Genomic DNA, 54968 nt, shown 5'->3' with positions numbered 1-54968 from the left:
AGAGATTTCGTCGATCCTGCGCCGGATCACACTCGTCGGGGTGACATAGATGAAACCGACCAGTCGGCTTGTTGAACAAACCGTCTGGTCGGTAGGCTGGTGCGCATGGCACACCCCGAATCATCCGCACCGCCCGCCCGCGCCGGCCGACGTCAATGGGCTGCCCTCGGGGTGCTCGTACTGGTCGTCGTCCTCCTGACCGTCGACGGTACGGTGCTCTACCTCGCCGTTCCCTCCATGACCGTCGACCTCGAGCCGACAGCCTCGCAGCTGCTGTGGATCGGCGACATCTACTCCTTCGCGCTCGCCGGCCTGCTCATCACCATGGGCAATCTCGCCGACCGCATCGGCCGCAAGAAGCTCCTGCTGATCGGCTCGGCGGCGTTCGGTGTCGCCTCGGTACTCGCCGCGTTCGCCCCGAGCGCCGAGATGCTCATCGCCGCACGGGCGCTGCTCGGCATCGCAGGCGCGACGCTGATGCCTTCGACGCTCTCGCTCGTGCGGGCAATGTTCGTGGACGCGAAGCAGCGCACCAAAGCCATCGCTATTTGGTCGATGGGTGCCACCGCTGGCGCCGCCCTCGGGCCATTAGTCGGCGGCGTGCTGCTCGAACACTTCTGGTGGGGGTCCGTCTTCCTCATCAACGTGCCGATCATGGTGATCGTGCTGGTCGCCGGGCCGATCCTGATCCCTGAGTCGCGAGGGGACGCGAAGGCTCCCATCGACCTGCTGTCGTCCGCCCTGTCGATCCTGTCGATCATTCCGCTCGTGTTCGCCATCAAGCACTGGGTGAGTAGCGGCTTCGACCTCGTGGTGGTGGGCACTGCGCTGATCGGGCTTTTGGCCGGCTGGGTCTTCATCCGCCGACAGCTGCGGCTCGCACACCCCCTGCTCGACCTCACCCTGTTCCGCATGCCCGCGTTCGCCGGTTCGGTCGCGGCGAACGGTCTCGCCATTTTCGCGTTCATGGGTCTGCTCTTCTTCTTCTCGCAATACCTGCAGCTGGTGCGCGAGTTCGGGCCGCTGCTCGCCGGAATCGCCGAACTACCCTCGACGATCGCCTCGATGGTCGTCGTGCTGTTCATTGGGTTCCTGGTGGCGTGGCTCGGACGGGGTCGCTCGATCGGCCTCGGCCTGGCCCTGGGCGGTATCGGGCTCGCGGGCATCGGCCTGACCATCACGATGCCGAGCTACTGGGGTCTCGGCATCTTCCTCGCTGTCGTGGGCCTCGGGGTCGGTGTCGCGATGACGCTGTCGACCGACGCCGTGGTGTCCTCGGTGCCGGAGGCCCGCGCGGGGGCCGCGGCGTCGATCGCCGAAACGGCCTACGAGCTGGGCGCCGCGCTGGGCATCGCCGTGCTCGGTTCGGTGCAGCTGGCGATCTATCGTTCGAACCTCGCGCTGCCCGTTGACACCGATGCTGCCACGACAAAGGCGGTGGAGGAATCGTTGGCCGTGGCGATGGCGACGGTCGACAACACCACCGTCATCGAGCACGCGCAGCACGCGTTCACGGTCGCGGTGCAGACCACGTCGTATGTGGCCGCGGCGCTGCTCATCGTGGCCGCGGTGGTCGCCTGGCGCGTCATCCCGTCGCCGCGCGGGGCAGAATCGGCCGTGAATGTCGCGCACTGAACCCGTCGTCACTCGCGACAAAGAACGCACCCGACGCGCGATCCTCGAGGCCGCCGAACGCTTGTTCTCGGAGCGCGGGGCCGGGGTCAGCCTTGCCGAGATCGCGGAGGGAGCCGGGGTCGCCAAGGGCGGGCTCATGCACCACTTCCCGAGCCGAGACGCCTTGGTCTACGGGGTGATGGAGCACTGCGCCGTGCGGATGTGGGAGGAGGTGCGCGCACACATCGACCTCAGCGAGGTACGCGCCGGGCAATTCACTCGTGGCTATGTCCGGGCGCTCACCGGAGACAGCGACTATCTCAGCTCGGTCTACAGTCCGACCGGGCTGATCGCGGTGTTCGGGAACGCAGTCGAGGTGCAAGACATCTTCGAGCGGGACGCGGCGCTGTGGAATGCCGCGTTTGCGGCCGACGGGTTGTCCACCGAGCGCGTGTTGGTGATTCGGCACGCCGCCGAGGGCCTCGCGTTGGCTGCCGGGAGTCCCTATGTGACCCCCGCCGCGCTGACCCTCGGACGGGCGGCGCTGCTGGCGCTCGCCGAGCCCCTCGAGACGCCGGCGTAGGGAAGTTCACCCGAAAATTGGTCGACACTCGATACTTGCTCGGATAGCGTGTGAATCCACGGCGAGCGGCAAAGGGGCAGCGATGGCGCACGTAGTGGCGACCGGGGCGGGCAAGGCCATGATGCAGCGGGGGAATGACCCCACGCACGATTTCATACTCGGGTTGAACGGCAAGAGGCGGCCGCGGGTGCTTTTCGTGTGAACCGCGACCGGTGACGACGCGTCATACATCGTGAGCTTCTACGCGACGTATGACTCGGACCGCTGCGCTCCCCACCATCTTCCGCTCTTTCATCGCACGGTGGACGACCTCGCGTCGTACGTTCGGGGATTCGACGTCATTCACGTCGGCGGCGGGAACACCGCCAACATGCTCGATGTGTGGAAGGGTCAGGGTCTCGATACGATCCTGCGCGAGATGTGGCAGGATCCGGCCTCGAACGTGGTGTTCACTGGCGGCAGCGCCGGCGGGATCTGCTGGTTTGAGGGCGGGACGACGGACAGCTACGGGCCGACGCTTCAGGTGTTGCCCGAGGGGCTTGGCCTCGTGCCCGGAAGCTTCTGCCCGCACTACGACGCGGAGGATCAGCGCCAGCCGCTGTTTCACGCGGCGCTGCTCAGCGGTGAGCTCGGCACGGGCTACGCGGTCGGCAACCTGCAATCCGTGCACTTCGAGAATGGTGTGTTCCAAGCGGCGATCAGCCCGGTCGAGGGCGGCCTCGCGCTGCGAGTCGAGGCGATCGATGGACGCATTGTCGAAACGCCACTCCCGCTTACGGTGCTGGAGGCTTCCGCGCCCGTGCAGACAGGGCCCTCATCATGAATGACAACGTGTGGGTGATGCTCGCCCAGCTCGTCGTGGTTGTTGCGGCAATCTACATGGGCACGCGCACGAGCGGAATCGGGCTCGGTGTCTGGGGACTCGTCGGCGTCGCCGTGCTCGTGTTCGGCTTCGGATCGGCCCCGGGAAACGCCCCCGTGGACGCAGTGTTCATCGTCATTACTGTGATTACAGCGGCCTCCGTGATGCAGGCTGCGGGCGGCATCGAGTGGATGGTGGCGGTCGCCGCGAAGGTGATTCGGAAGCGGCCGCGCTCAGTGGTCTTTCTCGCACCCGCAATGTCGTTCCTCTTTACGGTCGGCGCCGGCACCGGCAACATCTTCTACCCGCTGCTGCCAGTGATCTACGACGTCTCGTACCAGCAGAAGATCCGGCCGGAACGGGCGCTCGCGGTCTCGGCGGTCGCGTCGCAGGTCGGGATCCTGTGCTCGCCCGTCTCTGCTGCCACCGCCTCGATGGTCGTGCTGCTGGCGCCGCAGGGCGTCGACCTCGGTCGGCTGCTCCTCATCATGTGGCCGGCCTCGATCGCCGGACTCTTCATGGCGGCGCTCGTCATGCTCAAGCACGGAAAGAACCTTGAGGACGATCCTGAGTTCCAACGTCGGCTGGCAGACGCGCAGATCAAGCCGCCCGCAACCAACGTTGGCGAGACCAGGCTGCCGCGCACCGCAGTCATGTCCGCCTCACTCTTCCTCATCGGCGTCGGCGTGATCGTCATGTTCGGCCTGTTTGAGGGCCTGCGCCCCGTCATCGGCACCAACGCCGACGGCGACCCCACGCGGCTGAGCGTCACGGTGATCATCGAGGTGACGATGGGCGTGATCGCGGCGCTCATCTTCGTATTCTGCAAGGTCAAGGCAGCGGACGTGCCCAAGCAGGCGACGTTCCCCGCCGGCATGGTCGGCGCGATCGCTCTGTTCGGCATCGCCTGGCTCGCAAACACCTTCGTTGCTGCGAACCAGAAGCTCATCGTCGACGGGCTGGGCTCGGTGGTCTCGGGCTCGTCAGCCTTCCTGGGCGCGCTGCTCTTTGCGCTCGCCCTCTTCGTCGTGGCGATGCTGACGACGAGCCAGTCGAGCGCGACCAACGCGATTGTCCCCATCGGCATCACGATTGGTCTGCCGCCCGCGCTGCTGGTGGGGCTGTGGCCGTCTGCGATGGGCATGTACACCCTGCCGGCGAACGGCAGCCAGGTCGCGACCGTCGCCTTTGACCAAACCGGCACGACCAAGATGGGCAAGTTCGTGTTCGACCACTCGTTCCAACTGCCGAACCTGGTCTACGTGGGGGTCGCGGTCACCGTCGGCGTGCTGCTGTCGTTCGTTTTCGTGTAGTTGCCGGAATCGCGGTTGAGGTACTTCAAGACCGCCAGCACGCGCCGGTGGGCGTCGGGGGCGACCGGGAGCGATAGCGCGTCGTAGATGCGCGAGATATGTTGTACGACCGCCTTCTCGCTGATGAACAGCCGGGCGGCGATCGCGCCGTTGCTGCGACCCTCCGCGACCAACGCGAAGACTTCCTGCTGCCGCGGCGTGAGCGAGCCGACAGCCGAATCGGCGATCCGGGCGCGCGCCACCATCACCGCGACGACCTCGGGATCGATCGCGGTGCCTCCCGCAGCGACCTCGCGCAGGTCTTCGATGAAGCCGTCGACGTCAGCGATGCGTTGCTTGAGGAGGTAGCCCACGCCGCCGGTAGGTTGCGTCCCCGGGTCGCCGGGCCCAGCCTGGCCGAGAAGTTCGAGCGCGTAGCGGCGCTGCACGTGCTGCGAGAGCACCATGACCGCGAGGCCCGGGAAGCGTGAGCGGATCCTGCGGGCCGCGACCAAGCCCTCGTCGGTGAACGTCGGTGGCATGCGGATGTCGGTGATGACCATGTCGGGGGAGAGGCTGGCGACGGCTTGCTCGAGGTCGGCAGCGTTGCCGACCGAACCCACTACCACCATGCCCGCCTGGCTCAGCACGAGCTCGAGGCCGCGACGCAGCAGCACCTCGTCCTCGCCGAGCACTATGCGCAGCAGTGGGTTGTTCGGCGTCTCAATCACTCGGTACCTCCGCCCGAATCGTGGTGCCTTCGCCCGGCACGCTGGTGATGCGCATGGCCCCTCCGAGCACGTCGATGCGCTCGGCCATTCCCGTGAGTCCGGCGCCGATGCCGGCGCGCGCGCCGCCCACGCCGTCATCGCGTATCTCGATGCACAGGGTGGACCCGGAGCGCTCGAGCGCCACGCGGATGGAGTTCGCCGCCGAGTGCTTGACTGCGTTGGTGAGGGCTTCCGCGACCACGAAATATGCGGTGCTCTCGATTGCCGCGGAGAGCTCGCCGTCAGCGACAGCAAGGTGCAGTTCGGTGGGAATGGGCATGCGATCCACGAGATCTTCGGCGGCGGCCGAGAGACCGCGCTGAATGAGGGGCGCGGGCATGACGGCGTGCACCAGGCTGCGGAGGCCTGCTGCCGAGCGATCGATGTCGCGCCGCAGCCGAACGGCGCGCTCGGCGAAGTCGGTGTCGTCCGCGGCCGCGTGCGCCATCTGCTGCGCCTCGATGCCGAGCAGCACGAGCTCGGATTGGAGACCGTCATGGAGGTCTTGCGCGATCCTCCGACGCTCGGTGTCCGCCACCTCAACAAGGCGTTCCCGAGACCGCTGGAGGTCGGTGCGGCTCGCGTGCAACAGCGCGGTGAGCCGCTCGCGGTCAAGCGCGAGCGCGACGACCCTGCTCGCGGTGCTCATGAGTTCCGGCTCGGAGGACAGCGCGCGGTCGAAGCTGATGGCGCCGATGCGACGACCATCAAGCTGGACGATCTCGAATCCTCGCTGATCGTCCCCGTGTGGGTCGGCAACCTGGTCGCCCTGTGTGTCGACGAACGCGTTGAGCTGCGGCGCCCAGAACCAGATGGTGAGCGAGGGGTCTCCTAAGGTCCGCGCGAGTGCGGAGGCGATTCCCGTCTGGTTCGTCGTCCCAGATTCGAGCCACTCGCCGAGCTCTTCGACCTCGCCGGTGCGGGCGACGCCGCCGCGCAGCACGGCGAGCGAGAATGCCACAGGCAGCGCCATGAAGACGACGAGCTGGAAGGTGCCCACCTGGTCGAGCTGCCAGCCGAGCAGCAGTGGGAACAGGTGAGCGGACGTGACGAGCAGAATGGTCGCGATGAGTCCGTACGAAAAGAGCGGGATGAGGACGCGGCGTTCGGCCCCGCTCGCCGCACGCAGGCGCACGATGAGCAGCAGGGCGGTGGCCGAGAATACGATGGCGCCCGCCGCGGCCTGCACTGACTCACCTAGCACCGGCGCCTGCAGCAAGGTGGCGGTGAGGTAGGCCATAGCGGTGGTGGCCCGCGCCGCGCGGGTGCGCAGTCGACCGGTGGGGAAGGCGAGTAGGAGGTGAATGAACGTGGCGAGGGGCACGGTCGCGGCTAGGGTGCCGGCGGTCGCGAGCACGGGCAGCGGGGAGTTCCCGAGGCCAACCAGGAGCACTGCGGCGCCGGACAGCAGAATGAGCGGACCCATCAAGCTGCCGGGGCGTCCGTGCCACGCGAGCAGGCCAGCGCCCAGGTACACCGCGACCGTGAGGGGAAAGAGCACGAAGGGGGCGAGCGGTAAGTCAGTCGGAGTCACGGCGACCAAGACAAGGACCAAGAGCATCCCCGCGCACGCGAGCGCAATGAGCGAGCGGTCGAGCGATCGACGCATTGGCGGTAGCCCGCGGTGGTGCGCGCCAGTCCTTCGCATTCGCTCGCCCCCCGGGTCACGGCGCACCCTGATCGCGGCGCCGCGATGTTGGCGCCGGGAAGTGCGAGACCAGCTAAGCACAGCGAACGCGTCCGGTGCACCGCCGCTCGGCCGCTCGCCCAAAGACAGGACGTAGGTCTAGGGGTGCCGCCATCCGGGCGTGCGCTGATCTCGCTGCTGCACCCGCTGGTGAGTTGGAGTAAGGAGCGCGCGGCTCAGGTTCGGTAGCCGAACACGGAGGTCACATTCGGCTTACGCGGCTACCGTGGAACCGAGTCAGATTGCGAGGTCGCGATGGATCAGTTCACGATGGGACCGGTCGGGCAAATCTCCCGGCGGGTGAGTGACATCGAGGCGGCGGTTCAGTGGTACTCCGACGTGCTCGGCTTCGCCATGCTCTACCGGTTTGGCGACCTGGCGTTCTTCGACCTCGGCGGTATGCGGCTGTTTCTCACCTCGGGCGAGGGTGAAACCGATGTGCGGGGCGAGTCGGTCATCTACTTCCGCGTGGACGACATTCATGCGACCCACGCCTTGCTCACCGAGCGCGGCGTGAGCTTCATCGGGGCGCCGCACCTCATCTACCAGCACGAGACGGGGGTCGAGGAGTGGATGGCGTTCTTCCACGACCCCGACGGGCAGACGCTCGCGATCATGTCGCAAGTGCGGGGCGACGGCAACGTACACGCTGCCATCGCCCCGGAACTGCCTCGTCGAACAGCTCGCTGAGCCAGCTTTCCCACCTCTGCGGACGGTGTTTCGCGCGAGCACTCGGTATGCGCCAGAATGGCGTCAATCGATCGCTCGGCGGCTGTCGCCGACGATTCAGGCTGGGAAGTTGGGGGACCGCGTGAACTACGCGAAGCGGATCGCGGTGACGGCGTCACTCGCCGCCGGGGCGCTGGTGATGCTTGCCGGATGTACGCATGCCCGTTCGGTGGTCGCGCCTGAGGCGGCCGAGGGCAGCGCGGACGCGGTGACTGGCGCAAGTTGCCCGCTGCTCCCCGAGGGCTTTGAGTACGTCAGCGACGTCGACCCGAGCATCGCGGTCGAGCTGCGCTACGCCACCCGCGCCAACTTCACCGGCGAGGTCGTCGACGGGTACGAATCGGAATCGGCCGCGGTGCTGCGCGATGACGCGGCCGAGGCGCTCGCGGCCGTGCAGTCGTCGCTCGCCGGGCAAGGGCTCGAGCTGCTCGTTCTCGACGCATATCGCCCAACACGCGCCGTGCAGTTCTTCATGGACTGGGCGCAGACAGACGATGACGCGACGCGGGCCGAGTATTACCCGACGTTCGAGAAGCCGCAGCTCTTCGAACTCGGTTACATCGCCGAGCGTTCGAAGCACTCGCTCGGCGGCACGGTCGACCTCACCCTCGTCGACTCGGCCTCGGGTGAACCGCTCGATATGGGCGGCGAGTTCGACCTCTTCGATCTGCGCTCTCACTACGAGGCGGAAGGGATCGACGCTGCCCAGTTCGAGAATCGCACCCGGTTACGCGAGGCGATGCTCGCCGCTGGCTTCGAGCCGTACCCGCAGGAATGGTGGCACTTTTCATTCCCGCTGCCGGAGTCAGCAGGGGCGCGAAACTTCGCGATCGGCCCCTGCTGACGACGGGTGGTTTAGTCGAACAGCTCGCTGAACCAGCTTTCCTTCTTCTTCGGCCGGTTGTACCCGCGGTTGTCGTACCCGCGGTTGTCGTACTGAGGCTGCTGCTGCGCGTAGCGGGGATCCGGGTAGCTCGGCGCGGCGTGCGCGGGGGGAGCTGCGGGAGCAGCCGGGGCCACAGGAGCCGCAGCAGCGGGGGTGCGCGCGGCAAATTCCGCCTCGGCGCGGTCGATGATCTTGTCGAGCTCGCCGCGATCGAGCCAGACGCCCCGGCACTCGGGGCAGTAATCGATCTCGACGCCGCTGCGCTCGCTCATGACGAGTGTCGCTGAATCAGTAGGGCACTTCATGGATCCTCCAGAGCTTCGTTGGTGGTCCCAGCGTATTGATGCAGGCGGGGAATTTGCCTGGGAGGGTGGTGGCCTGGTGCCCATCGCCGCGTAGGCTGTGACTACGAATTCGTGCAAAGGAGGACCATGTGGAATCACCGATCAGCTCCCCAGAGGACGTCGGACGTCTGGTGCGTTCCGTGCGCGAGCGCTACGGGGCGAGCCAGCAGGATCTCGCCGACCGGCTCGGCGTCAGCCAACGCTGGCTGTCGGAGCTCGAGCTCGGCAAAGGCAAGCAGGCGAACGCCCGATACTTCGAGGTGCTGCGGCTGCTCGGCATCCGCCTGGCCGGATCAACGTCCGAAGACAAACCGGCGATCTTCGACGCGCCCTGAGTGACGACCCGCATCCACTGACCGGTGGAGGGAAAGATCAGTGGGCTGACGGCTGCCGCTTTACCCGTTGCCGGGCGAGACTGGTGTCATGACTGCACACACTGCCCCGGTGGGCGCCGCGATTGAGGCAATCGGGCTCTCCAAACGCTATGGCGCGCGCACCGTGCTCGACGACGTTTCGTTGGAGATTCCGGGCGGAGAGACCTTCGCGCTGCTCGGCCCCAACGGGGCGGGGAAGTCCACCACGATCGGGATCCTGACCGGGGTGGTCCGTCCGAGCGAGGGAAGCGTGCGCGTGCTCGGGAGCGACCCGGTCGCGGCTGGGCGTGCCTGGAGGGCGCGTATCGGGATCGTGACGCAGACGAGCGGAGACACTGGGCCGTACACGGTCGTCGAGCTCGTGCGGCACTATGCCGCGTTGTACCCAAACCCCCGGGACCCGGAGGCCGTGATCGCCGCCGTCGGCCTCGCGGAGCGTCGGGACGTGCGGGTGACCAAGCTCTCGGGCGGGCAGCAGCGGCGCGTCGACGTCGCCCTCGGCATCGTCGGAAACCCGGAGGTGCTCTTCCTGGACGAGCCCACCACCGGGTTTGACCCAGAGGCGCGGCACCAGTTCTGGGGCCTCATCGAATCGCTCAAGGCGGACGGCACCACGATCCTGCTCACGACCCACTACCTCGAGGAGGCGGCCCGGCTCGCGGATCGCGCCGGCGTGATCTCGGGTGGGCGCCTGGTCGCCATCGATACCGTGGACCGAATCGGCGGGCCGCTCGCGCGCGTGCCTCGGGTGCGCTGGCGCGGGCCCGATGGGCAACTGCACGACGAACGCACCGAGCACCCAGGCGAGCTGGTCGCGCGCCTGGTCGCCGGGCACGGCGGCGAACCGCCAGAGCTCGAGGTGATCAGGCCAAGCCTCGAAGACATCTACCTCGGCCTCATCGGCGACGACCGCGCCGCGCAGCTCGAAGGGCGTGCAGCATGAGCGCCGCAGGGCTTTCGCACTCCGCCGCCCGGCGCCAGGCTGGGGCCCTTCCCGGGATCCTGCCCACTGGGATCCGGCTCGCCCTCTTCGAACTCCGCGGGTACTTCCGCGCGGGCGACACCGTGTTCTTCACCTTCCTCTTCCCAGTGATGATGCTCGTCATCTTCAGTGCCGCGTTCAGCTCGCAGGGCAACATCGGCACGAACCCTGACGGCAGCGGCGGCGTGAGCATCGCCACCTACTACCTCACGGGTATGCTCGCGGCGGGCATGCTGCTGAGCGGCACGCAGAACCTCGCCGTCGACATCGCGATGGAGAAGAGCGACGGACGACTCGCTCGCCTTGGCGGGACCCCGCTCTCTCCGGTGAGCTACTTCATCGGGAAATTCGGGCAGGTGTTTGTCACCGGGCTCGCGCAGGCGGTGTTGCTGTTGCTCGTCGCCCGCTTCGCCTTTGGCGTCGAACTCCCGACGGAGGCCGCGAACTGGTGGATTTTTGCCTGGGTGTTCGTGCTCGGCACCGCGGTGTGCGCGCTGCTCGGCGTCGCGCTCGCCGCAGTCCCGCGCACTGGCAAGAGCGCCGTCGCGGTCGTGCTGCCCCCCGTGCTGATCCTGCAGTTCATCTCGGGCGTCTACCTGCAGTTCTCGATGCTGCCTGAATGGCTGCAAAACATCGCATCAGTCTTCCCGCTCAAGTGGATGGCTCAGGGCATGCGCGCGGCCTTCCTTCCCGAGAGCTTTGCCGTGGCCGAGGTCTCTGGGGCCTGGGACCTGGGCATGGTCTCCGCGGTGCTGTCGGGCTGGCTTGCGATCGGTTTGGTGCTCAGCTTGCTCACCTTCCGGTGGGTTCGCCGCTCGTGAGTCGCCTTCGTGGGAGGCTGTCTCTGTGATGCGGATGAAGTGGTGGGACATCGTGGTCGCCGTGGCGCTCGCTGCGATGGCAGGGGCGCTCGTGCTCTCGAACCCGGCCCCCGCGAACGTGGTGGTTGCTGCGGTGTCGCTCGCCGGGATCCTGCTGGCGTATCTGCTGCTGGGGCGGGGCCTCATCGCTCGGGCAGATACGGAGCAGGCGAGGCCAGGGCTCGCGCTCGTGTTCCTTGCGATCGTCGGCGTGCTGGCGGCCGTCGGCGTTGCCGCGGAACCCAATCTCGCCAGTCTGCAGGCGCTGCTCTATCCGATGCTGTGGATGCTCTCGCCTTCGTATGGCCGAGCGGTCGTGGGCAGCGGAGTACTCGCGCTGCTGATCGGGGCCGGCCTGTGGGTCAGCCTCGGGCCGACCGGCATCGATCTGACCGCGTCGATCGCGATTGTCGCCGGGATCCAGGCGCTCAGCTTCGCGTTCTCGATCGCGCTCGGCACTTGGATCACCCGAATCTCAGAGGACGGTGCCGCCGCGAAGGAATTGGTCGCGCAGCTCACACAGGCGCAGGGCGAGGTGGCGCAGCTCAGCGCAGCGGCAGGCGCGGCGGCTGAGCGGGAGCGCCTCTCGCGCGATCTCCACGACACATTGACGCAGAGCCTGACTGGTCTCGTCATGCTGGCGGAGCGCGCAGGGGCCGAGCTAGACGAAGGCCCCGCGGCTGCGTCCTCAGTTGCGCCCGCGGCAACCCGCACGGTTGCGCTGATCGAGCGCACGGCGCGGGACGCGCTTGCCGAGGCACGCGCGCTGGTCGCGAGCACGCACCCACTCGGCGGCCGCGGGCTCGCCGAATCACTGAGCCGGATCGCGGTGCGCACTCAGGACGAGACGGGAATTTCGGTCACGGTGAGCGTCACCCCCAGCGAACTGCCGCGCGAGCTCGAGGTAGTCCTGCTGCGAGCTGCGCAGGAGGGCCTCGCGAATGTACGTAAGCACGCGCGTGCAGCGACCGCGCGCCTGAATCTTGCGGCGGGACCTGACGCGGTCCTGCTCACCGTGCTCGATGACGGCGTCGGACCGGCCCCTGGGAGCGAGAGTCGTAACGCTGACGACCAGACGGCAGGTTTCGGGCTCGCCGGCATGCGTGAGCGGGTGGCGCTTGCTGGGGGAGTCGTGTCGTTTGGAGCCGCCCCTGGGGGCGGTTCGCTGCTCAGGGTGAGCCTTCCGCTTCCCGTGCCGACGGTGCAAGCGAAAGGTGTCCTCCGATGATTCGGATCCTGGTCGTCGACGATCACCCCGTGGTCCGTGCGGGAATCGTGTCGCTGCTCGCCCACGAATCAGACCTCGAGGTCGTGGCAGAGGCAAGCGATGGAGCGGAAGCGGTGGCACGCGCTTCAGCGCATCGCCCCGACGTCGTGCTGATGGACCTCCGCATGCCCGGGGTGGACGGCGTCGAAGCGACGGCCCGCATCGCCGATGGGCAGGCGGACGCCCCGCAGGTGCTCGTGCTCACCACGTACGAGACTGACGACCAGATCCTGGCGGCCATCGAGGCGGGCGCCAGCGGCTACCTGCTCAAGGCTTCACCCGCGGCCGAGATCCTGGCGGGGGTGCGCTCGGTGGCAGCCGGGCGAAGTGTGCTCGCGCCCGAGATGGTTGCCCGATTGGTGGCGCGATCGCGCATCGATCCGGCGCCGAAACCGACGCTGACGCCGCGCGAGACCGAGGTACTGGCCCTCGTGGCCGCGGGTCTCAGCAACCCCGAGATCGCGGTGCGGCTGTGCATCGGGGAGGCCACCGTGAAGACGCACTTGCTGCATGTCTTCGAGAAGCTCGCGGTCGGAGATCGCACGCGTGCGGTCACTCGCGCGATGGAACTCGGGCTGCTCTAGGCACTGCGGTTCGGGTCTGCGTCCTGCTGAGGCAGGATCACCAGGTTGCCGACCTTCCGGCCCGAGTCGATGCGGCGGTAGGCCTCGGGCAGGGCCTCCAGGCCGCCGAGCACCTCGACGGACGGATCGAACCGTCCGCTCGCGACGAGCTCAAGCAGCAGCGCGAAGTCCGCCGCACGTTCCGGCGCGGTCCCGGTGACGACCTGGCCGCGCGAGCGAATCATGTCGGCAAGGCTCGCCACCGCGAGAACCAATGTCCCGTCGGGGGCGAGTAGGCGCAGGCCGTCCGCCCGAGAGAGGTTGCCGACTGCGTCGAACACGACGTCGTACTGCTCTTCCAGCGCCACCACGGGGGTGCGTGCATAGTCGACGTGGTGCTGCGCGCCGAGCCGGGTCACGAACTCGCGATTGCGGGCGCTGGAGACTGCGGTCACGACGGCCCCGAAGGAGGCGGCGAGCTGCACCGCGGCGGAACCCACAGCGCCGGAGGCGCCGTTCACGAGCACCCGCAGCCCGGGGCCCGTGCCCGCGCGGTCTCGCAGGAAGTACAGCGCAGTGCTGCCGCCAAACAGTGCGCCCGCGGCATCGGGATGGCTGACGGCCAGGGGTTTTGGCGCGAACGCCTTCGCCGGCACCGCGACGAACTCCGCGTGGCCGCCGAGGCGCATGCCGGTCATCCCGGCAACGTCGTCGCCCGCGGCGAACCCGGCGACGTCCGCTCCGACGCGCTCGATTCGGCCCGACACGGCCACGCCCAGGACGCTCGCCCGGGGGCCGCGCAGCCCGATCGCGAGGCGGGCGGGAAGCCCAAACCCGGGCGGGAACCGACCCGCGCGCATGCGAGCGTCGCCGGAGGTGACGGCAGCGGCCTCAACGCGCACGAGAATCTGGCCCGGGCCGGGTTCGGGCGTGGGCAGTTCGGTGATCCTGACCTGCTCGGGTGGTCCGTACCGGTCGACGACTGCTGCTCTCATGAGGCTCCCTTGTGGTGGAAGGTCGATGTCACGAACTGTAGCCCGACTCGCCGAGATCGGCGAGCGCCCACCGAGCGGTGGCACCCGCGCGGGCAGGATACTGCCGGACGCTAAGCTTGCCCCACGCCGAGGGAGAACCATGATCACGTCAGAATCAGCCAGTGTCGCGCAACGCGTATCCACTGGCGACCTGCCCGCCTGGGACAAGGTGGAGGCGCTCACCATCGACGCATACGAGCGCTACCGCGACCTCGACGATGGGGAGCTTGCGAACTACATTCCGGCGCTGGCCGCGGCCGACCCGTCGCTCTTTGGGATCTCCGTTAGCCGAGCCGACGGATCGGTGCACGACACGGGGGATGCCCTCCACGAGTTCTCGATCCAGTCGATCTCGAAGGCGTTTGTCTATGCGCTGGTCTGCGAGGAGCTTGGGCACGCCGCGGTCAAGGACCGCATCGGCGTGAACAACACGGGCCTCGGGTTCAACTCCGTGATGGCGATCGAGCTGAACAACGGGCACCCGATGAACCCGATGGTCAACGCGGGTGCCGTAGTCACCACCTCGCTGATTCCGGGCCGCACGACGGCCGAGAAGTGGGAGCTGGTGCGCACCGGCCTTTCCGCCTTCGCCGGGCGCCAGCTCAAGCTGGACGGCGAAGTGTACGCGTCCGAGTCGAGCACGAATCAGCGCAACCGCGCCATCGCTCACCTGCTCGAGTCGTACGGCAGGCTCGACGCCGACCCGCTCGAGATGGTCGACATCTACACGCGCCAGTGTGCGCTGCGCGTCACGGCGCACGACCTCGCGGTGATGGGCGCGACGCTCGCGGATGGCGGGGTGAACCCGGTGACGGGCGAACAGGTCGTCTCGGCCGCGGTCTGCCGCGACACTCTCGCGGTGCTCGCCGCGACCGGGATGTACGAGCGCTCGGGCGAGTGGCTCTTTGAGATCGGCGTCCCCGCCAAGTCCGGGGTCGGCGGTGGCATCGTGGCCGTCTCACCGGGCAAGGGCGCGATCGGCACCTTTTCCCCGCCGCTCGATTCCTCGGGGGCGAGCGTCCGAGGGCAACGGGCGATCGCATATCTCTCGCGGGGTCTTGGCCTCAACCTCTTCGCGTCCTCGGCGGATTCGTCTGCCGCCTGATCTGGGGTGCGCCGCACCCTTGCGCTGAACGCCGGACCCTGTCTACGATTTGCGCTGGGGCCGGTCAGGTCACGCATCGCCGTGGGGGATCTCGGCCAAGGGAGACGTCAATGAAGACAGCGCATTCCGTATCGGTGCCGACCTCGGTCGGCAGGACCTTCACGTTTCTCTCGCACACGCAGAACGAATTGCAGTGGCGGGGGTCGGTTGAGGCCTCTCGCTACCTGGGGGCGAACAGCCCGGGAGTCGGGGTGCACGGGAAGACGGTCGCAGGGCCGCACTCGGTCGCGGTGCACTGGGTGATTACGGACTTCGAGCCCGGCGCCTCGCTCAGCTGGAAGCTGGACGGCGACCCCTGGAGCGGCGGGGGCACGTACGTGGTGACGGCCGATGAGCGCGGATCCCGGGTGCGCGCATCGGTCGTGATCCGGCTGAAAGGAATCGCCCGCCTGGCGGAGCCGATCCTGTGGGTCAGGTCGCGCAGAGAACTGCGGGAAGACCTGCGGCGGCTGGCGGAGCTCCTCGAAGCGTCGAAGACTGATGTCGGGCTGCCCGCTGCAGCGTAGGTAAGAGCGTATTCGCGGGCGCGAAGTTGGACAATGTCGGTTATGCCATTGGACGGCTCGGAAGCGCAGCGACTGCGAGGCCTCGCCGTCCTGCGCCGCGTGCGCGATCGGATCGACCGGGACTACGCCGAATCTCTCGATATCGAGAGCCTTGCGCGTGGGGCCAACATCTTGGCGGGCAATCTCATTCGGATGAACCAGGTTGCATAGCTGCCGGCCTCTACGCGTCCCGGCGCAGCGACTGGCGGGTCGCGACGAGGCTGGCCACCACCACACAGGCCGCTGTGAGCGAGACCGCGCTCAGCGCCGGCCACACCAGGTCGGCACCCGACGCGGTCGTGGCGGTCAGGAGCGTCGTGGGGAACCAGCTCGACAGGAATGGGACCTGGCTGAACACCGGAAGCACGATCAGCAGGATCGCGGCCACCGAGATCGCCGGCGCCGTCCGTCTCGTCAGCGTCATGATGAGGTGGCCGATCGCCATCGACATCACGAGGTAGGCGATGGAGGCGAGACCCACGCGCAGCGTGAGGCTCCACGGTACCGGGCCGATGGTGGCGGTCGTGAGACCCGCCGCGATCGCCAACCCGAGCGCGTAGCTGGCGGCGACCACGGCCCAGCCGGTCGCGAGCCGTGGCACCGTGAGCTGGCTGAGTCGCCGCAGGCGCACGCGGTAGAAGATGGACGAGCCGGGCCGGGAGTCCCAGGACAGCGCGGTGATCGCGACCGCGACCGCCAGGATCAGCCCGAGCTGCATGGCGCTCTGGTTGAACATCGTGAGGGCGGAGGTCGCGGTGGCCGGGGCCGCCTCGATCGTGAACTGGTCGCTTCCCGACGCGGCGCCAAGGATCTCGGGCAGGTAGCTGGCGAGGAGGGGTCCGGACAACCCGAAGAAGGCGAACGCGGCGACGAGCCCGAGCAAGAGACCCGAGCGCAAGAGGCGGCGAGACTCGAGGCGAGCCGAGGCTAGGGCGATGCTCATGACTGTTCCTGATTCTGGACGATACGGGCGAAGGAAGCGTCGAGGTCACGGTCTTGCAGCGTGACCTCGATGATGGGGGCAGCCAGTAATCCGACGAGGCGGGTGAGTTGCGTTTCGGCCGCTGCGAAGCTCTCGAAGGATGCGGTAATCAGGGTGTCAGAGGCCTGCATCAGGGTGACTCCAGGCAGCGCGGCGGCGAGCTCGTCAAGCGGGGTGGGGGACGGGGAGCCCAGACGAATCGTCCAGACTGGCGACAGCCGGTGCGTCAGGATCTCGGCCGTTGTACCGGAGGCAACCAGTTGGCCCTCGCTGATCACGACAATTTCGTCGGCAAGCTGTTCAACCTCGCTCAGCAGGTGACTCGAGAGCACGATGCAGCGGTGCTGCTTCTGTTGGGCGATGAGCGCTCGCACGTCTGCGCGACCGATCGGGTCGAGCGCACTGTTGGGCTCGTCCAGGATCAGAATGTCGGGGTCGAGCACGAGCGCGGCTGCGATGCCGAGGCGCTGCAGCATGCCGCGGGAGAAATCGGAGACGCGGCGCTCTGAGACGGCGCCGAGTCCGCACTGCTCGAGGGCCGCGCTCGCGCTCAGCGTGCCGGTGGACTGCGAGAGGACGTGCGATGTCGAAACGACCTCGCGCGCAGTGAGCCACGGCTCAAACTGCGGCACGTCCGGGCAGTAGGCCACCCGGGCGGTGGCGGACTCGGGCCTCGCCGAACCGGAATCGGCGTGAACGAGGCCCGCGATGATGCTGAAGAGCACCGTCTTGCCCGCTCCGTTCGGGCCGATCACCGCGGTGACGGCGCGATCCTGCGCGGTGAACGAGATGTCGCGAATGCCGGCGCCGGACGCAAACGTCTTCGTGACGTGCTCGACACGGAGGGCGGGATGGTTGGCGGGGCTCCGGGCGGGGTCGGTCGGCGCGGTCGCAGCGTGCCGCGGGTATCCGGCGGTGTCGCTGGGAATCGCGGCGGCACTCTGCGCGAGCGCGAGTTCCGCGGGCGGTTCTTTCGCGCCGCGACCGAGCACGAGGTACAGGATCGCGCCGAACGGGAACGAAGCGAGGACGATGATCGCCCACACGAATCGCGGCAGGTGCAACACGTGACGACGGCGCACGATGTCGACGATGCAGAACAGGTCGAGTGCCAATGCGAGCACGGCGACGGGGATCAGCGGCACCAGCTGGTCAGGTGCGAGGTTCATGTGGGGTCCGAGTCGGGTCGAGGGATCAGTACGGTGGTGAGCGTGCGGCGGCGCCGGCCCTCGCCTGGCTTGTTCGCCAGAAGCCGCTGGAGGGCCGCCGAGACGTCTGCGAAGAATGCGTCCGTTTCGTCGGTACTTGCCCAGACGTCGGCCTGGGCGAACGTGACTCGATCCGCGTGGAGGTTCGTGGTGCCCGCTTCAAGGTAGGCCTCGAAATCGCGAAGGAGCCCGCTGCTGAAGACGCTGAACGTCGTCAGTAGTTGCTCGGGGCCGAGCGTCGCGAGGTCCTCGGGGGTTGGGTTCGCGAAGCCGGGCGAGAGCCGGTACGACTTCTCGCTGACACCGCGAACCTGCTGGGCATCAGCCGCTTCGATAATGCCCGTCTGCACGAGATGGGCCATCTGGCGATAGAGGGTGGCGATGGGCACGTCGCGGAGCTGCTCGTGAAGTTCGCGCGTGGTGCGCTGGTCGTCGCGGAGGAGCGCCTGCACGATGCGGAGGCGCACGGGGTGGAATAGGGCGTGAGCGGTGGCCATGCGTGAATGTTATCACTATTGATAATGGTTTCGGGCGTGGCCCACTCGCGTACCTCGTGCCTGAGATGAGGCGTGGCTGCCAGCGAAAGCGAGCAGGTCGTGCCGCGGCTCGTCGTGCTCCAGGTGGAGCGCCCGTGGCGGACGTACAATAGAACTCCGCCGCCCGACAGGTACGCTCGGGTCTGACGCGTTTTGTTCTTCGGACGGCACCCGTCGCTGAACGAGTGGAGATGGCCGTGATTGACGCCGAGCAACTGCAGGACCGCGCAGTGCGCGAGCTTGCGATGTTGCGCGCCGTGCGCAGTTTCGGCGACGCACACGATCGCATGAGCAGCGGCATGAAGCAGGGCATGCGCATGAACCCGACGGACCTGGCGACGCTCCGCCTGCTCATCATGCGCAGTGAACGCGGGGAGTCAGTCAGCCCGAATGAGATCGCGAAGCACCTGCGCATCTCGACCGCGTCCACGACGAAGCTGCTAGATCGGCTGAGCAAGACGGGACACCTGCGGCGCGTGCCCCATCCCAGCGATCGCCGGGCGCAGGTCATCGAACTCACCGACCTCTCAAAAGCCGAGTTCTTTCGCCTGTTCGGGCCGAAACTGATGGCGATGCGGGCCGCGTTTGCGCAGTTCAGCGACGACGAGCTCGACGCGGCGGCCCGGGTCATTGACGCCATGGGCATCGCTTTGGACCCAGAGGCGAGCTGAGTCCGACGCTGCCGGCAGGATCCTGCTGGCGCGGAACGCCCGCCACTAGAGTGCGAGCATGAGCACACCACTGCACGCCCCAGGAATGCTGCGCAACCAGTTTGCGCGCGAGCTTCCCGAGCTGTCCGTGCCCTGGCGGGCGGCGGACGCCCCCAGGCCCGAACTCTTGGTGCTGAATGAACCACTCGCGCGTGAGGTCGGGCTCGACCCCGAGGCGCTGCGCGCCGCCGACGGCCTCGGGCTGCTGCTGGGCACCGTGCTGCCTGAGGGGAGCGGCCCGGTGGCCCAGATCTATGCCGGGCACCAGTTCGGCGGGTACTCCCCGCGTCTCGGCGACGGGCGGGCGCTGCTGCTTGGCGAACTCGCCGACGCGCGGGGCGGGCTCGTTGACCTGCACCTCAAGGGTTCGGGGCCCACCCCGCTCGCCCGGGCGGACGGGTTCGCGGTCGTGGGGCCAATGCTGCGCGAGTACCTCGTGAGCGAGGCCATGCACGCGATGGGCGTGCCCACCACGCGGGCGCTCGCTGTCGTCGCTACGGGCCGCACCGTGCGACGCGACGCCGAGCCCATGCCCGGCGCGGTACTCGCGCGAATCGCGAGCAGCCACCTGCGGGTCGGCAGTTTCGAGTACGCGCGATACGCGGGCGGCCCCGAGCTCCTCTTGCGCTTGGTGGAGCACGCGAATCGGCGCCATTACCCGGAGCTCGCGGGCTCGGACAATCCCGCACGCGGATTGCTCGGGGCCGTGATCGAGGCTCAGGCCGCGCTCGTCGCGCGGTGGATGCTGCTGGGCTTCGTGCACGGCGTGATGAACACGGACAACACGACCATTTCAGGGGAGACGATCGACTACGGACCGTGCGCGTTTCTCGACCGGTACGACCCCGCCGCAGTGTTCAGCTCGATCGACCAGCAAGGCCGCTACGCCTACGGGCGGCAGCCCGAGATCGCGCTCTGGAACCTCACGCGCTTCGCCGAGGCGCTCGTGCCGGTGCTGGGCGAGACGCAGGAAGCGGCGATTGCCGCCGCCGAGGGTGAGCTGTCCGGCTTTGGCTCCGCGTACGACCGGCACTGGACGGCCGGCATGCGAGCCAAACTGGGGCTCGCGTCTGAGGTGTCGGACGACGAGGTCTCGACGCTCGCCGGCCGGTTGCTCGGACTCATGGCGGAGCACCGCCTGGACTTCACGGGAACCTTCCGCGACCTCGCTCGGGTGGCGCGCGGCGGGGCTGGGGCCTGGGCCGCACCAGAGTTAACCGCGTGGGTGGCCGACTGGACGAGGCTGGCCCCCGATACCGACGCCATGGACCGCGTGAACCCGGTGTACATTCCCCGGAACCAAGTCGTCGATGAGGCCCTCGTCGCGGCGAACGCGGGCGACCTGACGTTGTTCACGGGGCTGCTGGAGGCGGTGTCGCACCCGTTCGACGAGCGGCCAGAGTATGCGCGCTTCGCGCTCCCCGCGCCGGCCAATCTTCCGCCGCACCGGACGTACTGCGGCACGTAGGGATTTGGCGCGGGCCGCCCGCGCGGCTGCGGGCGGGCTCGCCCAGAGGCCAGCCCGCCCGCAGACACAACTTGCGGCTACTGCTCGGGCATGGGTGGGACGACGCCCGCGTTCGCCATCGCGAGCAGACCCTCGACCTGGGCGAGGTCGACGCCGGTGCCCGGGAAGCCGAGCATGCGGCCGATCGGGGCCGACGCGAGCATGCGCAGCACGGTCGGGTCGGCAAACAGTCCCTCGCCCGAACCGCCGCCCATCGACTGGATGATGATCGGGCCGGCAATCGGATCGGCCATGACCTCGCCGATCGATGATTCCATCGTCAACGGGACGGAGACCGCGTCTCCCGTGACTGCGGCAGCTGCCGTCGCGCGAATGTCTCGACTCGAGCTCCCGATCTCCACCGTGTAGTCGCCGCCCTCGACGATCCACTGCGAGACGCGCGTGTCCCAGTAGGCGAGATCCTGTCGGCGAATCGCGAGCTCGACCTCGCGGCTCTCGCCGACGTCCAGTGTGACCTTGGCGAAGCCCTTGAGCTCGCGCGGGGCCCGGGTGACGGCTGAGCCGGGCAGCGAGACGTACGCCTGCACGACCTCAGCGCCCGCGAGCGAACCGGTGTTCGTGATCGTGACTCGAGCGGTGAGTCCGTGCTCATGCGCGGAGACGCTCGCGTTCGAGTACGCGAAGCTGGTGTACGAGAGTCCGTGCCCGAAGGGGTAGCTCACCTCGAGCTTCTTCGCGTCGAACCAGCGGTAGCCGACGAAGATCCCCTCGCCGTAGCGCACGTGGCCGTGATCGCCCGGGAAGTTCAGGTAGGCTGCGGTGTCCTCGAGGCGCAGCGGGATGGTCTCGGTGAGGCGGGCCGACGGGTTGACGTGGCCGTACAGGACGTCGGCGACGCCGCCGCCCCCGGCCTGACCGAGCAGCCAGCCCTCGACCAGCGCGGGGACCCGGTCGGCGAAGCCCGACACTCGCACCACGCCGCCGTTCGAGAGCACCACCACGGTGCGCGGGTTCGCCGCGAGCACCGCATCGAGTAGCGCGAGCTGCGCTGCCGGGAGCTCGAGGTCGTCGCGGTCGAAGCCCTCTGACTCTTGGGCGGCAGGGACGCCGAGGAAGAGCAGTACGGTCTCGGCCGCGGATGCGACGGCGACCGCGTCGGCCGTCTGCGCATCACTCTGGCCGCCGTCGTTGTCGTACCCGGCGGCGAAGGAGATCGAGCTGTCGAAGGCGCGCAGCTCGTCGAGCGCGCTCTCAACCTTGGTCGGGTTGATCTGCGAGCTGCCGGCGCCCTGGAAGCGGGGCGTGCGCGATAGCTCGCCGATGACGGCAACCTTCATGCCGGCGCCCACCGGCAGGATCCCGTCGTTCTTCAGCAGCACGACGCTCGCGGCCGCGGCCTTGCGGGCAAGCTGATGGTGCGCCTCGGCGTCGTAGCTGGCGTTCGCGTCGGCGCCGGCCACGGCCTTCTGTACGAGGTCGATGACCCGCGCCGCGCCGGTGTCAACGACAGCCTGGTCGAGCGTGCCGGCCTCGACCGCGGCGATGACCGCCGAGTCGCCACGACCGCCTCTCGACGGCATCTCGAGGTCGAGGCCGGCGGCGAGCGACGCCACCCGGTCGACGACGGCGCCCCAGTCAGAGACGACGAGCCCCGTGAAGCCCCACTCGCCGCGCAGCACGTCGGTGAGCAGCCAAGGATCCTGCGAGGCGTGCACGCCGTTGATGCGGTTGTACGAGCACATGACCGTCCACGGCTGCGCGTCCTCGACCACGCGCTGGAAGCCGCGCAAGTAGATCTCGCGGAGCGGGCGCTCGTCGATATCGGACGAGACGCGCATGCGATCGGTCTCTTGGTTGTTCGCGGCGAAGTGCTTGAGTGAGCCACCGACGCCCTGCGACTGGAGGCCGTTCACGAGGGCGGCGCCCATGACGCCCGAGACGTACGGGTCTTCCGAGAGGTACTCGAAGTTTCGGCCGCAGAGCGGCGAGCGCTTGATGTTCACGCCGGGGCCGAGCAGCACCCCGACGCCCTCCGCCTTCGCCTCCTGCCCAAGGGCGACGCCGACCTCCTCCAGGAGCTCGGTGTCAAAGCTTGAACCGAGGGCGACCGCCGGCGGGAAGCAGGTTGCGGGAATGCTGTCCGAGAGCCCGAGATGGTCAGAGCTTTCGGCCTGCTTGCGCACACCGTGCGGGCCGTCGGTGAGCATGATCGACGGGACGCCGGGCGCCTCCTTCGTCGTCCAAAAATCGCGACCGCTCGTAAGGCCGACCTTCTGCTCGAGCGTCAGCGCCGCGAGCACGCTCAGCGCCGGGTGGGGGGAGTCCGAGGGGGTCATGCTGCTCCTTCTGCAAGGGTGCCGTCAGTACACACGTTTCGAACACCGTACAGCGCTCGGTTTTAGAGTGCAAGCGACTGGACTGCATGGCACCTGGCAGTCGGCGCGGCTGTGGTTAGGGGCGGGTGAGGCTTGCCCAGAGCAGCGAGATGTGCGAGATCATGTCCACCGACGGGTCGAGGAGCCACTGCACCTGCAGGCCGTCGCTCGCCGACATGAGGAGTGTGGCCACGCGATCTGCATCAATGGAGTCTGCGAGCGTCCCGTCGTCCTGCTGCGAGCGAATCGCCCCGGAGAATGTTGACTTGAGTTTTTCCGAGCGCTCGAGAAAGTACTGGTGTGCGGGGTGGCCTGGCTCGGACGCCTCTGAGGCAAATTGCGTGTAGAGGTGCACGAGCCCCGGAACCTCGGTGTTGTGCTGGATGACCTGCATGAAGACGTCGATGATGTTCGCGCTCGCGTCGATCTGCCCAAAACTGCCACCGAACATGGCTGAATCGACCTCGTCACGCTTGCGGAGCACCTCAATAAAGAGGTCCTCCTTGGTGCCGAAGTAGTGCAACAGGCCGGTCTGGCTGAGATTCACGGCGGTCGCAAGCTCGCGGATGGTTGTCTTGCGATACCCGTTTGTGGCGATCACCTCGAGCGCGGTCGTGAGAATCTCGTCGCGCTTTGCGATGCCTTTCGCGTATGAACCTCGTGCTGCCATGGTGTCAGCCTAGAACACGTCTCATCCTTGACGGTCAAAACTGAGCGCGGTACTGTTTTGAGACTTCCGGCGGCACAAAGGAGCGCTCATGAATGCAATAGATCAACCGCAGCCACCCGTCGATGATCGCTATCGAGATTCCACGATTCCCGTGTCGAAGCGTGTCGAGATCCTGCTCGGACAGATGACGCTCGAGGAGAAAGCGGGGCTCTGCTTTCACACCATGATCGCCCCGGGCAGCAGGGGCGAAATTGAAGCCGAAAATCCCGTGATGCCCGTACCGTCCACGACGAAGCTCGTGCTCGAACAGGGCATGACGCACTTCAATGTGCTCGGCGCGGCGCCGTCCGGGCGAGAGTTTGCCGAGTGGCACAACGCGGTGCAGCGGCTGGCCGCATCGACCCGGCTCGGAATTCCGGTGACCCTGTCGACTGACCCGAGGCACCACTTCTCGGAAAACCCGGGCGCCTCGATCCTGGCCGGCCCGTTTTCACAGTGGCCGGAGACACTTGGGTTTGGGGCGATCGGAGACGACCGCCTCATGGAAACGTTCGCCGACATCGCGCGCCAGGAATATGCCGCGGTCGGCCTGAGAGTCGCCCTCCACCCCCAGATTGACCTCGCCACCGAGCCTCGATGGGGTCGCCAGAACGGCACCTTCGGCGAGAATGCCGAGCTGACCTCAAGGCTCGGGGCCGCCTACATTCGAGGCTTTCAGGGCGCCGCGCTCGGCCCCGAATCGGTCGCGACCATGACGAAGCATTTCCCCGGGGGAGGGCCGCAGCAGGGCGGGGAAGACCCGCACTTCGCGCATGGCCGCGAGCAGGTCTACCCCGGAGGAAACTTCGAGTATCACCTCAAGCCGTTCCTCGCTGCCTTTGAGGCAGGCACGAGCCAGATCATGCCGTACTACGGCCTGCCGGTGGGCACCGAATACGAGGAGGTCGGGTTCGGGTTCAACAAGTCGGTCATCACTGGCCTCGCCCGCGAGCGATTCGGATTCGACGGCATTGTCTGCACGGACTGGGGACTGCTCAGCGACGACGAGGTTCTGGGGGTGCCGTTCCCCGCCCGTGCCTGGGGCGTCGAGCACCTCTCTATTGCAGAGCGGATGCTTAAGGTGATCGAGGCCGGTGTCGACCAGTTCGGCGGCGAAGCCCTCCCCGAGCTCCTCGTGGAACTGGTGCGCGGCGGCCGCATCGACGAGGCGCGGCTCGACCAGTCGGCGCGGCGCTTGCTGCGCGAGAAGTTCGTGCTCGGCCTGTTCGATTCGCCGTTTGTCGACGAGGACGCTGCGGAGCGCATCGTGGGGAACGCGGATTTCGTCGCGCAGGGAGCGCAGGCGCAGCGTGCCGCCCTCACCGTGCTCGCTCATGGTGATGAGACCCCCGAGCTGCCGCTGCCCAAGGGGGTGCGGATCTTCGCGGAGGGATTCGCCGAAGAAGCGCTGGCCCCGTTCGGCGTGGCAGTGCAGAACCCGGACGATGCGGACGTTGCGATCCTGCGCCTCTCGGCGCCGTTCGAGCCTCGCCCGGGCTTCGAGAGCTTCTTCCACCAGGGCTCGCTCGCGTTTGAGGAGGAAGAGATTGCGCGCGTCACCGCGATCTCGGGCCGAGTGCCGACCGTGCTGGTCGTGTATCTGGATCGTCCGGCGATTCTTACCCCGTTCGTGGGCAAGGCGGCGCTGGTCGCGGACTTTGGTGCCGCGCAGGACGCGGTGCTCGACGTGCTCTTCGGCGACGCCACCGCCCAGGGACGCTTGCCGTTCGAGCTGCCGTCGAGCATGGCCGCGGTCGAGGCGAACCGGCCCGACGTGCCCTCGGACACGAAGGACCCGCTGTTTCCGTTCGGGCACGGGATCGCGCTCTAGCGCTGGCGCACAGCTGGGATCCTGCCCCTGCGGGGCAGCGGAGGGGCAGGATCCGGGCCGCGTACTACGCGTTGAGCGCGGCAGTGGGGGAGGTGTTCGCCGCGCGAATTGCCGGGAGCAGCCCCGCAATCGCGCCCACAGCAATCGTCACGCCCACCGCGGCGACGAGCACCGCCGGCGGAATGGCGAGCTTCCAGCCGTTCGCCCCGGCTGCGATAGCCGTAATGACCCAACCCAGGATCGCGCCGGCGAAACCGCCATATGCCGACAGCAGCATGGCTTCGAATAGGAACTGCAGTCGGATGTGTCGCTTCGTCGCGCCGAGGGCCCGGCGCAACCCGATCTCGCGACGCCGTTCCAGCACCGTGATCACCATGGTGTTCGCGACGCCGATACCGCCGACGAGCAGCGCGATCGATCCCACGCCGATGAGCAGTCCGGTGAACGCCTGATCGACGGTGTTTTGTGCAGCGAGCGCATCGGACGGGCGGCTCACCTTGACCTCGCTCGGAGCCTGCGGGTTGATGGTGGGCGGAAGCAGCCCCCGCACCTCGGCCACCGCTTCGTCGGTCGAGCGCTCGTAGATCGTGCTCGGACTGCCGTCGTAACCAAAGAGCTCTGTGGCGATCGGCTCGCCGATCAGCGCCATTGAGTCGAGTTCGGGAGCGAGGGGCGAGAAGTCGAGCACCCCTGCGACGGCAAACTGTTGCTCGCCGAGGGTGACCAGCGTGCCTGGCGTCTGCACGCCGAGGCGCTCGGCAGTCGTTCGGCCGAGCACCACTACGGGGTACTTCGCCGTCGCGTCGTTCAGCCAGTTGCCGAACAGGAGGGTCGCGCCAGTCGCCTGGAGCAGGTTGAGGTCTGCGGCCGCGACCGAGAGCCCGCCCGTGGCTGAGCGATCGATCTCGGCGCTGCGGAACACAAACACGTCCTTGATCGTGCCGGTCGAGCTCGCCTGGAGCACGTTGGGCAGACGCCGAATCTGCGACAGCGCCTCCCGGGAAAGGGGCGCCGGCTGGCCGATGATGTCGGTGCCCCCGGTGACCGTGAGCAGATTCGTGCCGAGCTTGGACAACTCTTCCTGCACCCGCGCCTGGCTCGAAGTCGAGATGCCGATGACCGACACCATCGCGGCAATGCCGATCGCAATGCCAAGCGAGGACAGCACGGCCCGCATGGGGCGTGCGCGCAACCCGTGAAACCCGAGCGTCAAGAGGTCGCGGGCGCGCAGGCGGGAGCGCGTGATGGCGCTCATGCGGCTGCCTCCGTCTCTGACTGGCCGCGCTCATCGGCGACAACTGCGCCGTCGCTGATGCGCACCCGACGGGGCATGCTGGCGGCCAGATCCTGGTCGTGCGTGATGACGACCACGGTGGTCCCGTCGTGGTGGAGCTCGGTGAGGATGCGCATGACCTCCGCCCCCGACTTCGTGTCGAGGCTGCCGGTGGGCTCGTCCGCGAGCAACAGGCGGGGCGCGCCGACGACGGCGCGCGCAATCGCCACGCGTTGGCGCTCGCCGCCCGAGAGCTGGTTCGGGAGGTGGCGCAGGCGATCACCGAGACCGACCCGCGTGAGCGCGACCTCCGCGCGGAGGCGGCGCTCGGCCCGCGAGACCCCCGTGTAGAGCAGCCCCATCGCGACATTGTCGAGGGCGGTGACGCCCTCCGACAGGTGGAACTGCTGAAACACGAATCCGATTGTGTAGGCGCGAAGAGCCGACAGCTCGGTGTCGGTGAGGTCGCCCACGTCCTGCCCCGCGATCACGGTTTTGCCACTCGACGCGCGGTCGAGCGAACCGATGATGTTCAGCATGGTCGACTTGCCGGAGCCGCTGGGGCCGACGATGGCGAGCATCTCGCCCTCGTCGATGCGGAGGTCCACCGCGTTTAGCGCGACGGTCGGAGGCGAGCCATAGCTTCGAGTTACCCCGGAGAGCTCGACGATGGGCGCGGTCATTTGGCCACCACGACGGTGTCGCCCGCCTGCAGCTTGCCCCCAGTGACTGCGACTTGACCGTCGGCGAACGCCCCAAGCTCGATGGGTACGAGCTTCGTCGTTGCGCCATCCTTGGCCGGCTTCTTTAGCTGGACTTCGACGGCGAAGCCTCCGCCCGGCTGCGCGAGCAGCGCGACCACCGGGACGAGCAGCAGGTCGCTGCCCTTCACCTGAGTGAGCAGCACCGTCACAGTGATGTTGTCGAGGCCCTCGGCCGCGGACGGATCATCGAGCGTGAGGGTGAGGGGCACCTTGACGGCCTTCCCGTTCGCCCCCTCGCGTTCAACGGGAGCGCCGACATTCGACACGGTCCCGGTGGTCTCGGCGCCGCCGGGAAGCGTGATCTTCACCTGTGCGCCGACGGGAGCGAGGGGCTGCTGGGCCGGATCGATGAAGACCTCGACCACCTTCGCGCCGCCGGTTACTGAAATTATCGCGGTGCTCGCCGCATCACCGACGGCAGCTTTTGACGCCTGCACGCGAACGTCGCCTGGAGCGAAGACAATTCGGCCGAGCTCGATGCTTCCCGTCTGTTCAATGTCCAGCGACTTCTGCCACTTCATGATGGCCTGCTGGGTGTCCCAGTTGAACTTCTCGTCGGCGTCGAATCCGAAGAATCCGAGGGTCGCGAGGTTTCGCTCGAGCTGTGCGACATCGGCGCCGCTACTCATGCCCGGTTCGAAGGAGCGCCACACCGGGAGGTCTCCGTGCATCAAAACGACGGGGGTGTTGTCGATGCGGAAGAGCTCGCCACCCGCCCCAACTCCGGACCCCACGGGCGGTAGCCCAGTGACGGTGCCCGGAAGCTGCGTGCCGATGTCACGGGGGCTCGCGAAGCCGAGCTTGCCCTGGGTGCGAATCAGCTCGGTGAGATCGCCCCGTGTGACGGTGGCGGTCTGCACCGCGACGGTATCTTTCTTCGTTACCGAGCCCGCCGGGCGCTGCACTAGCAGAACGGTGGCCGCGATCGCCGCCACGGCGAGGACGCCGAGCGAGGCCAGCAGGATCCTGCGCTTTCTGGTGTTCCGGGGTTCACTGGGGATCACGGACTCTGCGTCGCTCACTGCTGGGCTCCTGCTTCCGCCTGGGCCGAGCACGTGTCGATGTCGTCCGGGTTGGTTTCGGGTCCGAACGCCTGCGTCATGCCGCCCGATCCCCGTACCGGGTCGGGGTAGTCGTAGCCGGCCTCACGCATGCACTGCGCAAAGATCAGCTGCGTCTCGAACATCTCGTCCTCGGTCGGCAGGCTCTCGTCGACGGGCGCCTCGCCGACCTGCTTCGTGCAGGCCGCGTACGCCTTCTCGAACTCGACCATGTCGAACTGTGAGGTGTCGATCGTGCCGGTGCTCTCGCTGTCACCGCCCGTTGGGGTCATATCGAAACCGGCGTCGAGCATGCAGCCGTCCATCTGATCGCGCCAATCGATCAGGGCGGTCTCGAAGTCGGCGGTCTTGAGCTGTACGTCTTCCTTGCCCGCCGGAGCGCACGCGGTGAGTCCGAGCAAGAGGGCTGCTCCGGCTGCTGCTGCGGCGAACTGGGCGATGCTGCGGCGGGTGCCGCGTGGGGAAGAAAACTTCATGACTGACTCCTTGACTCACGCCACGGCCAAAGCGCCGGGCAAACTTCAGTTCAGCAGCAACCCGGTTCGAAAAAAGTAAAGGAGGCACGTTTACCTTTCTCAGACCCTGCATCTGTTTGACTTGCACGATCAAGCGGGGCTGCCCGCCCAACTGAGCGGAGATACATGCGCGTACTGATCGTCGAGGACGAGGAGTTTCTTGCCGACGCAATCCGAGCGCGCCTGGAAATGGAGTCGATTGCCGCCGACATTGTCGGAGACGGAGCTGCGGCCCTCGCCGCAGTGGAGGTCAACGATTACGACGCCGTCGTGCTTGACCGCGACATTCCTGAGGTTCACGGTGACGAGGTGTGCCGCGTGCTTGCCGAGAATCCGGAGAGCCCCGCGATCCTGATGCTGACCGCCGCGGGCGGCCTCGAAGACCGGGTAGATGGCTTCGAGCTCGGCGCCGACGACTACCTCGCTAAGCCCTTCGAATTTCCCGAGCTGATCGCGCGCCTGCGCGCTCTGGGGCGGCGCCGCTTCACCAAGCTGCCCCCGGTACTCGAGCGGCGGGGAATCAGGCTTGACCCGTTTCGCAGGGATGTATCGGTCGGCGGTCGGCCGGTGCAGCTCACGCCGAAGGAGTTCGCCGTGCTTGAGCTGCTGCTCCGCGCCGACGGCGGAGTGGTGAGCGCCGAAACGCTGCTCGAGAAGGCCTGGGACGAACACGCGAACCCGTTTACCCACACGGTGAAAGTCACGCTGAGCTCGCTGCGTCGAAAGCTCGGTGACCCCAGCCTCATTACGACGATCTCGGGGGCCGGCTATGCCATCACGCCAGAACGCTGAGCACGCAGCCCGCGACGGTGAGATTCGGCGCTACCGGGTCACCGTACGCGCGCGGCTCGCGCTCACGTATTCGGCGCTGCTGACCGGTTCGGGCATCGTCATGCTGGCGCTGATCTACGCGTTCATGCGCTTCGTGCCTACCTACGCGTTCACACCGGCAGCGTCGGTGCCCGCCACCCCGGTCCCGGTTGCCCCCGAGGGGGCCGAGGTCGCGGCGCTCACGACCCCGGCGAGCGAACTGGTGGTCGCGTCCACGGACGAGCTGTTGAATCTGCTGCTCGTGATTTCGGCCATCGTGTTGGTCCTGCTCGCGCTGGCGGGGGTCTGGGTGGGCTGGGCGGTCGCCGGGCGCATGCTCAAGCCGCTGCAGTATCTCAACGGTGCCGCGCGGCAGGCCGCCGGGGGAGATCTGCGCCAGCGGGTGCGGCTCGAGGGCCCGCGCGACGAGATCACCGAGCTCGCCGGAAACTTCGACCACATGCTCGAACAGCTGGAACGCTCGTTTACGGCGTCGAGACGGTTCGCTTCGAACGCGTCGCATGAGCTGCTGACGCCGCTTGCGACGACGCGGGCCATGCTCGATGTGGCCATCGCGCAGCGTTCGGAGCCTCAAGATCGCGAGGTGTTTGACCGATTACGCCTGATGAACGAGCGCAGCATCGAGACGGCCCAGGCGCTTCTCGAATTGGCCCGGATCGAGTCATCGTCCCCGGCGCCAGAGCCGGTTGACCTGGCGGCCTGCGCTGCGGCAGCGGTCGAGATGTGCGCGCCCGATGCCGAGATGAGTGGCGTCTCCGTCGACCTAGAGCTCGCCCCCGCGTCGTTTGCGGGGGAACCCGTGCTCGCTCGCCAGCTGGTCGCGAATCTCGTGCAAAACGCGATTCGGCACAACCTGGCCGACGGCGGGTTCGTCACGGTGCGCACACGCGCGGGCGGCGAGGGCCGAGGGGCGACGCTCGAGGTCGAGAACAGCGGACGTTTGCTGAGCGAGGCCGACTTGGCCCAGCTCACCGAGCCGTTCGTACGGGCATCAGGGCGCTCCTCGTCGGCGCACTCGGGCCACGGGTTGGGCCTCTCGATCGTGTCGGCGATCGTCGATCGATTCGGCGGCACGCTCGGTCTCGCATCCCGCCCCGAGGGCGGGCTGCGAGTGACCGTGAGGCTGCCTTAGCGCGTTACTTCGCATCCTCTCTGGCGAGCTTGGAGGGCCACCAGATCGCTTTGCCGATGTCGGTCGCGAGTGCCGGAACCAGCAGCGACCGCACGACGAAGGTGTCGAGCAGTACGCCGAAGGCGACGATGAACGCGATTTGCACGAGGAACAGGATCGGGATGATCGACAGGGCCGCGAACGTCGCTGCGAGCACGAGGCCCGCCGAGGTGATGACGCCGCCGGTGATCGCGAGACCACGCAGGATCCCCTCCCGGGTGCCGTGCTTCTTCGACTCCTCGCGCACGCGCGTCATCAAGAAGATGTTGTAGTCGATGCCGAGCGCGACGAGGAAGACGAAGCCGAAGAGTGGCACCGCCGGGTCGGCCCCGGGGAACTTGAAGATTCCGTTGAAGACGAGCGCCGAGACGCCGAGCGCGGTGCCGAACGACAACACCGTGGTGAGGATCAGCAGTACGGGCGCAAGGATCGACCGCAGGAGCAGCATCAGGATCAGCAGGATCACCGCCAGGATGATCGGGATGATGGTGTTGCGGTCGTGGATCGACGCCTCGTTGGTGTCGACCGCGGTCGCGGTGACTCCGCCAATGATCGCTCCGGTTCCCTCGAGCTCCCCGCGCAGGCTCGTGACGGTTTCGCCGGCGGCGGCAGAGTCTGCGGCGTCGGTGAGTGTCGCCTGGAGCAGCACGCGTCCGTCGCTGACCGTCGGAGCCGGGGCAGGCGTTCCGGGAGGGCCGAATGCCTGGATACCATCGCTGGTCACGGGGGCGCTCCCACTCGGGGAGTCGTCGCTGGTGACCGAAACGGCATCCACGCCGGAGTTGCTCAGCAGCACGTCGGCGGTCTGCTGGAGCTTGTCCTTCTCGACCAAGACGTACGCTGGGCTGCCCGATCCGCCGGGGAAGTGCTCGCCGAGCACCACCTGGCCGTCGCGCGCGTCAGACTGCCCGATCACGAGGTCCGAGCCCGGTACGCCCTGCGCGTTCAGTTGGGTGACCCCCACCGCCCCGACGGCGAGGACGAGGGTCGTGATGATCCAGATCGGGCGCGGGTGCGCCTTGATGGTCTGCGCGAGCCAGTGCCAGAGCCCGCGAGTGGGCATGCCGTTCTCGGCGCGCACTACCTCGGGCTCGAAGTGCGGGCGACGCGGCCAGAAGGCCGCGCGACCAAAGGCGAAGAGGAGCGCGGGGAGCAGCGTGAGCGCCGCGAGCATCGCGAAGATGATCCCGATCGACGCCACCGGGCCGAGCGTGCTGTTTGATTTGAGGTCGCTCAGGAGGAGGCAGAGCAGGCCAGCGATCACGGTGCCGCCGGAGGCCAGGATGGGCTCGACGGACCCCTTCATCGCAGCGATGATCGCGCCGCCGCGGTCGTGGGTGACGCGCAATTCCTCGCGGAACCTGGCCACCAGGAGGAGCGAATAGTCGGTCGCGGCGCCGATGACCAGGATGAAGAGGATTCCCTGGGTCTGCCCGCTGAGCAGCAGCACGCCCGCATTTGCGAGGTGCCACACGGTGAAGAGTGCGACGCAGAGGGCGAACAGGCTGGTCATCAGCACAATGACGGGCAGGAGGAGCGAGCGGTAGACCACGATCAGGATGACAAACACTGCCAGCAAGGCAACGAGCAGCAGGATCCCGTCGATACCGGCGAACCCCGCGACGAGGTCGGCGGTAAAGCCTGCCGGGCCGGTGACTGCGACTGCGACGCCGTCCGGACGCTGTTCGTCCAGGGCCGCACTGAGGGCCTGGACCACCTCGCCGACGTCGGCATCAGAATCGATCGGCACGAACACCTGGGCGGCGAGGCCGTCCTCGGAGACAATCGCGGGCGAGGCACCCTCCGAGATTTCCGCTGACTCGGTGGCCGAAGTCACGGCCTCGTCGATGGCCGAGATCTGCTCGTCGCTCAGCTGAGTCTCCGAGGAGAACACGATGATCGCCGGAATGGTGTCGTCGCCGAGGAAGCCGCCGAGTGCCCCGCGCACCTCGGTCGCGTCCGCCGACGTGGGCAGGTAGGCGGTGGGATCGTTCGACGACACCTCGTCAATCTTGCCGAAGAGTGGGCCGCCGAGGCCCGCCATGGTGAGCCAGATCAGGATGAGGGCGGTCGGGAGCAGGATCCTGATCCAGCGCCCCAGCGGCTTCGAATTCCCGGTTGCGGGAACCGTCTGGTCGGCACTGTGTTTCGGCTGCATTTTGCCACCCAATCTCTTTGCTAGAAAAGCTAGCTAAATCATAGCGCTCCCCGGACGCTGTAGCGATGCAGTGTGACGCCATTTTCGTAGCGTTGCTGTTCGATGAGGTCGAGTCCCAGCGGTTCGTCAAGGGAATCGAAGAGCGGACGTCCGGAACCCAGCACTGCTGGATGAGTGAAAAGCATGAGCTCGTCGAGCAGATGCTCGCGCAGCAGCTGAGTCGCGAGCGTGGCGCCGCCCACCCCAATACGGCCCTCCGACTGGGCGCGTACGACGGCGAGTTGTGCGATGGCGTCGTCCCCGCCGATGATGCGTGTGTCGTACGCCGCGCTCGTGCGGGTGCGTGAGACGAGGATCTTCGGCGTGGTGACCCAAATCTCGCCGTACTCGCGCATGACCTCCGATTCCGACTCGTTGTCTCGAGCGTCGGGCCAGTACGTCTCCATGATCTCGTAGACCTTGCGCCCCGAGATGTCGAGCGAGAACTCACGCGCCCGCCGGTTGAACTCGCGGTGCAGGGGCTCGTCGATCCGCATCCAGTCACCGCCGCCGTTTTCATCGGCGGTTGCGCCGATATACAGATCGAGCGAGACATTCATCCAATACACAAACCGAGCAGACATAAGTTCTCCTTGCGGGTGCGTCGCCGATGACGTGCTTCGACGGTACGCCCGTGCCCGGCTCCCGGCAAGGAGTCCTGCCGGGAGGGACTCCTCCCTGGAGGGCGCTCCTACTCTGCGAGCGCCGCTGCAATCGCCGCTGCGGCGGTGCGGTGGGTGAACTCGAATCCCGAGGTCTCGAGGGCTCCGGGACGCACCCGCGCGTCGGGCAAGAGCAGCGAGTCCGCCGCGGCGCGGCCGAGGGCGGTCCGCAGCGCCCAGCTCGGAGCGGGGAGCAGGAACGGGCGGTGCATCGCGCGGGCAAGTTCCCGACCAATCTCGTTCGCGGTCGCTGGCAGGGGCCCGCTCAAGTTGACCGGCCCGCTGATCTGACCGTCGATGAGGTGTCGGATCGCCCTCACCTCGTCGTCGAGCGAAATCCACGGCCACACCTGGGTGCCCGGGCCGAGCGGGCCGCCCAGGCCGAGCCCGGTGAGGGCGATGAGGGGCTTCAACACCCCGCGTCGATGCAGCAGGGGGGCGGTGCGCAAGAGCACGACTCGAGCGTCGGGGCCGGCGGTGAGTGCCTCACGCTCCCACTCAGCGCAGAGCTCCGCGAGGTAGGTGTCCCCTTGCCCACTGGCCTCGCTCAATTCCTCGCCGGGACGATTGCCGTAGTACCCGACGGCCGAGGCTGACAGGAATGCCGGCGCCTCAGGCCCGAGCGCGCGAAGCGCGGTGGCGAGCGCGCGGGTCGGGATCAGGCGGGACGAGCGGAGTTCTTCCTGGTATGCCCGCGTCCACGGAAGACGTCCGATGCTCGCACCGCACAGATTGACGACTGCGATCGCGCCGGCGAGCGTCTCTGGCGCGAGCGCGCTGCCGGAGGTGAGCCACTCGACCTCGTCGGGTGCGCGCGCCGGGCGGCGCACCAGGCGGCTGACGGTGATTCCGTCCGCGCGGAGGGCCGTGGTGAGCGCCGAGCCGATGAGCCCCGAGCTTCCCGCAATCACGACGTGTCGGGTGAGAGGAATGGTCATCGGGTGCCGCCCTTCGAAAAAACGTTGTGTCTGCCTGAGGCTCTATTCTGGCGAACCCCGCGAGCCTCGTGTCGAAATTGGTGGGATTCACGGCCCGGCAGGGAGCGCCCCGGAATCAGTCTCGTTGACATTCGCCAGTAGGCTGAAGCGGAATTCGAGCGAGCGAGGGTGCAATGAGTGATTTCGATACGATCATCGTCGGTGCGGGAGTCTCGGGTCTCACCGCTGCGCGCCTACTGGCGCGGGCGGGTCAGCGAGTGCTGGTGCTTGAGGCGCGAGACCGGATCGGTGGCCGCACCTGGACCGAGCGCAGTGACGGGCACATCACTGATCGCGGCGCCTCCTGGATCCACGGTGTTGACGACAACCCGCTGGCGGAAGTCGTTTCGGCGTTCGGCATGCGCGAGGTCGAGTTCACGGTCGGGAGCTATCAGCCCGATGGTCGACCCATCGCGTATTACGGCCCCGCGGGCGAGCGCCTGAGCGACGAGGCGGCGGCGCGTTTCGCCGGCGACGTCCGGGAGTGCGATCGGCACCTCGCCGACACCATCGCGGCCTCGTCCGCGGGCAGCACCTACGACGATGCGATCGAGGCGACGCTCGCGCGCCTCGGCTGGGGCGACGCGCGAGCCGAGCGGGTCCGCGAGTTTCTGCGGCACCGCTCGGAGGAACAATACGGGGTGTCGGCGAGCGGACTCGACGCGCACGGCCTGGACGACGACGCGGTGGACGGCGACGAGGTGGTCTTCCCCGAGGGGTTCGACGTGCTTGCCGCGAGGCTTGCCGCGGGGCTCGACGTTCGGCTCGAGCACGAGGTCTCCCGCGTGAGCTGGTCGGCCGACGGTATTCGTGTCGCCTCGAGCCGCGGTGAGTTCAGCGCGGCCCGCGCGGTCGTGACGGTGCCGATCGGGGTGCTGAAGTCGGACGATTTCGTCATCGACCCCCCGCTGCCACAGCGGCTCGCCCAGGCGATTTCGGGGCTCGAGATGAACCACTTCGAAAAGGTCTTCCTGCGCTTCCCGACGAGGTTCTGGGACGAGGGCGTCTATGCCATCCGGCAGCAGGGGGAGGCCGGGAAATGGTGGCACTCCTGGTACGACCTCACCGCGCTGCACGGCACCCCGACCCTGTTGACGTTCGCGGCCGGCCCCTGTGCCGAAATGATCCGGGACTGGAGCGACGACCAGGTCGCAGATTCGGTGCTTTCTGCGCTGCGCGGAATCTACGGCGACCGCGTCGAGGTGCCCGAGCATGTGGTGGTGACGGACTGGCAGCAGGATCCCTTCTCCCGTGGTTCTTACGCGTACATGCTGCCCGGGGCAACCCCCGAAGACCACGACGTGCTGGCGACGCCGGTCGGCGGCGTACTGCACCTCGCGGGGGAGACGACCTGGACGGAGGACCCGGCGACCGTGACCGCGGCGCTGCGCTCGGGGCATCGTGCTGCCGAGAACATCCTCGGCAGCGAGGTCTCGTTCAGTGAGTTGTGGGCGTAGGGCCAGCGATATGGTGGCTGCAGGTCGGCATAGCGATTGCCAAGCCTGAGGCAAGGTCGCGCGAGGGGGAACATGTCAGGGTTTGCGGTCATTGACTTTGAAACAACCGGAGTGGTGCCCGAGCGTGCGGACCGCGTGGTGGAGGTCGGGGTGGTCCTGCTCGACTCGGCTGGGCGCCGCGAAGACGCCTGGACCACGCTCGTGAACCCGATGCGCGATGTGGGTGCGACGCACATTCACGGCATCACTGGAGCGGAACTGCTTGACGCCCCGAGGTTCGAGGAGGTCAGCGACCAGTTGCTGGATCTCGTCTCGAACCGTGTGGTCGTGGCACACAACGCGTCGTTCGATATGCGCTTCTTGCACCGCGAGTTGGACCGCGCCGGGTATCAGGTTGAGCAGCGTCCGGCGGCGTTGTGCTCGATGAAGTGGTCGGGCCGGGTGCTCGGGCCGGCCAAGCTCGCGCACTGCTGTGAGGCGCTCGGGATTCCGCTCGATGACGCGCACACGGCGCTCGCCGACGCCGAGGCGACCGCGCAGTTGCTCGCGCGATTGATGGAGCTCGTCCCCGCTTCGCGGGAGTGGGACGGCGATCTCGAAGCCGCGCGTTCGTATGTCTGGCCGGGAAGCAAGGGCCGTTCATGTGCCACCCTTGCCCGGCGGTCGGCTGCGGCCGCGCCTCTGGCGAGCTCGTGGATGTCCGGGGTGCTTTCCGACGCCTGGGTGCCCGGCGTACCTGAGGACGAAGCTGCGTACCTCGTGGCGCTGAACAACGCCCTACTGGACTTCCACGTATCAGTCACCGAAGGTCGGGAGCTGGTCGAGATTGCCCAGCATTCGGGACTCAGCCGTGACCGTCTGGCCGAGCTGCACCAGGCGCACCTGCGCCGCCTCGCAGCCGAAGCCTGGTCGGACGGTCAAATAACGGCGGAAGAGGTTGCTGACTTGAACGCCGCGGCGCTCTGCCTGGGGCTCGTAGCGGACGATGTGGCGGCGGCACTTGCCGAGACTCGTGACGTGCGCGCGGAGCCCCGCGAGAGCTTCTTGCGGCTCAGCGATCGAGTTGTCTTCACCGGCACGCTCGCGCGCGAAAGGGACGATTGGGTCGCAGAGATCGTTGCCGCAGGTCTCGCCACGGGCGGCGTCACGAAGTCGACTCGGGTGCTGGTCGCCGCGGACCCAGACTCGTTGAGCGGGAAAGCAGCGAAGGCGCGAGGGTATGGCGTGCCCGTCATCGGCGAGCGTGCTTTTGCGCAGCACTTCGAGCAGTACCTGGCCGGACGGCGGAATCTGGCGTCTGGTTAGCAGGACCGCGGGCTCTTCGCGCGGGTCGTCACACTTCGTCAAGCTGCCGGGGCGAATCGGGATGCCCGGAAGAATGAGCGCAGTGCGGAAGTTCCGCTGTCGAGTTGAAGTGGAGCACCCGCATGAAGTTTCGTTCGCCCGTCGCGTTTGTCCTTGCCGCAGCGGCACTACTGCTGACCGCCTGCACGAATGCGGGCCCCAGCGCCGGTGAGGCTGGGCCGTCGGACGCGCCCGCCGTCTCGCGCACCTGGGCGGAGATCGAGGAGTCGGGTGTGCTCAAGGTCGGCACGATCGTCGACTATCCGCCGAATGAGTTCAAGACGCCCGAGGGGGAGCCGACCGGTTGGGCAGTCGATCTCGTGGCGGAGATCGCCGACGAGCTTGGGCTCGAAGTCGAGTGGACGGTGCTAACGTTCGACGCGATCCTGCCGCGCATCCAGGGAGGCACGATCGATATCGGGGTCGGCTCGTTTTCGGATACCAAAGAGCGCCAGCAGGTCGTTGACTTCGTGAACTACTTCGAGGCCGGGTCTCTGTGGGCGGCGCGGAGTGGCTCGTCGGTCACTCCGGAGAACGCCTGCGGGCTCAAGGTTGCCGTCATGGCAACCGGCACCCAGCACCTGGACGAGCTCCCCGCCCGCAACCAGGCCTGCCTCGATGCGGGGAAGCCGGGCATCGAGATTCAGCCCTACACCGGGCAGCCCGAGGTGACGAACGCGGTCGTGATGGGGAAGGCCGACGCGTTCTCTGCCGATTCGCCCGTCACGATCGACGCGGTCACCCAGCTCGACGGGAAGATCTCGGTGGTCGGCGACCTGTTCGACGGGTTCGTCTACGGCTTCCCGCTGCCGCGGGGCGGCGAGCTGGGTCCAAAGGCACAGGAGGCGCTGCGGCAGCTCATCGATGATGGCCGCTACCTCGAGATTCTCCGCTCCGGGAACTCAGAGCAGGGCGCGATCGAGCAGGCGACGATCAACGCGGCGACGGAATAATCAGAGCCTGCGTGGGCCGCAGGTGGCTTGCGGCGGAGGGCGCTCGCCCGGGTCGGCCTGTTTCTCTGTGGCTCGACCCCTTTCATGCGCGATCCCTTTCATGCTCGACCCCTTTCGGCCTCAACCTGGGCGGATCGCTTCGCTGAGGCCCGGACTCGGGGTTGACCCGCTGTTGGGCGGAGCTGTCCCCTTGGGTCGACTTCTCGATCTTGAGAACTGATCTTCGGCAGTTTGGCCACCGATCTGGCGAGGGAATGAGCTTGTGGCGGTGTCGTCGATCCGGGCAACGTCGAGTCGGGCCGCGCCGTCGCCGGGCCGAAACCTCACCGTCGGCCCGGGGATTGCTCCCCATACATACGAGCGGATGACCCGGACGGGGAGCTCGATCCCGGTGGCGGCCAAGTTGCCTATCTCGCCTTTGAGTCTGCCTCCGGTCGCCTCGCGTCTGCTGTTCGTGTCGCCCGGCGGCGGGTGTAGCAGGAATGTCCCACTGCCCTCGCGGGTGATGCTCCAGCCGTTCGAGTGGAGCTGCATGTGATGGAACCGGCACAACAGGACACCGCGATCGATGTCGGTGCGACCGTGGTCTTTCGCCCATTCGTCGATGTGGTGCGCTTCGCAGTACGACGCCGGCCGGTCGCATCCTGTCCACCGGCAGCCCCCATCGCGCAGCGAGAGCGCGATACGCTGCCGAGCCGTGAAGAGGCGCTGCTCGCGCCCGACATCGAGCGGATTGCCGAGTGGGTCAATGGTGACCGGCACCGTCCCGGTGTTGCAGACGGTGCGGTCAGCGACCCAGGCCGGGACCTGTGTGCCATCGCCCTCGAGGAACGCGTGGTCGGGGTGGGCATCGGTGACGACCCGGACGACCCGGACGCCTACTTGGCGGGTCCCGAACACCTGGACCGGGGTGGCGAGGCTGCCGCTACGCAACACGTCGATCATGAGGTCGTGAGTGAGCTGATCGTTCGTGCGCGGGTCATTTCGAAGCTCGTCCGCCCGGGCGTTCTCGGTCGGATCGACAAATCGGGGGCCGCCTCGGCGCGGCCGGAGGGCGGCGTCGATGAGGCTGTGCACCCAGGCCGCTGATTCGTCGTCAAAGGTGAACGTCCCGTGGTGCGTGCCCTTCGCATCAACCCAGATACGAAACGAACGAGCCTCGTACCGCTCGGTGAACCTGCGCTCGGCCCCCACGGGATCGAGCTCGTCGCGCACTGCCCGCGCGGCGGCGCGGAGCTCTTCGAGGGTGCGCAGGCCGGCTTCGGTAATGAGGTGCTCCGTGGCGAGGCCCCACGTCGCAGCCATCACAGCGGCAAGCTCTCCCTCGAGCGGCGTTGGGGGTTCCCCCAGACCCATCCGGATCGCGTCGTGCTGATCGGCCGTGATCGTGCCGCTCAGTAGCGCGCGATCTAACGGCGCATGCCATGGGGTGGCGAGACCGTCGGCAGAGGTGCCGACACCATCACTCGCGTCTGCGCCGAGTTTCATGCAATAGGGCCCGGCACCAGCCCCCGTCTCCGCCGCACTCTCAAGGAGTGACTGCCCCACCCGGATTTCACGCATCGCCTGCGATCGGCTGACTCCAGTCAGCTGCTGCACCAGCGACACTGGGCCCCGGTGACCGCGTGATTGGGCGATGCCCGAGTGCCCGTCCGTGCGGGTGGACCGCAGGGCCACGACGCCGGACGCGGCGAGCTGCAGCCGCTCGACCGAACGAGCAAGCGAGGCTGTCGCCTCGAGCACCGCCACCACGTCCTCGTCGGACAGCGTGCGCACGATCTCGGGGAGTGAAGATGCCGACGGCACCTCGCCGACCAGCTGGCGCACTGCCGCCAACTGGTGCTCGAGCGAGGTGATGAATTCCATGTTTCGATGTTCCGCCAGACCTCCGACATTGAAGCCCCGCACAGCCGCGAGAGACCTCGCGAAAGGTCACGGTACGGTATCGAAAATCACCCGGCTGCTTCGACCGTGATCCTGCGAGACAGTCTGGCGACCTCGTCGGTGCCGACGCGGCAGCAACCGCCGATCGCACGCACGCCGAGGGCGCGCCACTCGTCGACCGAGCCGACAATCGAACGGCCGCTGCCTGACCAGGATCTCGACCGTGCGTCCCACACCTCGCCGCTGTTCGGGTACGCGATGAGGGGCAGCTCGGTGTGGGCGGCGAGCACCCGCAGCGCCGCGTCAGTCTCGTCCACCGACGAACAGTTCACCCCGAGCGCGACGATGCCCGGGTGCCGCTCGGCGAGCGCCACGAGGCCCGCGAGCGCTTCGCCGCTGCGCAGCGCCCCGCCCGCGACGGTCACGCTGAGGACGACGGGAAGGTTGAGCTCGACGGTCTCCGCGGCGATCGCGGCGGCCTCGGCAAGGCTCGGGATCGTCTCGGCAAACACGACATCAGGACGAGCCGCGACGAGCGCCGCGATGCGCGGGCGGTGCCATTCGCGAAGCTCGGCGACCGAGAGTCCGTAGGCGCCCGTATACTCGCTGCCGTCGCCGAGGCTCGCGCCGTACGGGCCGAGCGAGGCCGCAACCCATGCCTCGCCTGGACCGAGTCCCGCGGCAGACCGGGCCTCGCGTGCAAGCTCGACGCTGCGAGCCAACAGCTCGGGGGCCAGCCCGGGGTCGAACCCCGCACTCGCCAGCGCGCTCGCGCTGACCTGGTACGACCCGGTCGTCGCGACGCGGGACCCGGACTGGAAAAAGTCGAGATGTGCGGCATGTACCTCGTCCGGCTGCTCCAGCAGGATCCGCGCCGACCACAGGGCCGATGCAACTGAATTCCCGCGCGCCTCGAGGTGCGTGCCGAGGCCGCCGTCGAGGGGAACCACCCCGGATTGAAGGGCGTCGAGGAAAGCAGGCATGAGCCGAGCCTAGAGCGCGACGCGCGCGAAGACGGCGCCGTTACTCCGTGTATCGCGACGAGCCCCCTGGCAGGATGGCGGTCATGGTTACCCCCACGCCGATCGACCTCGAGTCCTGGCCGCGCCGCGAGACCTTCGACCACTTCCGCTCGCGAGTGCCCTGCAGCTATGCGATTACCGTCGAGCTCGACGTCACCGAGATGGTGCGCGCGCTCGCCGCGTCGGAGTTCAAGACCTACCCGGCACAGATCTGGGCCATCGCGACCGTGGTCAATCGATTCGCGGAGTTCCGGATGACCCTGAATGCGGAGGACCTGCCTGCCGTCTGGCCAGTCGTGCACCCCGCGTTCACGGTGTTCAACCGAGAACGAGAGACCTTCGCGTCGGTCTGGGTGCCGTATGACGCAGACTTCAGGAACTTCCACGAGCGAGCCGTCAAGGTGCTCGCGAGCGCCGCTCACACCGATCAGATGTTCCCGCAGGGGGAGCCGCCGGCGAACACGTTCGATATCTCGAGCCTCCCGTGGACGAGCTTTACGGGGTTCTCACTGCAGATCGCGGGCGGAAATGACCACTTTGCGCCGATCTTCACGCTCGGACGCTACGTCGTGCGCGAGGGGCGCACGCTGCTGCCGGTTTCCTTGCAGATTCACCACGCCGCGGCCGACGGCTTTCACGCCACGCGGCTCCTGGGTGAGCTTGAGGGGCTCTTGGGCGACCCGGGGTGGCTGCGCTGACGGACGGGGGCCGATCTGGCCCTCATCTGCTCTCCGCGCCCGTAGGGCAGGTTTCACATACTCACACAAAGTTCATTATTATTAAATGGTGATACACCACTAGCTCTTCTGTGAGAAGTTCACTATGCTCTCCACGTAATACAAGTGATCTTGAAGCAAGGGGGCTTCGCGTGGCCAGAGACAGCATTATCGCCGAATCGGTGGGCATGACGTTCAGGCGTCAAGGCCTCTCCCACGAGGTCCTGAGTAGCCTGAATCTCCAGGTTCCGGCGGGGGGATTTATCTCACTGCTTGGTCCGTCAGGCTGTGGAAAGAGCACGTTGCTCAAGATCCTTGGCGGTCTTGAAGAGCCCACCACCGGCACAGTCCGCATCGGCGACGAGGACGTGCACACCGCGGTGAAGAACGGCCGTATTGGCCTCGTACAACAGAAAGCGGCGTTGCTGCCGTGGAAGACGGCGCTCGAGAACACTTCGTTTCTCATCGAGCTCAGCCAGCCGAAGACTTCGACAGCCGAGGCGCGCACGCGGGCGCTTGGCGCCCTCGAATTGGTGGGGCTCTCGAACGCGGTGAATAAGCTGCCACACGAGCTTTCGGGCGGTATGGCGCAGCGGGTTTCGATCGCCCGAGCGCTCGCGCTCGATCCGTCGATCCTGTACATGGACGAACCGTTCGGTGCTCTGGACGCCATCACCCGCGATCAGATGAACCTCCTGCTGCAGGACCTCTGGAGTGCAACGGGCAAGACCGTCGTTTTCGTCACCCACTCCATCTCCGAGGCAGTGTTCCTCTCCGACACTGTGCACGTCATGTCGGCAAACCCCGGCAGGATCACGCTGAGCGAAGACATCTTGCTGCCGCGCCCCCGCGATGGGCGCTCAGCTGGTACACCCGAGTTTGTCGCCTATGAAGAGAAGCTGCGCGAGCAGCTCGACCAGAACGTCGAAGCAGCAAGGAGTGCAGCATGACCGCCACGACTACCGACACTGTCGCGATCGCGACCCGAGCGATGGCGGTCCCGCGCGAAAGCCGTATTGCGAAGTGGTTTTCCGCGAGTTGGCCAGCACTGTTGCTGGCAGCGCTCATTTTGGTGCTGTGGGAACTGGCGGTCGTTGTATTTCAGATCTCCGAGTTCAAACTCGCGAAGCCCAGTGCTATCGCGCTCGAACTAGTCGACTCAGCGGGCCTGCTCCTCGCCGCGACCTGGGTGACGACGCAAGAGATTCTCTACGGATTTCTCATCAGCATCGCGGTCGGGGTGCTGCTCGCACTGATCGTTGTGCGCTACCGCTGGCTCGACCGCGCGCTCTACCCGCTCATCGTGCTGTTTCAAGTCGTCCCCAAGGTGGCCCTCGCGCCGATCTTCATCCTCTGGTTCGGCTACGGTCTTGCCCCGAAGCTCTGGCTGATCGTTGTGATCGCCTTCTTCCCCATCACCCTCAACATGATGGTGGGGCTCAAGGGTTTCGACCCTGACCTCAAGATGCTGATGAAGTCGATCGGCGCGAGCAGCAGCCAATTCCTCTGGCGCATTCAATTCCCCACCTCGCTGCCGAACCTCTTCGCCGGCCTGCGCATTGCCATCACCCTGTGCGTGATCGGTGCCGTAGTCGCTGAGTTCTCGGGGGCCTCCGCCGGCCTCGGTTACCTGATTCAGTTCGCATCGACGCAGCTGGATACGCCCCTCATGTTCGCGGCGCTCACGGCTATCTCGGCACTCGGCTTGGTGCTGTACTACGCGATCGCGTGGCTCGAGATGCTACTGGCGAAGTTCTACCCGCACTTGAAGTTCCAGCAGGCGAACTAACGACACTGCCCACTTCTCACCATCCTGATTCAGTAACGAAGGAGTTATCTATGAAATCTCGACTGATCACCACGCTCGCGTTCGCGGGTGCGACAGCCTTGCTGCTTGCCGGCTGCGGCTCGACGGCCTCGGGCGGCGGCGAAGGGGGCGGCGAGAGCGCAGCCGAGCTCGACCATGTGACGGTGCAGCTCGACTATGTGCCCCGCGGGAACCACGCAATGTTCTTCGTCGGCCAGGAGAAAGGCTTCTTCGAAGAAGAGGGCATCGTCGTCGACGACATTATTAAGGGCACGGGATCGCCCGATGCCATGCGCATCGTCGGCGGAGGACAGGCCGACTTCGGCTTTGGCGACCTGCCGACCCTGGTGACCGCCCGCTCGCAGGGCGTCGAGGTGACGGCGCTCGCTGCCGTCAACCAGACGAGCCCGCTCGCCATGTGTGGGCTCTCCGAAAAGCACGATCTGCAAACAGCTGCTGATCTCAAGGGACTCAACATCGGTGTGCACCCCGCCGGCTCGACCTACATCTTCTGGCAGGCACTGCTGGCCGCGAACAACATGACCGCGGCCGATGTCACCGAACTCACGGTGACACCGCCCTATGAGAGTTACTTGCTCACCGGCAACGTCGACGCCATCATCTGCTACATCGACGCCGAGGTGCCCGAGCTGGAGGCCAAGGCAGGCGGCCCGGGCAGCCTGAGTGTGATGCTCGGCTCCGAGAACGGTTACGACGTCTACGGCTCGGGCATGTTTACGAGCTCGAAGCTGGTCGCCGAAGACCCTGATCTTGTCGAGCGCTTCACCCGCGCGTACATCAAGTCCTTCCAGTACGTGATCGACAACCCTGCGGAGGCGGCTGAAATTGTGGCCGCGTCAGCGCCCGAGCTTGCAGATAAGGCTGAGGTATTTCAAGAACAGTTGCAGGCCGACATCGATTACACCTTTGAGAGCGAACTCACGGATGAGCTTGGCCTCGGCGCGATGAGCGAAGAAGTGTGGCAATCGACGATCGACGTGCTCAGCAAGCAAGGCGTCATCGAGACGGCCCCTGCAGTGAACGACGTGTTTGACTCGTCGTTCGTCGAGAAGGCGCACCAGTAGCCCTGGCTGTACGACCACGGGTGCGGGCGGGGCAGTCGCCTCGTCCGCACCTGTGGCTATAGCCGATATGGTGAAGCAAACGCACGAGTGAGGCCCGAATGAGACAGAGAATGACCTTGCGCCTGGCGGCGGTGCTGGCAATGTCGGCGGCCCTGCTCGGTACGGCCGGATGCGCCGGCGGCGCCGCGACCGTTGGTGGCGAGGATGGTCGGATCATCGCGCAACTCGCCGACATTGCCCCGCGCGATTCGAAGGTCGAAGAGCCGATTGAAGCGGTCGAGTGCTGGAAGCCGTCGGAGAGCATGATCGACGACGACACGTTTCGCGTGCTGTGTCGACTGCACTACACGCAGGCCGGCGCCGAGCGCTATCGCGACATGATCTGCCTCGGCAGCGTGACGAAGGACCCCGTGAGCGAGTATTGCTACCTCTGGGCGTTCTACAGCGATATGCCCGTATACGAGGATCAGCCCGGCTATCGGGCGGCATGACGGAGCCCCGGGGCGCGAACGTCCCGGGGCTCCACTCGCGCAGTGCCTACTGCTCTGCCGCGTTAAAGGTCGCAAGCCGCTGCTGCGGCCGGCCCTGCGCTGCGCCCGCGAGCGCGATCAGGATCTCGCCCGGGTAAGGGGCATCCGAGACGCGCGCCTCGACGGTTTGGTGATGCGAACGCACCGTCGCGTCGGTGAAGTGCTTCAGCGGGATGTCAAACAGGGCGCCGGCCAGCCCGCGCTTCTCGACCGCGGGCAGCAACGTCGTCGCGCCTGCCGCGTTTCGGAAGTGATTGCCAAACGTCAGCGTGTGGATGAGTGCCGAGCCATGCTCGATTTCCCCGTCAAGACCGACGATCGCTGCCTTGCCATACGCCTCGAGTGGTGAGCCAAGCGCCGCCATTACCCTCGGAGCGAGCAATGCGCCCAGCTCCGATGCGCAGCTCGCTATCCCGGGTCCGAGGTCGTCGACGAAGCCCTGGCCCGCCCATGGATTGTCGATCACTACAGCGACGATCGCGACGCGCGCGATGGGAGTGACCGCGCGTCCGCCTTCGAAGGCGACCTCCTCGACGGTCGTGGTCAGTTTTCGGAACTTCATTGGCGGATCCCGTCGTAGGTGAGAGCGACCTTGACAAACTCGCGATTGTCGAAGCGTCGGTACGCTTCTTCAGCTTCGGTGAACGGCAGGACGTGCGTCAAGACCTCGCGCGGTGCAAGCTCACCAGACTGGATCATGCCGAGCAGCAGCTCGCGTGTTGCGAACGGGTTGCCGATGCAGAACTTGAGCGTGAGTTCCTTCTCAAACATGATTCCGTTGTTGAGCGGGAAGTCGGTTTCGAAGTGCGCGCCGACGACCGAGATTTTTCCTTGTGGGCGGGCGAGATGGAGCGCCTCCTGCAGTGCAGGAATGCTGCCGGACGCTTCAATTACGCAGTCCGCGCCGTCGCCGCCACTCGCGAGGGCGACACGTTCGCGCGCCTCGGAAGGCTCGCAGGTCTCTGCGCCGAGCTTCACCGCGAGTTCTCGCCGATTCGGCACCCCGTCCACGGCGATGACCCGGGCTCCGCGCTGCAGCGCGACCATGATGGCCATGAGGCCGACCGGGCCCGCGCCCTGCACGACTACCAGCTGCCCAGCGCTGACCCCGGCGGAGTCGACACCCGCGTAACCAGTGGGCAGGATGTCCGCGAGAAACAATGCGTCCTCATTCGACACCGAATCGTCGAGCGGCATGAGGCTCCGTGAGGCGTTCGGTACGCGTACGAACTCGGCTTGGCCGCCGTCAAGCTTCGGGTACACGCCGGAGTATCCAAAGAGCGAGCGCGTCTCGCACTGCGTCCACCGCCCGTGGGCGCACTGGGAACACTCGCCGCAGCTCGTCATGCTCGTGTTTACGACGCGGTCGCCCACGGCGATCCCGGTCACTTTCGTGCCGACCTCAGTGACGACGCCGACAAACTCGTGGCCGGGAATCATTCCAAATTCAAATCCGGGCGTGTGCCCGTGGAAGGGCAGGAGGTCGGCCCCGCAGATCGCTGAGTGGCTGACGCGCACGATGGCGTCTTCGGGCGACGAAATCTCGGGGGCGGGCCGATCCTGGATCCCAATTACTTCGGTGGCCGCTAGGACGATCGCTTTCATGCCAGTTCCTCAATCTCGATCAGGTTGTTCTCGGGGTCCGCGACAAAGAATCGTGCGCCACCCCACGGCGGCCGAAACGTATCAGAGCGGAAATTCACATTGTGCCCGACGAGTTCGGCGCGCACCCCATCGCAGTCAGCAACCTCAAGCACCAGGCAGGCGCTTCGTTCTTGTGCCGAGTGGGGCACGCGGAAAGTAAAGTCGGGCAGGTCGTCGCCTACGGTGCCATCTTGAGTGAGCGAGAGTCGCATGCCCTGCTTCTCGAGAATCACGTAGGGCGGGTCCTCAAATCGGGCCGAGGCTGTGAAACCAAGCACCTCGGTGTAAAAGTTGGAGAGTGTGAATACGTCCCTCGCGGCGAGAATGATTCCCGCCCGGATGGTCTGCACTTGTGCTTGCACGGCTGCGCTCCCTTGCGTTTGCGTTACATGTTGAGACAACTATTTCGTCATGTGAGAAGAAACTCAAGGCCGAGTTTTGTTCAGAGTGGTTGACATGCCTCAATTAGTTCTCATAACATGAGAGAAATCTTGCGCCGGTTGAGAGAAATTGGCGCCGATCGAGGTCTATCTCAACGAGGAGGAAGCAATGACCGACCCCAAGGTCACGCTGCTTGACGGCGGCAGTTTGGTGATTGATGGCTCGCAGGTGCACTGGCACCATGATCTCGGCGACGAGGTTCGTTTCCCGGTCTACAGCGTGCTGGTGCAGATCGCCGACGGCCCCAACATCTTGTTCGACACCGGCTTTGACCTTGACCATGTGAACGCGGTCTTGCCGTTCGAGAAGCCGCTGCAGAGCCCCGAGCAGACCATTCCCGCGCAGCTCGCCCTCTGCGGGCTGGCGCCGGAAGACATTGACATCGTCATTAATTCGCACTTCCACTTCGATCACGTCGGTGGAAACAAGTACCTGACGAACGCGCAGATTCTCGTGCACAAAGACGAGCTGCGCCACGCGCTCGTGCCCGAACCCTTCGAGCGCCTCGGCTACTCCGATCTCTCCTTCAACTTCGACAAGTCGAAGTACAAGTTCATCTCGGGGGAGTACGAGATCGCGCCCGGCGTGACGCTGATCGAGACCCCTGGTCACACGGTCGCCCACTACTCGATGCTGGTTGAGTTTGCGGGCGCTCCCGCGATGCTCTTTGCCGGAGACGCGGCCTACACCTACAAGGCGCTCGAGGCCGAGGTGATCGGCGGTTTCCACCTTGATCCCTCGGCCTCGATCGACTCGCTGCGCAAGCTGTCCTACATCAGTCGCACCAAGGGGGCGGACATTTACCCGTCGCACGAGATGGCCCCGTGGCTGCTGTGGAAGAAGGCTCCCGAGTCGTACGGCGGATAGCGCCGCACCGCCCCAAAGGCGCGATCTATTGCTTGTGAAATTCAGTGAGGAATTGAGGAACTATGTCGAAGCATGAAAAGCAGGTTGCCATTGTTACGGGCGCGGCCCAGGGTATTGGCGCGGCCATCGCGCGGCGCATCGCGAAGAACGATGTCACCGTGGTCATCGCCGATGTGAATGCCGAGAAGGGTGAGGCTGTCGCCGCCGAGCTTTCGGGCCACTTCCATCGCACCGACGTCAGTGATCCCGTCGCAGTGCAGGGCATGGTCGACGACGTAATGGCCAAGTATGGCCGCATTGACATTCTGGTGAATGATGCGGCGATCGTGCCGTTCGTTGCGTGGGAAGAGCTGTCGTTTGAAGAGTGGCGCCGTGTTATGGCGGTCAACGTCGACGGGCTGTTCCTGGTGACGAAGGCGGTCTCGAAGCACATGGCCGAGGCCGGCTACGGTCGCATCGTGAATATCTCGTCGAACACCTTCGTAGCGGGGACGCCCAACGCGAACCACTACGTCTCGGGCAAGGGGGCGACCATCGGCTTCACTCGCTCGCTCGCGTCCGAGCTGGGCAAAGACGGCATTACGGTCAACTCGGTTGCCCCGGGGCTGACCGAGAGCGAGGGCGTAAAGGCCGGGCCGCACAACGATGGCTTCGGCTACGTCGTTCCGATGCAGGCGTTTTCGCGCAAGGGGCAGCCGGAAGATATTGCTCCCGCCGTCGCGTTCTTGACGACGGAGGAGGCTGGCTGGGTGACCGGGCAGCTGCTCGTGGTCGACGGCGGGCACACGCGCAACTAGCAGGGTGCCCGCGCCTTCGGGCGCGGGCTTTCCGCCACAAGAAATCGGGGATTTCTTGTGGCATGCCACAAATACTTTTTATTACAAGCTGAGATTTGGTTATCACGTGAGTATGGTGGCCATGGAAGGACGCAATAACATGAGTAATCGTACTGCCGAGGTTGCAGGGGCCGGGTTTGCCGGGCTCGTCGCGGCAACGACGCTCGCCCAGAACGGGTGGGACGTTACGCTGCATGAGAAAGATACGGAGCTTCGCCCGCTGGGCGCAGGGATCCTGCTCTGGAACAACAGCCTGCAGGTACTGAAAGCGATCGGCGCCTACGACCGGCTGCTGCCGCACACCGTAATGCCGCCGTTCTACGAGACGCGCATGCACAATGTGACGAAGTCGCTCGAAGACTTCGGCGGGCTGCCCTGGCGCACGATGACGCGGAAGGCGTTGCACGACGCGCTCGTCGCGACGGCCATCGATGCGGGCGTCACGATCCTGGTGGACTCCGAGGTCGTCGCCGCTGATCCTGCCGGCAGTGTCACGCTCGCAAGCGGCGAGGTCCGCCACGCCGACCTGATCGTCGGTGCGGACGGCGTCAACTCGAACGTGCGCGACTCGATCGGCTTTGAACAGGAGCGCACGCGTTCGAAAGACGGCGTCACCCGCCTCATCGTGCCCCGCTGCAAGGAGGAGCTGGGCGGTGGCGACGAGTGGGACAACGTCATTGATTTCTGGAACCTCGAGCCCCGCGTGCTGCGCGTGCTGTACATTCCCTGCAACGAGGACGAACTGTATATCGCGCTGATGGCGCCGATCGAGGACGAGGAAGGATCGGCCGTGCCGATCAACTACGACGTCTGGGTCGAGAGCCACCCCTACCTGGCCCCCGTGCTGCGCGAGGCCGCGAAGATCTCGGGTCGCTACGACGGTTACCAAACCAATGTACTCAAGGAGTGGTCGAACGGCCGCGTCGCGCTGGTCGGCGACTCGGCACACGCGATGTGCCCGGCGCTCGCACAGGGTGCGGGTTCGGCCATGGTCAACGCCTACACGATGGCCACCTCGGTATCGAAGGGCTCTGCCGACCTTGCGCAGGAGCTGGGCGACTGGCAGGCGCGCGAGCGCGGGGTCACCGACCGCTGCCAGGAGAAGTCGGCGTGGTTCGCCGAGACGCGCAGCATGGCAGAGGGAAATCAATTCACGCCCGAGGTGCTCGAGGCGGCCAAATACGATCCGACAACGGCGGTGCACGCATGAACGCAGTAATTGATGGGTACGAGATCCGCGCTTGGCACTCGAGCGTGGTGGAAGTGACCGAGCTCGCCGGACGGCAGCTGGAGGAGCCGCTGGTCAAGGCGGCGGTGGGCGTCGTGATTCGAAACCCGTTCGCCGGCCAGCCCTTCCAGCAGGACCTCAGCGCTTTGACCGCACCGAGTGGCGAGCTCGCCTTCGCCCTGGGTACCCGGGCGAAGGCGCTGCTGGGTGGCCGCGAGGTCGAGGGGTATGGCAAGGGTGGCGTTGCCGGCATCGCGGGTGAGCAGGAGCACGTGGTGGCCTGCGTGACCACGATCTTCGGCAACGGCTTCCGCGACGCTGTTGGCGGGGGCAAAGCCTGGATCTCGTCAATGACCAAGGTCTCGTCGGCGGGCGTCACGCTCGACATTCCCCTGGCCTTTAAGGACGAAGTCTACGTCCGTGACTACTACGACGGCATCACGTTGCACGTCGCAGACTCTCCCAAGCCAGACGAGCTGCTGATCTGCGTGGCAGTCTCGAGCGGCGGACGCCCGAATGCCCGCGTCGGCGGAATGACCAAGGCCGAGGCTCTGGCGCAGCGATAGCGGCTCGTCAAACAATGCACTTCAGAATCGCAAGAATAGAAGAAGGAGCTTCACATGCGTGAGCCATTCAACCCCTCACCGGAAATTCAAGAGGTTCTCGAGAACCTCGCCCGCGTACATCGCATCCTCGAGATCGAAGGCCACGGGGACATGTCGATGGGACACATGTCCTACCGCGACCCGGAGGGGCGGGGTATGTGGCTCAAGCGCGGGCATCTCGCGCTCTCTGAAGTCACGGCTCAGGACTACCTATTGGTCACGCTCGACGGCGAGGTGTTGCAGGGGGAGGGGTTCCGTCACCTCGAATGGCCACTGCACGCTGAAATCTTCCTCGCTCGCCCCGACGTGAATTTCGTGGGCCACTCGCACGCACACTTCGCAACCGTCTTTGGCGCCGGCACCAACCAGCTCGCCCCGGTCAACAATCACGGCGCGTGGTTTGCGAACGAGGGCGTGCCGCGCTTTGACGAGACGAGCCACATCGTCACGACGGTTGAGCTCGGAAAGGCCGTCGCGGAAAAGCTCGGGCGGGCCGAGGCGATTCTCCTGGCCAATCACGGCATTGCCTTCACCGGCGGCGACGTACGTGAGCTGCTGCTGTGCGGCATCTTCCTCGAGTGGTCCTCGAAGTTTCAGATTGATCTCGAGTCGTCGGGGGCTTCGTTCCCGATTCCCGACCATGCGGAGTCGATTGAGAAGGCCGCGCGAATCTACCCGCACCACGCAAAAGAGAACTACTGGAAGTACTTCAACCGCCTGCTTGACCGCGCTGAGGGTCGGGAACCGCAGGCGATCTAGCGGTGCGAAGTTCAGTTCAGCTCAACGACATTTCATTCAAAGGAGAAGGAAACATGGCACATCTGAAGAAGGTCACCGTACTTGGCTCGGGCATCATGGGCCCCGGCATTGCCGCCGTATTTGCGCGCTCGGGTGTCGACGTCACTGTGTACGACGTGGTTGAGGACGCCCTCGTGCGCGCCGCCGACGGAGTGAAGCTCGCCGCCAAGGTGCTCGACAACCTTGAGTCGCCCCGCGGCGATCGCCAGGGTGAGATCAGCTTCACGACCGACATTGGCGAGGCGCTTGCGGGGACGGAGTTCGTGCTCGAGGCGGTGCCCGAGCGCGAAGACCTCAAGCGCCAGGTGCTCGCGCAGGTTGAGGGCCTCGTCGGCGCAGACGTGATCATCGCCTCGAATACCTCGGGCATTCCGATTACCAAGCTCGCTGAAGGGCTTGCTCACCCCGAGCGCCTGGTTGGGATGCACTGGTCAAACCCGCCGCACGTGATTCCACTGATCGAGGTTGTTCCCGGTCAGCAGACCAGTGAGGCAACGAGCGACCGAGTCTCTGAGGTCGCGAATTCCTTCGGCTATGAGGCCGTTCGTGAGCGCGAGACCCCCGGGTTTGTTGAGAACCGGATCCTGTACGCAATCATGCGTGAGAGCCTGGCACTCGTCGATGAGGGCGTGATCTCGCGCGAGGACATGGACATCTGCGTGCGCTGGGGGATTGGCTTCAAGCTTTCGGTGGTGGGCCCCATGCGCCTGCTCGACATGGCCGGTCTCGACACCTACAACAATGTCGCGAGCTACTTGAACCCCGACCTCTCAAAGGCGGACGGGGTTCCCGCCGTCATCACTCAGAACGTCGAAGCGAAGACCTTCGGGTTCAAGAGCGGAAAGGGCCTGTTCGAATACGGCGAGGGCGAGGTTGCGGCCAAGCGAGCGCAAATCGTCCAGCAGCTCGTGCAGGTGCGCAAGGCGATGCCGCAGCCGCTGAGCAGCGACCAGGTCTAGCGAAGGGCGCTGGCTGTGATCCGTCACTGTTCTACGAACGGAATCGAGATTGCCTACGCCGAGACGGGGGAGGGAGCTGACACCTTCTTCCTGCTGCACGGGGTCACGGCGAACCATCAGGTCTGGGCGCCGGTGGCACGCGCCCTCGGTCAGCGTGCCCGGGTGATCGCAGTGGATCAGCGTGGGCACGGCAATAGCGCAAAGCCCGACGCGGGATATTCGGCGGAGGATTTTGCCGGCGACATCCGCGGGCTTGTTGAAGCTCTCGGCGGTGGGGGGAAGAACGTTCTGGTGGGCCACTCACTCGGATCGCGAAACTCTATTGCTGCGGCCGCGCTCTATCCAGAGCTCGTCGACGGGGTCGTCGCGATTGACTTCACGCCGTTCATTGAAGCCCAGGTGTTCGACAGCCTCGAGGCGCGAGTGGGCGCTGGAGCCCAGACGTTCGAATCGGTCGAAGCAATTGAGGCCTATCTGCACGGAAGATATGCCAACATGCCGCATGACGCGATCATGCGTCGGGCCGAGTACGGCTATCGCGAAACCGAGCGGGGTTTCGAGCCGCTCGCATCGCCTGTAGCCATGTTGCAGACGGTGCAGGGCCTGCGGGCCGACCTCACCGGGTACTACGCAGCGGTCGCTGTCCCGACAGTCGTCGTGCGTGGCGAAGAGAGCACGCTGGTGACTCAGGCCGCGTTCGATCGATCGCGTGCGCTCCGCCCGGACCTGCAATACGAGACCGTTGCCGACGCTGACCATTACGTTCCGGAGGAGCAGCCGGGGGCCATTTCCCAAATCGCGCTCGATTTGCTCGAACAGATTTCCTAATCACCACCCGACACAAAGGAGACGCCCATGGGCCTCAATATTCAAGACCTCGCTCTCTCGAGCCCCGACATCGAAAACCTGGGCGCGATTGCCCCCCGGTTCGCGGCGGACACAGGAAACGAAACCCCTCGCCTCGTGATTGCTGGCGTACCGGAGGGCGCCGTCGAGCTCGCTGTGGTGCTGCACGATCCCGACGCTCCGCTGCCGCAGGGATTCACGCATTGGACGGTCTATGGCATCGATCCCGGTACCACTGAGCTCGGCGGTACCGTCGAGGCCGGACGTGTCGGCCCCAATGGAATGGGTGAGGTCGCCTACAGCGGCCCGCAGCCTCCGTTTGGGCATGGCCTGCACCACTACTACTTCTGGGTCTATGCACTCAACCGCAAGGTCGACGGAGCGCCCTCACGCGAAGAGTTCCTGGCCTCGTATGCTGATGCTATCGTCGAGCAAAATCGCTTCGTCGGAACGTATCAGCGCTAACTTAGCCGCCCGTACGGTCGTTATTGCGGGGAGACGATCGGCCCGAAGGATAGAGGACCACATGCAAACGAGTCGTGCAAAAGGCGTCGACAGTGCACGTCGGGTATTGCAGATTCTGCTCAGCTTCACCGAGGCATCACCTGAAATCACGGTGGAGCAGATTTCCGCCCGATTCGAGATTTCGATCCCGAGCGCTTACCGCTACATTGCGTTGCTGCGCGAGCTGTATCTGATCGAAGAGCGCAGACGAGGCGTCTACACGCTGACATCACAGATGTTCCGGTTGGCAAGCGTGGCGGAGTCGTCGCTCGACATCGGCGCGATCGGGAAGCCGATTCTCGAGCAGCTCGTCGAGGAAACTCATGAGACGACCCTGATCCTGCGTCGGGTGAAGGACTCTGTGTTGTGTGTGGCATCGGTCATCCCTGACAAGCCCGCCATGATCTCCTTCAAGCCGGGGCACCTCATGCCTCTTCATAAGGGTGCGGGACCAAAGGTCCTGCTCGCCGCAGCGCTTCCCGAGAAGCGGGAGAAGTACTTCCGCAAGCTCGAGCAGACGCTGTCGAAAGAGGAGGTGGAGGAGCTGCGCAATGAGGTCGCCCTAGCGGGAAAGCTCAATCACGCCGTCTCTGCGGCCGAGGTGGACGAGGGCAT

The 54968-nt window shown here is 66.4% G+C and carries 56 protein-coding genes and 1 pseudogene (1 of these 57 running past the window's edge); 36 read left to right on the top strand and 21 right to left on the bottom strand.

Annotated features, from left to right (window positions below; translation table 11 throughout):
* Positions 1–105 precede the first annotated feature (105 nt).
* The 4 genes and pseudogenes from JW030_RS09705 (at position 106) to JW030_RS09690 (ending at position 4372) form a co-directional block, all read left to right on the top strand.
* A complete protein-coding gene (locus JW030_RS09705) occupies positions 106–1635 on the top strand; it encodes an MFS transporter (RefSeq protein ID WP_188044333.1) in 1530 nt (509 codons plus the stop codon).
* The gene (locus tag JW030_RS09700; protein ID WP_188044332.1) at positions 1622–2197 is read left to right on the top strand and encodes a TetR/AcrR family transcriptional regulator; all 576 of its coding nucleotides are present in this window, start codon (positions 1622–1624) and stop codon (positions 2195–2197) included. Before JW030_RS09705 ends, JW030_RS09700 begins: the two co-directional genes overlap by 14 nt.
* A gap of 214 nt (positions 2198–2411) precedes the next feature.
* Positions 2412–3020 (top strand): annotated as a pseudogene (locus JW030_RS09695) (Type 1 glutamine amidotransferase-like domain-containing protein); the annotation flags it as partial.
* Entirely contained in the window at positions 3017–4372 is a 1356-nt protein-coding gene (locus JW030_RS09690; protein WP_188044331.1) for an anaerobic C4-dicarboxylate transporter family protein, read from the top strand. The pseudogene JW030_RS09695 and the gene JW030_RS09690, both read left to right, overlap by 4 nt.
* Here the strand turns inward: JW030_RS09690 and JW030_RS09685 are convergent.
* Complete coding sequence (locus JW030_RS09685; RefSeq protein WP_241095404.1) at positions 4318–5082, bottom strand: response regulator transcription factor; 765 nt, start codon at positions 5080–5082, stop codon at positions 4318–4320. The two genes, JW030_RS09690 and JW030_RS09685, sit on opposite strands and share 55 nt — an antisense overlap.
* The gene (locus tag JW030_RS09680; RefSeq protein WP_188044330.1) at positions 5075–6730 is read right to left on the bottom strand and encodes an ATP-binding protein; all 1656 of its coding nucleotides are present in this window, start codon (positions 6728–6730) and stop codon (positions 5075–5077) included. Before JW030_RS09680 ends, JW030_RS09685 begins: the two co-directional genes overlap by 8 nt.
* Before the next feature lie 333 nt (positions 6731–7063).
* Here JW030_RS09680 and JW030_RS09675 point away from each other — a divergent pair, with 333 nt between their 5' ends.
* Together JW030_RS09675 and JW030_RS09670 are read left to right on the top strand one after the other, a co-directional pair.
* Positions 7064–7498 carry a VOC family protein gene (locus tag JW030_RS09675; protein WP_188044329.1) on the top strand — a complete coding sequence of 145 codons (435 nt, stop codon included), beginning with the start codon at positions 7064–7066 and terminating at the stop codon, positions 7496–7498.
* Positions 7499–7619: 121 nt separating this feature from the next.
* Positions 7620–8381, top strand: coding sequence for a M15 family metallopeptidase (locus tag JW030_RS09670; RefSeq protein WP_188044328.1), 762 nt, complete (start codon positions 7620–7622; stop codon positions 8379–8381).
* Between the two features lie 11 nt (positions 8382–8392).
* Here JW030_RS09670 and JW030_RS09665 read toward each other — a convergent pair whose 3' ends face one another.
* Complete coding sequence (locus JW030_RS09665) at positions 8393–8728, bottom strand: zf-TFIIB domain-containing protein (protein ID WP_188044327.1); 336 nt, start codon at positions 8726–8728, stop codon at positions 8393–8395.
* A 128-nt stretch (positions 8729–8856) separates the two neighbouring features.
* On the opposite strand from JW030_RS09665, the gene JW030_RS09660 reads away from it, so the two are divergent.
* From JW030_RS09660 to JW030_RS09640, 5 genes are all read left to right on the top strand, one after another.
* Positions 8857–9102, top strand: a complete 246-nt coding sequence (locus JW030_RS09660) for a helix-turn-helix domain-containing protein (protein ID WP_188044326.1) — start codon at positions 8857–8859, stop codon at positions 9100–9102.
* A gap of 88 nt (positions 9103–9190) precedes the next feature.
* Entirely contained in the window at positions 9191–10084 is an 894-nt protein-coding gene (locus JW030_RS09655) for an ABC transporter ATP-binding protein (protein ID WP_188044325.1), read from the top strand.
* Positions 10081–10944, top strand: coding sequence for an ABC transporter permease (locus tag JW030_RS09650; protein ID WP_188044324.1), 864 nt, complete (start codon positions 10081–10083; stop codon positions 10942–10944). The genes JW030_RS09655 and JW030_RS09650 overlap by 4 nt, the downstream gene beginning before the upstream one ends.
* 28 nt (positions 10945–10972) lie before the next feature.
* Positions 10973–12211, top strand: a complete 1239-nt coding sequence (locus JW030_RS09645; RefSeq protein ID WP_241095623.1) for a sensor histidine kinase — start codon at positions 10973–10975, stop codon at positions 12209–12211.
* Complete coding sequence (locus JW030_RS09640; protein ID WP_188044322.1) at positions 12208–12834, top strand: response regulator transcription factor; 627 nt, start codon at positions 12208–12210, stop codon at positions 12832–12834. The genes JW030_RS09645 and JW030_RS09640 overlap by 4 nt, the downstream gene beginning before the upstream one ends.
* On the opposite strand, the gene JW030_RS09635 is transcribed toward JW030_RS09640, so the two are convergent.
* On the bottom strand, positions 12831–13808 hold the full coding sequence (locus tag JW030_RS09635) for an NAD(P)-dependent alcohol dehydrogenase (RefSeq protein ID WP_188044321.1): 978 nt from the start codon (positions 13806–13808) through the stop codon (positions 12831–12833). The genes JW030_RS09640 and JW030_RS09635 overlap by 4 nt on opposite strands.
* 139 nt (positions 13809–13947) lie before the next feature.
* Between JW030_RS09635 and glsA the strand changes: the two genes are divergently transcribed.
* The 3 genes from glsA (at position 13948) to JW030_RS09620 (ending at position 15728) form a co-directional block, all read left to right on the top strand.
* Positions 13948–14952, top strand: coding sequence for a glutaminase A (glsA, locus tag JW030_RS09630; RefSeq protein WP_188044320.1), 1005 nt, complete (start codon positions 13948–13950; stop codon positions 14950–14952).
* Positions 14953–15062: 110 nt separating this feature from the next.
* The gene (locus JW030_RS09625; protein WP_188044319.1) at positions 15063–15518 is read left to right on the top strand and encodes an SRPBCC family protein; all 456 of its coding nucleotides are present in this window, start codon (positions 15063–15065) and stop codon (positions 15516–15518) included.
* Between the two features lie 33 nt (positions 15519–15551).
* A complete protein-coding gene (locus JW030_RS09620; protein WP_188044318.1) occupies positions 15552–15728 on the top strand; it encodes a hypothetical protein in 177 nt (58 codons plus the stop codon).
* Positions 15729–15738: 10 nt separating this feature from the next.
* On the opposite strand, the gene JW030_RS09615 is transcribed toward JW030_RS09620, so the two are convergent.
* From JW030_RS09615 to JW030_RS09605, 3 genes are read right to left on the bottom strand one after another with little or no spacing between them, the layout of a single operon-like run.
* Positions 15739–16500, bottom strand: coding sequence for an ABC transporter (locus tag JW030_RS09615; RefSeq protein ID WP_188044317.1), 762 nt, complete (start codon positions 16498–16500; stop codon positions 15739–15741).
* Entirely contained in the window at positions 16497–17708 is a 1212-nt protein-coding gene (locus JW030_RS09610) for an ATP-binding cassette domain-containing protein (RefSeq protein WP_188044316.1), read from the bottom strand. The genes JW030_RS09615 and JW030_RS09610 overlap by 4 nt, the downstream gene beginning before the upstream one ends.
* The gene (locus JW030_RS09605; RefSeq protein WP_188044315.1) at positions 17705–18244 is read right to left on the bottom strand and encodes a helix-turn-helix domain-containing protein; all 540 of its coding nucleotides are present in this window, start codon (positions 18242–18244) and stop codon (positions 17705–17707) included. Before JW030_RS09605 ends, JW030_RS09610 begins: the two co-directional genes overlap by 4 nt.
* 230 nt (positions 18245–18474) lie before the next feature.
* Here JW030_RS09605 and JW030_RS09600 point away from each other — a divergent pair, with 230 nt between their 5' ends.
* Positions 18475–18954 (top strand): MarR family winged helix-turn-helix transcriptional regulator, encoded by a 480-nt coding sequence (locus JW030_RS09600; protein ID WP_188044314.1) that lies wholly within the window; start codon positions 18475–18477, stop codon positions 18952–18954.
* Between the two features lie 58 nt (positions 18955–19012).
* Positions 19013–20461 carry a YdiU family protein gene (locus tag JW030_RS09595; RefSeq protein WP_188044313.1) on the top strand — a complete coding sequence of 483 codons (1449 nt, stop codon included), beginning with the start codon at positions 19013–19015 and terminating at the stop codon, positions 20459–20461.
* A gap of 77 nt (positions 20462–20538) precedes the next feature.
* Here JW030_RS09595 and JW030_RS09590 read toward each other — a convergent pair whose 3' ends face one another.
* Positions 20539–22797 carry a glycoside hydrolase family 3 C-terminal domain-containing protein gene (locus JW030_RS09590; protein ID WP_188044312.1) on the bottom strand — a complete coding sequence of 753 codons (2259 nt, stop codon included), beginning with the start codon at positions 22795–22797 and terminating at the stop codon, positions 20539–20541.
* 115 nt (positions 22798–22912) lie between these two features.
* Positions 22913–23506, bottom strand: a complete 594-nt coding sequence (locus JW030_RS09585; RefSeq protein ID WP_188044311.1) for a TetR/AcrR family transcriptional regulator — start codon at positions 23504–23506, stop codon at positions 22913–22915.
* Positions 23507–23594: 88 nt separating this feature from the next.
* On the opposite strand from JW030_RS09585, the gene JW030_RS09580 reads away from it, so the two are divergent.
* Positions 23595–25376: a glycoside hydrolase family 3 protein gene (locus JW030_RS09580; protein ID WP_188044310.1), complete on the top strand. Its 1782-nt coding sequence runs from the start codon at positions 23595–23597 to the stop codon at positions 25374–25376.
* Between the two features lie 64 nt (positions 25377–25440).
* Here JW030_RS09580 and JW030_RS09575 read toward each other — a convergent pair whose 3' ends face one another.
* The 4 genes from JW030_RS09575 to JW030_RS09560 are packed head-to-tail and all read right to left on the bottom strand — an operon-like array spanning position 25441 to position 28950.
* A complete protein-coding gene (locus JW030_RS09575; RefSeq protein WP_188044309.1) occupies positions 25441–26631 on the bottom strand; it encodes an ABC transporter permease in 1191 nt (396 codons plus the stop codon).
* Positions 26628–27332, bottom strand: a complete 705-nt coding sequence (locus JW030_RS09570) for an ABC transporter ATP-binding protein (RefSeq protein WP_188044308.1) — start codon at positions 27330–27332, stop codon at positions 26628–26630. Before JW030_RS09570 ends, JW030_RS09575 begins: the two co-directional genes overlap by 4 nt.
* The gene (locus JW030_RS09565) at positions 27329–28435 is read right to left on the bottom strand and encodes a peptidoglycan-binding protein (RefSeq protein WP_188044307.1); all 1107 of its coding nucleotides are present in this window, start codon (positions 28433–28435) and stop codon (positions 27329–27331) included. The genes JW030_RS09570 and JW030_RS09565 overlap by 4 nt, the downstream gene beginning before the upstream one ends.
* The gene (locus JW030_RS09560) at positions 28432–28950 is read right to left on the bottom strand and encodes a hypothetical protein (RefSeq protein WP_188044306.1); all 519 of its coding nucleotides are present in this window, start codon (positions 28948–28950) and stop codon (positions 28432–28434) included. The genes JW030_RS09565 and JW030_RS09560 overlap by 4 nt, the downstream gene beginning before the upstream one ends.
* A 165-nt stretch (positions 28951–29115) precedes the next feature.
* On the opposite strand from JW030_RS09560, the gene JW030_RS09555 reads away from it, so the two are divergent.
* The gene (locus JW030_RS09555) at positions 29116–29781 is read left to right on the top strand and encodes a response regulator transcription factor (RefSeq protein ID WP_188044305.1); all 666 of its coding nucleotides are present in this window, start codon (positions 29116–29118) and stop codon (positions 29779–29781) included.
* Positions 29759–30952: a HAMP domain-containing sensor histidine kinase gene (locus tag JW030_RS09550; RefSeq protein WP_188044304.1), complete on the top strand. Its 1194-nt coding sequence runs from the start codon at positions 29759–29761 to the stop codon at positions 30950–30952. Before JW030_RS09555 ends, JW030_RS09550 begins: the two co-directional genes overlap by 23 nt.
* Before the next feature lie 4 nt (positions 30953–30956).
* Here JW030_RS09550 and JW030_RS09545 read toward each other — a convergent pair whose 3' ends face one another.
* The 3 genes from JW030_RS09545 to JW030_RS09535 form a co-directional block, all read right to left on the bottom strand.
* On the bottom strand, positions 30957–33149 hold the full coding sequence (locus tag JW030_RS09545) for an efflux RND transporter permease subunit (RefSeq protein WP_188044303.1): 2193 nt from the start codon (positions 33147–33149) through the stop codon (positions 30957–30959).
* Between the two features lie 38 nt (positions 33150–33187).
* Entirely contained in the window at positions 33188–33772 is a 585-nt protein-coding gene (locus tag JW030_RS09540; RefSeq protein WP_188044302.1) for a dihydrofolate reductase family protein, read from the bottom strand.
* Positions 33773–33879: 107 nt separating this feature from the next.
* Complete coding sequence (locus tag JW030_RS09535) at positions 33880–34788, bottom strand: TIGR01777 family oxidoreductase (RefSeq protein ID WP_188044301.1); 909 nt, start codon at positions 34786–34788, stop codon at positions 33880–33882.
* A gap of 173 nt (positions 34789–34961) precedes the next feature.
* Between JW030_RS09535 and JW030_RS09530 the strand changes: the two genes are divergently transcribed.
* The 3 genes from JW030_RS09530 to JW030_RS09520 all read left to right on the top strand — a co-directional run bounded on the left by JW030_RS09530 (position 34962) and on the right by JW030_RS09520 (position 38581).
* Complete coding sequence (locus JW030_RS09530; RefSeq protein ID WP_188044300.1) at positions 34962–36284, top strand: NAD(P)/FAD-dependent oxidoreductase; 1323 nt, start codon at positions 34962–34964, stop codon at positions 36282–36284.
* Positions 36285–36356: 72 nt separating this feature from the next.
* On the top strand, positions 36357–37589 hold the full coding sequence (locus JW030_RS09525) for an exonuclease domain-containing protein (protein WP_188044299.1): 1233 nt from the start codon (positions 36357–36359) through the stop codon (positions 37587–37589).
* A 122-nt stretch (positions 37590–37711) separates the two neighbouring features.
* Complete coding sequence (locus JW030_RS09520) at positions 37712–38581, top strand: ABC transporter substrate-binding protein (RefSeq protein WP_188044298.1); 870 nt, start codon at positions 37712–37714, stop codon at positions 38579–38581.
* A 120-nt stretch (positions 38582–38701) separates the two neighbouring features.
* Here JW030_RS09520 and JW030_RS09515 read toward each other — a convergent pair whose 3' ends face one another.
* Together JW030_RS09515 and mmuM are read right to left on the bottom strand one after the other, a co-directional pair.
* The gene (locus JW030_RS09515; protein WP_188044297.1) at positions 38702–40447 is read right to left on the bottom strand and encodes an HNH endonuclease signature motif containing protein; all 1746 of its coding nucleotides are present in this window, start codon (positions 40445–40447) and stop codon (positions 38702–38704) included.
* 86 nt (positions 40448–40533) lie between these two features.
* Positions 40534–41448: a homocysteine S-methyltransferase gene (gene mmuM, locus JW030_RS09510; protein WP_188044296.1), complete on the bottom strand. Its 915-nt coding sequence runs from the start codon at positions 41446–41448 to the stop codon at positions 40534–40536.
* 83 nt (positions 41449–41531) lie between these two features.
* Here mmuM and JW030_RS09505 point away from each other — a divergent pair, with 83 nt between their 5' ends.
* The 5 genes from JW030_RS09505 (at position 41532) to JW030_RS09485 (ending at position 45586) form a co-directional block, all read left to right on the top strand.
* Positions 41532–42185, top strand: coding sequence for a CatA-like O-acetyltransferase (locus JW030_RS09505; protein WP_188044295.1), 654 nt, complete (start codon positions 41532–41534; stop codon positions 42183–42185).
* Positions 42186–42391: 206 nt separating this feature from the next.
* Positions 42392–43153: an ABC transporter ATP-binding protein gene (locus JW030_RS09500; protein ID WP_188044418.1), complete on the top strand. Its 762-nt coding sequence runs from the start codon at positions 42392–42394 to the stop codon at positions 43151–43153.
* Complete coding sequence (locus JW030_RS09495) at positions 43150–43992, top strand: ABC transporter permease (RefSeq protein WP_188044294.1); 843 nt, start codon at positions 43150–43152, stop codon at positions 43990–43992. Before JW030_RS09500 ends, JW030_RS09495 begins: the two co-directional genes overlap by 4 nt.
* Positions 43993–44042: 50 nt before the next feature.
* On the top strand, positions 44043–45095 hold the full coding sequence (locus tag JW030_RS09490; protein WP_188044293.1) for an ABC transporter substrate-binding protein: 1053 nt from the start codon (positions 44043–44045) through the stop codon (positions 45093–45095).
* 110 nt (positions 45096–45205) lie between these two features.
* Positions 45206–45586 carry a hypothetical protein gene (locus tag JW030_RS09485; RefSeq protein ID WP_188044292.1) on the top strand — a complete coding sequence of 127 codons (381 nt, stop codon included), beginning with the start codon at positions 45206–45208 and terminating at the stop codon, positions 45584–45586.
* A 46-nt stretch (positions 45587–45632) separates the two neighbouring features.
* Here JW030_RS09485 and JW030_RS09480 read toward each other — a convergent pair whose 3' ends face one another.
* Genes JW030_RS09480 through JW030_RS09470 form a run of 3 tightly spaced genes read right to left on the bottom strand, consistent with a single transcriptional unit; the run spans position 45633 to position 47631 of the window.
* Positions 45633–46187, bottom strand: a complete 555-nt coding sequence (locus tag JW030_RS09480) for an amino acid synthesis family protein (RefSeq protein WP_188044291.1) — start codon at positions 46185–46187, stop codon at positions 45633–45635.
* On the bottom strand, positions 46184–47230 hold the full coding sequence (locus JW030_RS09475; protein ID WP_188044290.1) for an alcohol dehydrogenase catalytic domain-containing protein: 1047 nt from the start codon (positions 47228–47230) through the stop codon (positions 46184–46186). The genes JW030_RS09480 and JW030_RS09475 overlap by 4 nt, the downstream gene beginning before the upstream one ends.
* Positions 47227–47631, bottom strand: coding sequence for a VOC family protein (locus JW030_RS09470; RefSeq protein WP_188044289.1), 405 nt, complete (start codon positions 47629–47631; stop codon positions 47227–47229). The genes JW030_RS09475 and JW030_RS09470 overlap by 4 nt, the downstream gene beginning before the upstream one ends.
* A gap of 187 nt (positions 47632–47818) precedes the next feature.
* Here JW030_RS09470 and JW030_RS09465 point away from each other — a divergent pair, with 187 nt between their 5' ends.
* The 9 genes from JW030_RS09465 to JW030_RS09425 all read left to right on the top strand — a co-directional run.
* Entirely contained in the window at positions 47819–48577 is a 759-nt protein-coding gene (locus JW030_RS09465) for an N-acyl homoserine lactonase family protein (RefSeq protein WP_188044288.1), read from the top strand.
* A 62-nt stretch (positions 48578–48639) separates the two neighbouring features.
* Positions 48640–49374, top strand: coding sequence for an SDR family NAD(P)-dependent oxidoreductase (locus tag JW030_RS09460; RefSeq protein WP_188044287.1), 735 nt, complete (start codon positions 48640–48642; stop codon positions 49372–49374).
* Between the two features lie 139 nt (positions 49375–49513).
* The gene (locus tag JW030_RS09455) at positions 49514–50623 is read left to right on the top strand and encodes an NAD(P)/FAD-dependent oxidoreductase (protein WP_206348549.1); all 1110 of its coding nucleotides are present in this window, start codon (positions 49514–49516) and stop codon (positions 50621–50623) included.
* Complete coding sequence (locus tag JW030_RS09450; RefSeq protein WP_188044286.1) at positions 50620–51207, top strand: amino acid synthesis family protein; 588 nt, start codon at positions 50620–50622, stop codon at positions 51205–51207. The genes JW030_RS09455 and JW030_RS09450 overlap by 4 nt, the downstream gene beginning before the upstream one ends.
* Positions 51208–51261: 54 nt before the next feature.
* Entirely contained in the window at positions 51262–52005 is a 744-nt protein-coding gene (locus JW030_RS09445) for a class II aldolase/adducin family protein (RefSeq protein WP_188044285.1), read from the top strand.
* 53 nt (positions 52006–52058) lie between these two features.
* Positions 52059–53003: a 3-hydroxyacyl-CoA dehydrogenase NAD-binding domain-containing protein gene (locus JW030_RS09440; RefSeq protein WP_188044284.1), complete on the top strand. Its 945-nt coding sequence runs from the start codon at positions 52059–52061 to the stop codon at positions 53001–53003.
* Between the two features lie 15 nt (positions 53004–53018).
* The gene (locus tag JW030_RS09435) at positions 53019–53831 is read left to right on the top strand and encodes an alpha/beta fold hydrolase (protein ID WP_188044283.1); all 813 of its coding nucleotides are present in this window, start codon (positions 53019–53021) and stop codon (positions 53829–53831) included.
* 27 nt (positions 53832–53858) lie between these two features.
* The gene (locus JW030_RS09430) at positions 53859–54314 is read left to right on the top strand and encodes a YbhB/YbcL family Raf kinase inhibitor-like protein (RefSeq protein WP_188044282.1); all 456 of its coding nucleotides are present in this window, start codon (positions 53859–53861) and stop codon (positions 54312–54314) included.
* Between the two features lie 61 nt (positions 54315–54375).
* A protein-coding gene (locus tag JW030_RS09425; RefSeq protein WP_188044281.1) for an IclR family transcriptional regulator crosses the window boundary here: on the top strand, positions 54376–54968 show its 5' portion. Its footprint extends 172 nt past the window's final position; the window shows 593 of its 765 coding nt (coding positions 1–593); its start codon is at positions 54376–54378; the stop codon falls past the right edge of the window.

This window comes from Leucobacter sp. CX169, from assembly GCF_017161405.1.
Taxonomy (GTDB): domain Bacteria; phylum Actinomycetota; class Actinomycetes; order Actinomycetales; family Microbacteriaceae; genus Cx-87.
The sequence above is the reverse complement of the archived record's forward strand: the minus strand, read 5'-3'. Positions and strand labels throughout refer to the sequence as shown.

Coding starts and splice junctions, on each gene's coding strand:
- JW030_RS09465 (WP_188044288.1), top strand. CDS start 47,819: ATGACCGACCCCAAGGTCACGCTGCTTGACGGCGGCAGTTTGGTGATT.
- JW030_RS09570 (WP_188044308.1), bottom strand. CDS start 27,332: ATGACCGCGCCCATCGTCGAGCTCTCCGGGGTAACTCGAAGCTATGGC.
- JW030_RS09525 (WP_188044299.1), top strand. CDS start 36,357: ATGTCAGGGTTTGCGGTCATTGACTTTGAAACAACCGGAGTGGTGCCC.
- JW030_RS09485 (WP_188044292.1), top strand. CDS start 45,206: ATGACCTTGCGCCTGGCGGCGGTGCTGGCAATGTCGGCGGCCCTGCTC.
- JW030_RS09640 (WP_188044322.1), top strand. CDS start 12,208: ATGATTCGGATCCTGGTCGTCGACGATCACCCCGTGGTCCGTGCGGGA.
- JW030_RS09550 (WP_188044304.1), top strand. CDS start 29,759: ATGCCATCACGCCAGAACGCTGAGCACGCAGCCCGCGACGGTGAGATT.
- JW030_RS09645 (WP_241095623.1), top strand. CDS start 10,973: ATGCGGATGAAGTGGTGGGACATCGTGGTCGCCGTGGCGCTCGCTGCG.
- JW030_RS09655 (WP_188044325.1), top strand. CDS start 9,191: ATGACTGCACACACTGCCCCGGTGGGCGCCGCGATTGAGGCAATCGGG.
- JW030_RS09490 (WP_188044293.1), top strand. CDS start 44,043: ATGAAATCTCGACTGATCACCACGCTCGCGTTCGCGGGTGCGACAGCC.
- JW030_RS09680 (WP_188044330.1), bottom strand. CDS start 6,730: ATGCGTCGATCGCTCGACCGCTCGCTCATTGCGCTCGCGTGCGCGGGG.
- JW030_RS09615 (WP_188044317.1), bottom strand. CDS start 16,500: ATGAGCATCGCCCTAGCCTCGGCTCGCCTCGAGTCTCGCCGCCTCTTG.
- JW030_RS09440 (WP_188044284.1), top strand. CDS start 52,059: ATGGCACATCTGAAGAAGGTCACCGTACTTGGCTCGGGCATCATGGGC.
- JW030_RS09585 (WP_188044311.1), bottom strand. CDS start 23,506: ATGGCAGCACGAGGTTCATACGCGAAAGGCATCGCAAAGCGCGACGAG.
- glsA (WP_188044320.1), top strand. CDS start 13,948: ATGATCACGTCAGAATCAGCCAGTGTCGCGCAACGCGTATCCACTGGC.
- mmuM (WP_188044296.1), bottom strand. CDS start 41,448: ATGCCTGCTTTCCTCGACGCCCTTCAATCCGGGGTGGTTCCCCTCGAC.
- JW030_RS09595 (WP_188044313.1), top strand. CDS start 19,013: ATGAGCACACCACTGCACGCCCCAGGAATGCTGCGCAACCAGTTTGCG.
- JW030_RS09455 (WP_206348549.1), top strand. CDS start 49,514: ATGAGTAATCGTACTGCCGAGGTTGCAGGGGCCGGGTTTGCCGGGCTC.
- JW030_RS09605 (WP_188044315.1), bottom strand. CDS start 18,244: ATGGCCACCGCTCACGCCCTATTCCACCCCGTGCGCCTCCGCATCGTG.
- JW030_RS09445 (WP_188044285.1), top strand. CDS start 51,262: ATGCGTGAGCCATTCAACCCCTCACCGGAAATTCAAGAGGTTCTCGAG.
- JW030_RS09505 (WP_188044295.1), top strand. CDS start 41,532: ATGGTTACCCCCACGCCGATCGACCTCGAGTCCTGGCCGCGCCGCGAG.
- JW030_RS09580 (WP_188044310.1), top strand. CDS start 23,595: ATGAATGCAATAGATCAACCGCAGCCACCCGTCGATGATCGCTATCGA.
- JW030_RS09430 (WP_188044282.1), top strand. CDS start 53,859: ATGGGCCTCAATATTCAAGACCTCGCTCTCTCGAGCCCCGACATCGAA.
- JW030_RS09675 (WP_188044329.1), top strand. CDS start 7,064: ATGGATCAGTTCACGATGGGACCGGTCGGGCAAATCTCCCGGCGGGTG.
- JW030_RS09460 (WP_188044287.1), top strand. CDS start 48,640: ATGTCGAAGCATGAAAAGCAGGTTGCCATTGTTACGGGCGCGGCCCAG.
- JW030_RS09475 (WP_188044290.1), bottom strand. CDS start 47,230: ATGAAAGCGATCGTCCTAGCGGCCACCGAAGTAATTGGGATCCAGGAT.
- JW030_RS09500 (WP_188044418.1), top strand. CDS start 42,392: ATGACGTTCAGGCGTCAAGGCCTCTCCCACGAGGTCCTGAGTAGCCTG.
- JW030_RS09515 (WP_188044297.1), bottom strand. CDS start 40,447: ATGGAATTCATCACCTCGCTCGAGCACCAGTTGGCGGCAGTGCGCCAG.
- JW030_RS09665 (WP_188044327.1), bottom strand. CDS start 8,728: ATGAAGTGCCCTACTGATTCAGCGACACTCGTCATGAGCGAGCGCAGC.
- JW030_RS09530 (WP_188044300.1), top strand. CDS start 34,962: ATGAGTGATTTCGATACGATCATCGTCGGTGCGGGAGTCTCGGGTCTC.
- JW030_RS09520 (WP_188044298.1), top strand. CDS start 37,712: ATGAAGTTTCGTTCGCCCGTCGCGTTTGTCCTTGCCGCAGCGGCACTA.
- JW030_RS09705 (WP_188044333.1), top strand. CDS start 106: ATGGCACACCCCGAATCATCCGCACCGCCCGCCCGCGCCGGCCGACGT.
- JW030_RS09495 (WP_188044294.1), top strand. CDS start 43,150: ATGACCGCCACGACTACCGACACTGTCGCGATCGCGACCCGAGCGATG.
- JW030_RS09560 (WP_188044306.1), bottom strand. CDS start 28,950: ATGAAGTTTTCTTCCCCACGCGGCACCCGCCGCAGCATCGCCCAGTTC.
- JW030_RS09450 (WP_188044286.1), top strand. CDS start 50,620: ATGAACGCAGTAATTGATGGGTACGAGATCCGCGCTTGGCACTCGAGC.
- JW030_RS09575 (WP_188044309.1), bottom strand. CDS start 26,631: ATGAGCGCCATCACGCGCTCCCGCCTGCGCGCCCGCGACCTCTTGACG.
- JW030_RS09535 (WP_188044301.1), bottom strand. CDS start 34,788: ATGACCATTCCTCTCACCCGACACGTCGTGATTGCGGGAAGCTCGGGG.
- JW030_RS09650 (WP_188044324.1), top strand. CDS start 10,081: ATGAGCGCCGCAGGGCTTTCGCACTCCGCCGCCCGGCGCCAGGCTGGG.
- JW030_RS09700 (WP_188044332.1), top strand. CDS start 1,622: ATGTCGCGCACTGAACCCGTCGTCACTCGCGACAAAGAACGCACCCGA.
- JW030_RS09590 (WP_188044312.1), bottom strand. CDS start 22,797: ATGACCCCCTCGGACTCCCCCCACCCGGCGCTGAGCGTGCTCGCGGCG.
- JW030_RS09545 (WP_188044303.1), bottom strand. CDS start 33,149: ATGCAGCCGAAACACAGTGCCGACCAGACGGTTCCCGCAACCGGGAAT.
- JW030_RS09625 (WP_188044319.1), top strand. CDS start 15,063: ATGAAGACAGCGCATTCCGTATCGGTGCCGACCTCGGTCGGCAGGACC.
- JW030_RS09555 (WP_188044305.1), top strand. CDS start 29,116: ATGCGCGTACTGATCGTCGAGGACGAGGAGTTTCTTGCCGACGCAATC.
- JW030_RS09620 (WP_188044318.1), top strand. CDS start 15,552: ATGTCGGTTATGCCATTGGACGGCTCGGAAGCGCAGCGACTGCGAGGC.
- JW030_RS09600 (WP_188044314.1), top strand. CDS start 18,475: ATGGCCGTGATTGACGCCGAGCAACTGCAGGACCGCGCAGTGCGCGAG.
- JW030_RS09610 (WP_188044316.1), bottom strand. CDS start 17,708: ATGAACCTCGCACCTGACCAGCTGGTGCCGCTGATCCCCGTCGCCGTG.
- JW030_RS09480 (WP_188044291.1), bottom strand. CDS start 46,187: ATGAAGTTCCGAAAACTGACCACGACCGTCGAGGAGGTCGCCTTCGAA.
- JW030_RS09635 (WP_188044321.1), bottom strand. CDS start 13,808: ATGAGAGCAGCAGTCGTCGACCGGTACGGACCACCCGAGCAGGTCAGG.
- JW030_RS09690 (WP_188044331.1), top strand. CDS start 3,017: ATGAATGACAACGTGTGGGTGATGCTCGCCCAGCTCGTCGTGGTTGTT.
- JW030_RS09540 (WP_188044302.1), bottom strand. CDS start 33,772: ATGTCTGCTCGGTTTGTGTATTGGATGAATGTCTCGCTCGATCTGTAT.